Source organism: Cupriavidus sp. 2KB_3, from assembly GCF_052115685.1.
GTDB classification, from domain to species: domain Bacteria; phylum Pseudomonadota; class Gammaproteobacteria; order Burkholderiales; family Burkholderiaceae; genus Cupriavidus; species Cupriavidus campinensis.
This window is the reverse complement of record NZ_JBFRHD010000005.1, coordinates 1-56,176: the sequence shown is the minus strand read 5'-3', so window position 1 is coordinate 56,176 and position 56,176 is coordinate 1. Positions and strand designations below refer to the sequence as shown.

54 protein-coding genes (1 of these 54 cut by a window edge) are annotated in these 56,176 nt (G+C 67.3%); 25 read left to right on the top strand and 29 right to left on the bottom strand.

The genetic code is table 11. From position 1 onward, the window contains the following. Positions 1-575, top strand: the 3' portion of a protein-coding gene (nth, locus tag AB4120_RS06365; RefSeq protein ID WP_149136345.1) for an endonuclease III. 70 nt of this gene lie to the left of the window's left edge; 575 of the gene's 645 nt are visible here — the last part of the coding sequence; its start codon lies off the left edge, out of view; its stop codon occupies positions 573-575. A gap of 45 nt (positions 576-620) precedes the next feature. Here the strand turns inward: nth and AB4120_RS06360 are convergent, their stop codons facing one another. Continuing rightward, positions 621-1,208, bottom strand: coding sequence for a malonic semialdehyde reductase (locus AB4120_RS06360; protein ID WP_149136346.1), 588 nt, complete (start codon positions 1,206-1,208; stop codon positions 621-623). A 118-nt stretch (positions 1,209-1,326) separates the two neighbouring features. Further along, positions 1,327-2,280, bottom strand: coding sequence for a DMT family transporter (locus AB4120_RS06355; protein ID WP_149136347.1), 954 nt, complete (start codon positions 2,278-2,280; stop codon positions 1,327-1,329). 105 nt (positions 2,281-2,385) lie between these two features. On the opposite strand from AB4120_RS06355, the gene AB4120_RS06350 reads away from it, so the two are divergent. Both AB4120_RS06350 and AB4120_RS06345 read left to right on the top strand, forming a co-directional pair. Further along, positions 2,386-2,817, top strand: coding sequence for a DUF1841 family protein (locus AB4120_RS06350; RefSeq protein WP_149136348.1), 432 nt, complete (start codon positions 2,386-2,388; stop codon positions 2,815-2,817). A 130-nt stretch (positions 2,818-2,947) separates the two neighbouring features. Beyond that, the gene (locus AB4120_RS06345) at positions 2,948-4,270 is read left to right on the top strand and encodes a phospholipase A (protein WP_441642031.1); all 1,323 of its coding nucleotides are present in this window, start codon (positions 2,948-2,950) and stop codon (positions 4,268-4,270) included. On the opposite strand, the gene AB4120_RS06340 is transcribed toward AB4120_RS06345, so the two are convergent. Then, positions 4,271-4,693 carry a thioredoxin family protein gene (locus tag AB4120_RS06340; protein ID WP_149136350.1) on the bottom strand — a complete coding sequence of 141 codons (423 nt, stop codon included), beginning with the start codon at positions 4,691-4,693 and terminating at the stop codon, positions 4,271-4,273. A 97-nt stretch (positions 4,694-4,790) separates the two neighbouring features. Continuing rightward, on the bottom strand, positions 4,791-5,363 hold the full coding sequence (gene grpE / locus AB4120_RS06335) for a nucleotide exchange factor GrpE (protein ID WP_149136351.1): 573 nt from the start codon (positions 5,361-5,363) through the stop codon (positions 4,791-4,793). A gap of 281 nt (positions 5,364-5,644) precedes the next feature. Between grpE and AB4120_RS06330 the strand changes: the two genes are divergently transcribed. Then, a complete protein-coding gene (locus tag AB4120_RS06330; RefSeq protein WP_187645079.1) occupies positions 5,645-5,809 on the top strand; it encodes a hypothetical protein in 165 nt (54 codons plus the stop codon). Between the two features lie 8 nt (positions 5,810-5,817). On the opposite strand, the gene AB4120_RS06325 is transcribed toward AB4120_RS06330, so the two are convergent. From AB4120_RS06325 to hrcA, 3 genes are all read right to left on the bottom strand, one after another. Continuing rightward, positions 5,818-6,213, bottom strand: coding sequence for an RNA-binding S4 domain-containing protein (locus tag AB4120_RS06325; RefSeq protein WP_441642030.1), 396 nt, complete (start codon positions 6,211-6,213; stop codon positions 5,818-5,820). Between the two features lie 19 nt (positions 6,214-6,232). Next, positions 6,233-7,348, bottom strand: coding sequence for a ferrochelatase (gene hemH, locus AB4120_RS06320; RefSeq protein ID WP_149136353.1), 1,116 nt, complete (start codon positions 7,346-7,348; stop codon positions 6,233-6,235). Between the two features lie 63 nt (positions 7,349-7,411). Then, complete coding sequence (hrcA, locus tag AB4120_RS06315; RefSeq protein WP_149136354.1) at positions 7,412-8,461, bottom strand: heat-inducible transcriptional repressor HrcA; 1,050 nt, start codon at positions 8,459-8,461, stop codon at positions 7,412-7,414. A gap of 101 nt (positions 8,462-8,562) precedes the next feature. On the opposite strand from hrcA, the gene AB4120_RS06310 reads away from it, so the two are divergent. From AB4120_RS06310 to pdxR, 5 genes are all read left to right on the top strand, one after another. Continuing rightward, positions 8,563-9,495: an NAD kinase gene (locus AB4120_RS06310; RefSeq protein WP_441642029.1), complete on the top strand. Its 933-nt coding sequence runs from the start codon at positions 8,563-8,565 to the stop codon at positions 9,493-9,495. 28 nt (positions 9,496-9,523) lie between these two features. After that, positions 9,524-11,314, top strand: a complete 1,791-nt coding sequence (gene recN / locus AB4120_RS06305) for a DNA repair protein RecN (protein WP_149136356.1) — start codon at positions 9,524-9,526, stop codon at positions 11,312-11,314. Positions 11,315-11,381: 67 nt separating this feature from the next. Then, positions 11,382-11,834, top strand: coding sequence for a hypothetical protein (locus AB4120_RS06300; protein WP_441642028.1), 453 nt, complete (start codon positions 11,382-11,384; stop codon positions 11,832-11,834). A 70-nt stretch (positions 11,835-11,904) separates the two neighbouring features. Further along, a complete protein-coding gene (gene mprA / locus AB4120_RS06295) occupies positions 11,905-13,515 on the top strand; it encodes an MprA protease, GlyGly-CTERM protein-sorting domain-containing form (protein ID WP_149136358.1) in 1,611 nt (536 codons plus the stop codon). Positions 13,516-13,660: 145 nt separating this feature from the next. Next, positions 13,661-15,145 (top strand): MocR-like pyridoxine biosynthesis transcription factor PdxR, encoded by a 1,485-nt coding sequence (pdxR, locus tag AB4120_RS06290; protein ID WP_262389462.1) that lies wholly within the window; start codon positions 13,661-13,663, stop codon positions 15,143-15,145. A 66-nt stretch (positions 15,146-15,211) separates the two neighbouring features. On the opposite strand, the gene AB4120_RS06285 is transcribed toward pdxR, so the two are convergent. The 12 genes from AB4120_RS06285 to glnE form a co-directional block, all read right to left on the bottom strand. Next, the gene (locus AB4120_RS06285) at positions 15,212-15,520 is read right to left on the bottom strand and encodes a c-type cytochrome (protein WP_149136359.1); all 309 of its coding nucleotides are present in this window, start codon (positions 15,518-15,520) and stop codon (positions 15,212-15,214) included. Between the two features lie 41 nt (positions 15,521-15,561). Continuing rightward, the gene (locus tag AB4120_RS06280; RefSeq protein ID WP_441642027.1) at positions 15,562-17,121 is read right to left on the bottom strand and encodes a cytochrome D1 domain-containing protein; all 1,560 of its coding nucleotides are present in this window, start codon (positions 17,119-17,121) and stop codon (positions 15,562-15,564) included. Positions 17,122-17,229: 108 nt separating this feature from the next. Further along, a complete protein-coding gene (gene cobA / locus AB4120_RS06275; RefSeq protein ID WP_149136360.1) occupies positions 17,230-17,997 on the bottom strand; it encodes a uroporphyrinogen-III C-methyltransferase in 768 nt (255 codons plus the stop codon). Positions 17,998-18,027: 30 nt separating this feature from the next. Next, positions 18,028-19,539 carry a cytochrome D1 domain-containing protein gene (locus AB4120_RS06270; RefSeq protein ID WP_441642105.1) on the bottom strand — a complete coding sequence of 504 codons (1,512 nt, stop codon included), beginning with the start codon at positions 19,537-19,539 and terminating at the stop codon, positions 18,028-18,030. 5 nt (positions 19,540-19,544) lie between these two features. Next, positions 19,545-20,726, bottom strand: a complete 1,182-nt coding sequence (gene nirJ, locus AB4120_RS06265; RefSeq protein WP_149136361.1) for a heme d1 biosynthesis radical SAM protein NirJ — start codon at positions 20,724-20,726, stop codon at positions 19,545-19,547. Then, entirely contained in the window at positions 20,726-21,253 is a 528-nt protein-coding gene (gene ahbB / locus AB4120_RS06260; RefSeq protein WP_149136362.1) for a siroheme decarboxylase subunit beta, read from the bottom strand. Before ahbB (AB4120_RS06260) ends, nirJ begins: the two co-directional genes overlap by 1 nt. Continuing rightward, entirely contained in the window at positions 21,253-21,732 is a 480-nt protein-coding gene (locus AB4120_RS06255) for an Lrp/AsnC family transcriptional regulator (RefSeq protein WP_149136363.1), read from the bottom strand. Before AB4120_RS06255 ends, ahbB (AB4120_RS06260) begins: the two co-directional genes overlap by 1 nt. After that, complete coding sequence (gene ahbB, locus AB4120_RS06250) at positions 21,729-22,703, bottom strand: siroheme decarboxylase subunit beta (protein ID WP_149136364.1); 975 nt, start codon at positions 22,701-22,703, stop codon at positions 21,729-21,731. Before ahbB (AB4120_RS06250) ends, AB4120_RS06255 begins: the two co-directional genes overlap by 4 nt. A 9-nt stretch (positions 22,704-22,712) precedes the next feature. Then, entirely contained in the window at positions 22,713-23,954 is a 1,242-nt protein-coding gene (locus AB4120_RS06245; protein ID WP_441642026.1) for a cytochrome D1 domain-containing protein, read from the bottom strand. Beyond that, complete coding sequence (locus AB4120_RS06240; RefSeq protein WP_441642025.1) at positions 23,882-24,178, bottom strand: c-type cytochrome; 297 nt, start codon at positions 24,176-24,178, stop codon at positions 23,882-23,884. The genes AB4120_RS06245 and AB4120_RS06240 overlap by 73 nt, the downstream gene beginning before the upstream one ends. Before the next feature lie 264 nt (positions 24,179-24,442). Beyond that, positions 24,443-25,018, bottom strand: coding sequence for a rhombosortase (rrtA, locus tag AB4120_RS06235; RefSeq protein ID WP_149137563.1), 576 nt, complete (start codon positions 25,016-25,018; stop codon positions 24,443-24,445). 37 nt (positions 25,019-25,055) lie between these two features. After that, entirely contained in the window at positions 25,056-28,022 is a 2,967-nt protein-coding gene (gene glnE / locus AB4120_RS06230; RefSeq protein ID WP_441642024.1) for a bifunctional [glutamate--ammonia ligase]-adenylyl-L-tyrosine phosphorylase/[glutamate--ammonia-ligase] adenylyltransferase, read from the bottom strand. Between the two features lie 109 nt (positions 28,023-28,131). Between glnE and AB4120_RS06225 the strand changes: the two genes are divergently transcribed. The 4 genes from AB4120_RS06225 (at position 28,132) to aroG (ending at position 36,385) form a co-directional block, all read left to right on the top strand. Then, positions 28,132-32,460: a YhdP family protein gene (locus tag AB4120_RS06225; RefSeq protein WP_441642023.1), complete on the top strand. Its 4,329-nt coding sequence runs from the start codon at positions 28,132-28,134 to the stop codon at positions 32,458-32,460. 36 nt (positions 32,461-32,496) lie between these two features. Then, positions 32,497-33,339, top strand: coding sequence for a carbon-nitrogen hydrolase family protein (locus tag AB4120_RS06220; protein ID WP_149136368.1), 843 nt, complete (start codon positions 32,497-32,499; stop codon positions 33,337-33,339). Positions 33,340-33,407: 68 nt separating this feature from the next. Further along, positions 33,408-34,868 (top strand): metalloprotease TldD, encoded by a 1,461-nt coding sequence (tldD, locus tag AB4120_RS06215; RefSeq protein ID WP_144196156.1) that lies wholly within the window; start codon positions 33,408-33,410, stop codon positions 34,866-34,868. A 437-nt stretch (positions 34,869-35,305) separates the two neighbouring features. Next, positions 35,306-36,385 (top strand): 3-deoxy-7-phosphoheptulonate synthase AroG, encoded by a 1,080-nt coding sequence (gene aroG / locus AB4120_RS06210; RefSeq protein WP_187645080.1) that lies wholly within the window; start codon positions 35,306-35,308, stop codon positions 36,383-36,385. Positions 36,386-36,465: 80 nt separating this feature from the next. On the opposite strand, the gene AB4120_RS06205 is transcribed toward aroG, so the two are convergent. Both AB4120_RS06205 and AB4120_RS06200 read right to left on the bottom strand, forming a co-directional pair. Continuing rightward, on the bottom strand, positions 36,466-36,873 hold the full coding sequence (locus tag AB4120_RS06205) for a c-type cytochrome (protein ID WP_149136369.1): 408 nt from the start codon (positions 36,871-36,873) through the stop codon (positions 36,466-36,468). A 13-nt stretch (positions 36,874-36,886) separates the two neighbouring features. Further along, positions 36,887-37,234, bottom strand: coding sequence for a c-type cytochrome (locus AB4120_RS06200; RefSeq protein ID WP_149136370.1), 348 nt, complete (start codon positions 37,232-37,234; stop codon positions 36,887-36,889). Between the two features lie 353 nt (positions 37,235-37,587). On the opposite strand from AB4120_RS06200, the gene AB4120_RS06195 reads away from it, so the two are divergent. The 3 genes from AB4120_RS06195 to AB4120_RS06185 are packed head-to-tail and all read left to right on the top strand — an operon-like array spanning position 37,588 to position 40,265. Next, positions 37,588-38,466, top strand: a complete 879-nt coding sequence (locus tag AB4120_RS06195) for an AAA family ATPase (protein WP_149136371.1) — start codon at positions 37,588-37,590, stop codon at positions 38,464-38,466. 5 nt (positions 38,467-38,471) lie between these two features. Beyond that, positions 38,472-39,062 (top strand): GNAT family N-acetyltransferase, encoded by a 591-nt coding sequence (locus AB4120_RS06190; protein ID WP_149136372.1) that lies wholly within the window; start codon positions 38,472-38,474, stop codon positions 39,060-39,062. A 27-nt stretch (positions 39,063-39,089) separates the two neighbouring features. Beyond that, positions 39,090-40,265, top strand: coding sequence for a vWA domain-containing protein (locus AB4120_RS06185; RefSeq protein WP_149136373.1), 1,176 nt, complete (start codon positions 39,090-39,092; stop codon positions 40,263-40,265). Between the two features lie 21 nt (positions 40,266-40,286). Here the strand turns inward: AB4120_RS06185 and AB4120_RS06180 are convergent, their stop codons facing one another. Further along, positions 40,287-41,189 carry a LysR family transcriptional regulator gene (locus AB4120_RS06180; RefSeq protein WP_149136374.1) on the bottom strand — a complete coding sequence of 301 codons (903 nt, stop codon included), beginning with the start codon at positions 41,187-41,189 and terminating at the stop codon, positions 40,287-40,289. 159 nt (positions 41,190-41,348) lie between these two features. Between AB4120_RS06180 and AB4120_RS06175 the strand changes: the two genes are divergently transcribed. From AB4120_RS06175 to AB4120_RS06165, 3 genes are all read left to right on the top strand, one after another. Continuing rightward, positions 41,349-42,335, top strand: a complete 987-nt coding sequence (locus AB4120_RS06175) for a Bug family tripartite tricarboxylate transporter substrate binding protein (RefSeq protein WP_149136375.1) — start codon at positions 41,349-41,351, stop codon at positions 42,333-42,335. 25 nt (positions 42,336-42,360) lie between these two features. Continuing rightward, entirely contained in the window at positions 42,361-43,233 is an 873-nt protein-coding gene (locus tag AB4120_RS06170) for an N-formylglutamate amidohydrolase (RefSeq protein ID WP_149136376.1), read from the top strand. Between the two features lie 286 nt (positions 43,234-43,519). Next, positions 43,520-44,275: a BspC domain-containing protein gene (locus tag AB4120_RS06165; protein WP_441642022.1), complete on the top strand. Its 756-nt coding sequence runs from the start codon at positions 43,520-43,522 to the stop codon at positions 44,273-44,275. A 45-nt stretch (positions 44,276-44,320) separates the two neighbouring features. On the opposite strand, the gene AB4120_RS06160 is transcribed toward AB4120_RS06165, so the two are convergent. Together AB4120_RS06160 and yaaA are read right to left on the bottom strand one after the other, a co-directional pair. Further along, positions 44,321-45,463, bottom strand: a complete 1,143-nt coding sequence (locus tag AB4120_RS06160; RefSeq protein WP_144196171.1) for a M14 family metallopeptidase — start codon at positions 45,461-45,463, stop codon at positions 44,321-44,323. Positions 45,464-45,498: 35 nt separating this feature from the next. Further along, the gene (gene yaaA, locus AB4120_RS06155; RefSeq protein WP_149136377.1) at positions 45,499-46,284 is read right to left on the bottom strand and encodes a peroxide stress protein YaaA; all 786 of its coding nucleotides are present in this window, start codon (positions 46,282-46,284) and stop codon (positions 45,499-45,501) included. Positions 46,285-46,324: 40 nt separating this feature from the next. Here yaaA and AB4120_RS06150 point away from each other — a divergent pair, with 40 nt between their 5' ends. Further along, on the top strand, positions 46,325-46,870 hold the full coding sequence (locus AB4120_RS06150; RefSeq protein ID WP_149136378.1) for a putative toxin-antitoxin system toxin component, PIN family: 546 nt from the start codon (positions 46,325-46,327) through the stop codon (positions 46,868-46,870). A 30-nt stretch (positions 46,871-46,900) separates the two neighbouring features. Beyond that, positions 46,901-48,073: a pyridoxal phosphate-dependent aminotransferase gene (locus AB4120_RS06145; RefSeq protein ID WP_149136379.1), complete on the top strand. Its 1,173-nt coding sequence runs from the start codon at positions 46,901-46,903 to the stop codon at positions 48,071-48,073. A gap of 49 nt (positions 48,074-48,122) precedes the next feature. On the opposite strand, the gene AB4120_RS06140 is transcribed toward AB4120_RS06145, so the two are convergent. From AB4120_RS06140 to AB4120_RS06120, 5 genes are all read right to left on the bottom strand, one after another. Beyond that, positions 48,123-48,431, bottom strand: a complete 309-nt coding sequence (locus tag AB4120_RS06140) for a hypothetical protein (RefSeq protein WP_149136380.1) — start codon at positions 48,429-48,431, stop codon at positions 48,123-48,125. A gap of 10 nt (positions 48,432-48,441) precedes the next feature. Then, a complete protein-coding gene (locus AB4120_RS06135; RefSeq protein WP_149136381.1) occupies positions 48,442-48,822 on the bottom strand; it encodes a hypothetical protein in 381 nt (126 codons plus the stop codon). Between the two features lie 299 nt (positions 48,823-49,121). Then, positions 49,122-49,733 carry a hypothetical protein gene (locus AB4120_RS06130; RefSeq protein ID WP_149136382.1) on the bottom strand — a complete coding sequence of 204 codons (612 nt, stop codon included), beginning with the start codon at positions 49,731-49,733 and terminating at the stop codon, positions 49,122-49,124. Positions 49,734-49,736: 3 nt separating this feature from the next. After that, a complete protein-coding gene (locus tag AB4120_RS06125) occupies positions 49,737-50,237 on the bottom strand; it encodes a PAAR domain-containing protein (protein ID WP_149136383.1) in 501 nt (166 codons plus the stop codon). Between the two features lie 209 nt (positions 50,238-50,446). Continuing rightward, a complete protein-coding gene (locus AB4120_RS06120) occupies positions 50,447-51,088 on the bottom strand; it encodes a glutathione S-transferase (protein WP_441642021.1) in 642 nt (213 codons plus the stop codon). Positions 51,089-51,266: 178 nt separating this feature from the next. On the opposite strand from AB4120_RS06120, the gene AB4120_RS06115 reads away from it, so the two are divergent. The 4 genes from AB4120_RS06115 (at position 51,267) to AB4120_RS06100 (ending at position 55,978) form a co-directional block, all read left to right on the top strand. Further along, entirely contained in the window at positions 51,267-52,790 is a 1,524-nt protein-coding gene (locus AB4120_RS06115; RefSeq protein WP_149136385.1) for a 3-hydroxyacyl-CoA dehydrogenase, read from the top strand. Positions 52,791-52,859: 69 nt separating this feature from the next. Then, positions 52,860-53,639: an oxepin-CoA hydrolase, alternative type gene (locus AB4120_RS06110; protein WP_149136386.1), complete on the top strand. Its 780-nt coding sequence runs from the start codon at positions 52,860-52,862 to the stop codon at positions 53,637-53,639. A gap of 69 nt (positions 53,640-53,708) precedes the next feature. Then, positions 53,709-54,785: a phosphotransferase gene (locus AB4120_RS06105; RefSeq protein ID WP_149136387.1), complete on the top strand. Its 1,077-nt coding sequence runs from the start codon at positions 53,709-53,711 to the stop codon at positions 54,783-54,785. Positions 54,786-54,976: 191 nt separating this feature from the next. Then, on the top strand, positions 54,977-55,978 hold the full coding sequence (locus AB4120_RS06100; protein ID WP_144196193.1) for a Bug family tripartite tricarboxylate transporter substrate binding protein: 1,002 nt from the start codon (positions 54,977-54,979) through the stop codon (positions 55,976-55,978). Positions 55,979-56,176 lie beyond the last annotated feature (198 nt).

The following is a 56,176-nucleotide window of genomic DNA, read 5'->3' as shown; positions in this document are numbered from 1 at the left end:
TCGAATACAGCTCTCCCTTCGAGCTGCTGATTGCCGTGCTGCTCTCCGCGCAGGCCACCGACGTGGGCGTGAACAAGGCCACGCGCCTGCTGTTCCCGGTGGCCCACTCGCCCCAGCAGATGCTGGCGCTCGGCGAGGCGGGGCTGATCGATTACATCAAGACCATCGGCCTCTACAAGACCAAGGCCAAGCATGTGATCGAGACCTGCCGGATTCTGGTGGAGCGGCATGGCGGGCGCGTGCCGCCGGACCGCGAGGCGCTGGAGGCCCTGCCCGGGGTGGGCCGCAAGACGGCCAACGTGGTGCTCAACACCGCGTTCGGCCAGCCGACCATTGCCGTGGATACGCACATCTTCCGCGTCTCCAACCGCACGGGGCTGGCGCCGGGCAAGAACGTGGATATCGTCGAGCAGAAGCTGCTCAAGGTGGTGCCGAAGGAATTCCTGCACGACGCGCACCACTGGCTGATCCTGCATGGGCGCTACGTCTGCAAGGCGCGCAAGCCCGAATGCTGGCATTGCGCCATCGAGCCGCTGTGCGAGTTCCGCGAGAAGACCCCGGCACCAAGCGCCTAGCCCCGGCGCCGAAGGCGTAAGCCCCGGCGCCGGCGCCGGCGGGGATCAGACGATCCGGCAGGCTTCGTCGAACGACAGGCGCGGGCCGCGCGGATGCAGTTGGGCGGCCTCGCCGTAGCCCAGGTTCACCAGGAAGTTCACCGACCACTTGCCATCGGGGAAGAATGCCGCGTTGACCTTGGCGGCATCGAAACCGCCCATCGGGCCGCAGTCCAAACCCACCGCGCGGGCGGCCAGGATGAAGTAGCCGCCTTGCAGCGAGCTGTTCATCAGCGCATCGCGCGCGATCTTTTCGGTGTTGCCGGCGTACCACGAGCGGGCGTCGGCATGCGGGAACAGCTTCGGCAGCTGGTCGTGGAAGTTGTTGTCGAAGGCGATGATCGCGGTGACCGGCGCCGTGCGGGTCTTCTCGACATTGCCGGCGGACACGCATTCCACCAGCCGCGCCTTCTCGGCGGCCGACTTCACGAACACGATGCGGGCCGGGCTGCTGTTGGCGGCGGTCGGGCCGAACTTCATCGCTTCATAGATCTGCTGCAGCAGGGCGTCGTCCACGTGCTTGTCCTGCCACACGTTGTGCGTGCGGGCTTCGGTGAACAATTGTGCGACAGCTGCCTGATCGATGGATTTCATTGCGCGTCTTCCCGTTTTCTGGATGAAAGAAAGCGCGATTGTACCGATGGGTGCGCGGAAAGCCCAACAACGGCTTTCACGATGTCCCTCAAATCCTTTCGTCGACGGCGGCGTTTGACTAGACGTCCGACTTGGCGTCCGACTTGGCGTCCGACCGGGCGTCAACCTCCGGCGTGCCGCTGGCGCGGCGCGTGAGCCACAGTACCCCGGCCAGGATCAGCCCGCCGCCGATGGCCTGCGTGGCGCCGATGTGCTCTCCCAGCAACATCGCCGCCAGCAGCACCGTCACCACCGGCTCCAGCGTGGACAGCATCGACGCCCTGGAAGCCCCCAGCCGCTGCAAGCCCGCGAAGAAGGTCAGGATGGCCAGCACCGTGGAGACCAGCGCGATGGCGATCAAGGCGAGCCAGCCGCCCGCGTCGCCCGGAAACTGCGGCGGCACGCCGGCGCTGGTGCGCAGGATGCCCACCGTCACATAGACCAGCGCCGCCGCCGTGCAGATGACCGTCGTGGTGGCGATGGCGTTGACGCCGGCCGTTACACGCGCGCCCACCACGATATAGATCGAGTAGATCACCGCCGCTGCCACGCCCAGCGCGATGCCGAGCGGGCTGCCCTCCCCGCCGCCCACCGTCAGGCCGGCGCCCACCGAGCACAGCACCAGCGCGATCACCGCCGCGTTGGTCAGCCGCTCCTTGAGAAAGATGGCCGCAAGGATGGTCACGAACAGTGGATAGAGATAGAGCAGCAGCGCCACGAGGCTGGCCTGTGCGTAGTTCAGCGCGGTGAAGAAGCAATAGGACTGGCTGACGTAGCCGATGCCGCCCATCGCCGCCAGCGCCAGCACGCGCCGCCACGGCGGCAGGCGGATGCCGCGCGTACGCATGACCACGGCCATCGCGATGGCGGCAAGCACGAAGCGCACCGCCAGCAGACCATAGACGTCCGCGCCGGCGGCATAGGCGTAGCGCGCGAAGATCGCCATGGCCCCAAAGGCGCTGGCGGACAGCGCAATCATCAGCACGCCGGCGAGCGTGTGGCGGGCCTGGCCGAGGGTGGCGGAAGCGGTCATGGGTGGCGCAAGGAGCAGGAAGCGGGAACCAGGAAGCCCGCATTCTACTTGCGCGCGGCGGGCGGCCGGCAGCGTTCGGGGGCCTCGTTTACAATACCGCCCATCATGTTCAATCCCTCAAGAGAAGAAGTCCGCCGGTTCTTCTGCGAAGCGTGGCAGAAGCGGGTGGCGGGCAATGTCCTCACCCCGCTCGAAGTGATGGCCGTCGACTGGATCGACGAGCATCCCGAATACCAGCCGCTGCTGACCGACACCGAAGGCGCGCTGACGCGCGACTACACGCCCGAGGGCGGCCAGACCAATCCGTTCCTGCATCTGGCGATGCACCTGTCGATCTCCGAACAGGTGTCGATCGACCAGCCGCCCGGTATCCGCGCGGCGTACGAGGCACTTTCGCGCCGACTCGATTCGCCGCACGAGGCCCAGCACCAGATCATGGAATGCCTCGGTGAAATGCTCTGGAACGCACAGCGCACCGGCATGCCGCCGGATGGCCAGGCCTACGTGGACAACATCCGCCGCCGCGCCGCCGGCTGACTGGCCTTATCCAGCACTTTTCACACCAACAATTCGTCACAAGATGCCCGCGAGCCACGTGTTAGGCTGTTGGGCATCCCAAACTCTGACGTGTCCGCGGACCCTGCTCCGACGCGACGCGCACGCATCCATGTCTCTCTCCGTGCCTCGCCGCGCCGGCTTCGGCAGCGCGGCGCTTATTTCGTTCGCTCTGTTGGGCCCGGTTTCCGCGCACGCCGCCGTATCGCTGCTGCAGCCGCCGCGCGTCATCGACGGGACACGGCCCTTCACGCTCACGCTGCTGGTCAGCGCCGACCAGTCGATGCGACGCTACGCGGTGCCCGAAACGCTCCAGGTGAGCGCCACCGGCGACCTCGCCGCGCCCGTGCGGATCGAGATGAAGCGCACCGGCGGCGGCCCGTCCGTACTGAACCTGCGCCACGGCGACATCCGCACCATCACCTATGCCGCCGACTGGCCGGACGGCATGCGCGGCCAGGTGCGGCTCGACGTGGCCGGCATCGACGCCGCGCCGGTAGTCGTCACGCTGAACCGCGCGCCGCTACCGGGCGAAGTCCCCGCCGCGCCGGCTGTGGCGGCCGTGGCCCCGGGCGCTGCCTCGACGGAGCACAAGGACCTGGCCGCCGCCCCCGGCACCTCCCAGCATGAGGGAGCCACGCCAGCCGCCACGGTACCCGTCACGCCGATCGTCACGGCCGCCAACGGCGGCACGCCGGGGCCCTCGCCGGCCGACCTGCGCGATGGCCAGCGCCTCTCGTTCAATGAGCCGATGTACCTGATGTTCGGTGCGCACAACGGCGCCAACGCCAAGTTCCAGATCAGCTTCAAGTACCGCATTTTCGAGGGCGAGAACCCGAACTCGAAGCGCGTGCTGGACAACCTGTACTTCGCCTACACGCAGTTCTCGCTATGGGACCTGAGCGACGAGTCCCGGCCGTTCCGCGACACCAACTACCGGCCCAGCCTCTATTACTACCTGTCCGATACGGGCGTGAAGAACCGTGTGATCAGCCGGCTCTCGCTGGCCACCGGTTTCGAGCACGAATCGAACGGGCGCGATGGCGACCAGTCGCGCAGCATCAACACGCTGTTCCTGAAGCCGACGATATATTTCGGCGACCAGACCGACTGGCACTGGCGCGTGGCGCCCAAGGTCTACGGCTACGTCGGCAAGAGCGACAACGAGGACATCGCGCACTATCGCGGCTACATGGACCTGCTGGTGGCCTACGGCCGACCCGATTCGTGGGAATTTGCCGCCACGCTGCGCAAGGGCACGCGCAAGGGCTATGGCAGCGTAGACGCGCAGCTCACCTACCCGCTCGCGCGGCTGCTGCCGGGCACGGCCGGCTACCTGATGGCTGGCTACTTCTACGGCTACGGCGAGAGCCTGCTCGACTACAACCAGAAGACGCCGTGGCAGTTCCGCATCGGCTACGCGCTGTCGCGCTGATCAGCCGGCCAGCGGCTTGCCCTCGGCCTTGAGCCGCGCGTTGCCCACGGCGGCCGCAAACTGGCCGTGGCCGTGCCAGCCCGTGGCGCGGCCCAGCTTCTTGCCCCGCTGGAAGAACATGAACACCGGAATGCCGTGCAGGCCGAAACGCTTGCCCAGCTCAGGGTGTTCGTAGACGTTGGCGTGCAGCCAGCGCAGGTTCAGCGCGCGGATCGGGTCCGGGTTGGCGAGCATCGCCTTCTTGGCCATCTCGCAGTTGAAGCAGTCCGCGCCCCAGAAGAACACGCAGACCAGGTCGTCGCCGGCGGCGGCGATGGCCGCGTCGATGGTGCTCCCATCGACGGCCTGCATGGCGAAGGCGTCGAAGGCGCGGTGATCGAGGTGGGCGGGATGATCGGGATGGGAGGATTGATCGTCTGACATCGCAGGTTCCTGGAAACAACAACGCCCGGGCATTCAGGCACCGGGCGTTGGGTCAGGCTTGGGGTTTCAGGCTTGCGCGGCGGTTCAGTGCGACGGCTTAGCGCGGCGCCGAGACCGTCACCAGTGCCGGGCGCAGCACGCGCTCGGCAATCATGTAGCCACGCTGGAGCACGTTCACCACGGTGTTGGGCTCCTGCTCGGACGGCACCATCGAGATCGCCTGGTGACGATGCGGGTCGAACTTCTCGCCCACCGGGTTCAGCTCGACAATCTTGCCGCGCTCGAAGGCGGCGGCCAGCTGGCGGGCGGTCAGCTCCACGCCTTCGCGCAGCTTCTTGAGATCGCCGGTGTTGTCGGCCAGAGCAGCCTGGAGGCTGTCCATCACCGGCACGAGGTTGTCGGCGAAGTTCTCGATCGCGAACTTGTGTGCCTTGCTGACCTCTTCCTGCGACCGGCGGCGGATGTTCTCGCCCTCTGCCGTGGCGCGCAGGAACAGCTCGTAGTTTTCCTTGGCCTTGGCCTCCAGGTCGGCCACCTGTTGCGTCAGGCGGGCCACCTCATCGCCGGCCGGGGCGTCCGTGCCAGGCTGCTGGGCGCGCAGGGCATCGTCCGCCGCCTGCGGCGCGCTCGAAGCTGGGGATGGCGTCTGGGTCTGGTTCTGTTCTTCCATGTCGATCCGTATCAAATCTAAAACTCGGCCCGCCTGGCGCAGGCCGTCGGGTGGGTCGGGATGCCAAACCGGCAAGTCTAGCCGCAGTTGGCGCCGGTCCCCGTTTTTTCAAGTGTGAAGGGGGCGAGACGCCGAAATACGCGGTTACAAAGCTGTGATTGATGCAATCTGGTGTTCATTGCTTTGCTGCAACGCAATGACTAATATCTATCAATGAAAAATGACAAAAATAACGGGAGCACGCTGTGAATCATTTTGGTGCATCCTTCGGAAGGTTCGCCATGCACAAGCTGCCTGTTGTTACGATTTGCCTGCTCGCCGCGCTGTCGGTGATGACACTCTTCATCTGCGCCTCCGGCGCATTCACGCCGCGTGAGACCGAGTATGGCAGCGGCAAGGCGGTGTTCAAGCACTACATCGTTCCGTACTTCCCGTACAACCGCTGAATCTATCCCTAACTTCTGAAGTCGTCGATCCGGCGCCGGTCGCGCTTGGTCGGGCGGCCCTGTAGCTGCGCCGTCGGCTCGGGCTGCATGCGCCGCCGTTCCGCCTCTTCCAGGCGCCGGGCCTGGCTTTCCGGGGCTTCGGCATACAGCGACTGCGCCACGGGCGCCGGCCCGCGCGAGGCGGCCACGCCCTTCACCTCGATCTCCCAACGCTGCTGGTGCGCGTGGATCATCACGGCATCGCCGGGCTTCACTTCGCGTGAATTCTTGACCGGCTGGCCGTTGACCTCCACCCGGCCCCGCTCCACGGCCTCCGCCGCCAGCGAGCGCGTCTTGAAGAAGCGCGCGCACCACAGCCATTTGTCGATGCGTTGCCGGGCATCCGCCTCGAAGTCCACGTCCATCGTCTAACTCCTTGATTCCTTACGCCGCAGCGCCCCGGGTCTGCGCCCGCGAGCGCCGCGCTTCCAGCTCGTGCGGATGCGGCTGGCGCAGCGGCCAACCCTGCAGATGCTGCAGTGCGATCTCGGCCAGCCCGGCAATCCAGTAGTCCGCATCATTCAGGCAGGGAATGAATTGGAATTCCTGGCCGCCCGCCACGCGGAATTCGGACTGCCCTTCCATGGCGATTTCCTCGAGCGTCTCGATGCAATCGGCCGGAAAGCCCGGGCAGAACACGTCCACGCGATGCGTGCCGACCTTGCCCAGTTCGGTCAGCGTCGGCGCGGTATAGGGCTGGAGCCATTCGGCCTTGCCAAAACGAGACTGAAACGTCACTTGATACTGGCCCGGCTGCAGACCCAGCGCCTCGCCCAGCATCCGCCCGGTCTTCAGGCATTCGCAGTGGTAGGGGTCGCCCAGATCCAGCAGCCGGCGCGGCAAGCCATGGAAGGACAGGATCAGTTTGTCGCCCCGGGCGAAGTCAGGCATGCCGTGCTGCGCCCAGAAGCCGCTCACCTGCTGCTGCAGGGCGGAAATATAGGCGGGATGATCGTGGAAGTGCTTGACCAGTCGCAATTCCGGCTGATTGCGCCAGCCGGCCAGCACGCGGAAGACCTCGTCGAAGGCGGTGGCCGTGGTCGTGCCCGAAAACTGCGGATAAAGTGGCAATAGCAGCACTTGCTCCATGCCCTGCCGGCGCAGCGCTTCCATGACCGAGGCGATCGACGGATTGCCATAGCGCATGGCGCAGGCCACGGTCACGTCGTGGCCAAGCCGGTGCATGTGCTGTTGGAGCGCATGGGCCTGACGCTCGGTGTACACCAGCAGCGGCGAGCCGGTCATGTGCGCCTCGCGCAGCCAGATCGACTCGTACTTCATGGCCGATGCGCGCGAGCGGAACGGCAGGATCAGCCCGTGCAGGATCGGCAGCCAGGCCAGACGCGGGATCTCGACCACGCGCGGGTCGGACAGGAACGCGCGCAGATACTGCCCCACCGCCTTGGGCGTGGGCGCATCCGGCGTGCCGAGGTTGATAAGCAGGATGGCCGTGCGGGGCGCCTGGCCATGCTGGTAAGCCGGTTCTGCCGAGAACGTCATAGGGTTTCCGGAAATGGCGGGCGCCACGCGCGCGCTGTCACGTGGCATGCCCGCGCGCAGCAATCAGTTCTGGGAGAGCGCGCTCGAGAGCAGCCGCGCGGTGATGTCGACGATCGGAATCACCCGTTCGTAGGCCATCCGCGTCGGGCCGATCACGCCGAGCGTGCCGACGATCTGCCCATCGACACCATAGGGTGCGGTGATGACGGCCATGTCTTCGAGCGGCACGAGCTGGCTTTCGCCCCCGATGAAGATCTGTACGCCCTGCGCGTGGCTCGAGACATCGAGCAACTGCAGCAGGTTGGTCTTGTGTTCGAAGACATCGAACAGCCGGCGCAGCTTGTCCATGCTGGACGACAGGTCTTCCACCTCGAGCAGCTTGCGCTCGCCGGAGATGAACACCTGGTCGTCGTCCTCGGCCATGGCGCTGCTGCCGGCCTCCACGGCGGCCTGCATCAGCGCTGACATGTCGCGGCGGAGATCCTGCAATTCCACCCGCAAATGGCTGCGCACGGCATCGAAACTCATGCCGGCGTAGTGGGAATTGAAGAAATTGGCCGCCTCGATCAGCTGGGCGGGGGTGTACGGCAGTTCGGTCTGGATAATGCGGTTCTGGACGTCGCCCTCGGGGCTGACGATGATCAGCAGGATGCGCTTCTCCGACAGGCGCATGAACTCCACCTGGCGGAACGACTGGCCCCGGCGCGGCGTCATGATCACGCCGGCAAAGCGCGAGAGGTTAGACAGCGTGTGCGCGGCGGCGGTAATCATCCGCTGCGGCCCCAGCTGCTGCCCGCCCAACTGGCCCTGGATCTGGCCGGTCAGCGCGGCCAGTTCGGCCGTCATCTCCACCGTGCCGCCCTCCAGCGGGCGCGCCGTGAGCATCGAATCGACGAACAGCCGGTACCCGCGCGGCGTGGGAATCCGGCCGGCCGACGTGTGCGGGCTGGCGATGAACCCCATTTCCTCGAGGTCGGACATGACATTGCGGATGGTCGCCGGCGAGAGATCGAGACCCGAGTACTTGGACAGGGTGCGCGAGCCCACGGGCTGGCCTTCGGCGATGTAGCGCTCGATCAGGGTCTTGAGAAGCGTTTTCGAACGTTCGTCCATAGTGCCCCGATTTTAAACAACTTTCCCCGGTTCGGGCGGGCTTCGCACCGGCGTGTGCCCGGCTACTGACAATGGTCATGACGGTATGGTCTAATCCCGGCATGTCTGCCCCCCAGAACCCAGCCATCGCCCCCGCCGCCGCGCCCCGCGCCGCGTTCCAGACCGTTGCCCTGGTCGGCCGGTACTCGACCGCCGGCATCGAGGGCCCGCTTGAGGAATTGGCCGCCTGCATCTCCCGCAACGGCCAGGACGTGGTCTTCGAGCGCGAGACCGCACAGGCCACCGGCCTCTCCGGCTACCCGGTATTCTCCGCCGACGAGATCGGGCGCGAGGCCGACGTGGCCGTGGTGCTCGGCGGCGACGGCACGCTGCTGGGCCTGGCCCGCCAGCTGGCCGGGCTCGACGTGCCGCTGATCGGCGTGAACCATGGCCGGCTGGGCTTCATGACCGACATCCCGCTTGAAGACGTGACGCGCGCCCTGCCCGAGATGCTGGCTGGCCGCTACGAAGCCGAGACCCGCATGCTGCTGGAATCCCGCGTGATCCGCGACGACAGCGTGATCTTCTCCGCGCTGGCGTTCAACGACGTGGTGGTCAACCGCTCGGGCATTTCCGGCATGGTCGAGCTGGCCGTCTCGGTGGACGGCTATTTCATGTACAACCAGCGTTCGGACGGCCTGATCGTCTCCACGCCCACCGGTTCCACCGCCTACGCGCTGGCCGCCGGCGGGCCGATTCTGCATCCTACGCTGTCCGGGCTGGTGCTGGTGCCAATTGCCCCGCACGCGCTGTCCAACCGCCCGATCGTGCTGCCGCACGACGCGGAAGTGACGATCGAGGTGGCCACCGCGCGCGACGCGAGTGCCAATTTCGACATGCAGTCTCTGACCTCGCTGCTGCAGGGCGACCGGATCGTCGTGCGCCGCTCCAGCAAGACCGTGACCCTGTTGCATCCGGTGGGCTACAACTACTACGCCACGCTGCGCAAGAAGCTGCACTGGCACGAATACCCGACCGAGGACAACCGGCTCTGAGCCGGCCCCCACTCCCCCCAAGGCCACGATGCTCCGCAGCCTGTCCATCCGCGATTTCGTCATCGTCGATACGCTCGACCTCGACTTCACCACCGGCTTCACCGTCTTCACCGGCGAGACCGGCGCCGGCAAGTCCATCCTGATCGATGCACTGGCCCTGGTGCTCGGCGAACGCGCCGATGCCGGCGTGGTGCGCGAAGGCAGCACCCGTGCGAGCATCAGCGCCACCTTCGGCACGCACGCGGCGCTCGACGCCTGGCTGGCCGAGCGCGAACTGTCCGGCGACGAGACCGGCCTGGACGGCGAAGGCACCGTGCTGCTGCGCCGCACCGTCGATGCGGGCGGCCGAAGCAAGGCGTTCATCAACGGCACGGCGGCCACGCTGACCCAGCTGCGCGAGGTGGGCGACCAGCTGGTGGACATCCACGGCCAGCACGCCCACCAGCTGCTGCTGCGGCCGGACGCCCAGCGCCACCTGTTCGACGCCCACGCGGGCCTGACCGAACAGGCCGGCGCGGTGGCGGAGGCGTGGCGGGCCTGGCGCACCTGCGTGCGCCAGCGCGAGGCCGTGGAGTCGCAATCGCGCGAAATGCAGCTTGAGCGCGAGCGGCTGGAATGGCAGGTGGGCGAACTCGACAAGCTGGCGCCCCAGGCGGGCGAATGGGAAGAGATCCAGGGCGAATACAACCGCCTCTCGCACGCGGCCGGCCTGATCGACGGCAGCCGCGCCGCGCTCGAGGCGCTGTCAGAGGCCGACGGCGCCGTGCTGTCCGTGCTCAACAGCGTGGTGCACCGGATCCAGCAACTGGCCGATGTCGATCCCGCGCTGCGCGACGTGCTCGCCGCGCTGGAACCGGCGCAGGTGCAGGTCGAGGAAGCCGCGCATTCGCTGACGCGCTACGTCGATCGGCTCGAACTCGATCCGGAACGCCTGCAGGCCGTGGAAGCGCGCATGCAGGCGCTGCACACGGCGGCGCGCAAGTACCGCCTGCCGCCGGAGCAGTTGCCGGACGAACTGCTGGCCCGCCGCCAGCAGCTTGACGACCTGCAGGCCGCGCAGGACATCAACAAGGTGCTGGCCCGCGAGGCCGCCGCACGCGCCGCCTACCTGACGCTGGCGCGGCACCTCTCCGCCGCGCGCAAGACCGCCGCCAAGGCGCTGTCCGGCGCCGTCACGGACGCCATGCAGGGCTTGTCGATGGCTGGCGGCACCTTCGTGGTGGCACTGAATCCGCTCGACGAGGCCGAAGGCCAGAGCCACGGGCTGGAGCAGGTGGAATTCCTCGTCGCCGGCCATGCCGGCGTGACGGCCCGCCCGCTGGCCAAGGTGGCGTCCGGCGGCGAACTGGCCCGGATCAGCCTGGCCATCTCGGTTATCACGAGCGAGGCCGCGCCCACGCCGACGCTGATCTTCGACGAGGTGGATACCGGCATCGGCGGCGCCGTGGCCGAAGTGGTGGGCCGGCGCCTGCAGGAACTCGGTCGCGCGCGGCAGGTGCTCTGCGTGACCCACCTGCCGCAGGTGGCAGCGCAGGCCGGCACGCACCTGCTGGTCAGCAAGGAGACGGCCGACGCCACGAAGGCCCGGGCCGCCGTCACGCGGTCCAGAATCCGCGTGCTCGACGCCGAGGGCCGCGTCAACGAGACCGCGCGCATGCTGGGCGGGGCCACGGTCACCGCCACGACGACGCAACACGCGCAGGAGATGCTGGCGCAGGGGGCGCGCGCCGCCGAGCTGGCCGCGAGCCAGGCTGCAAATCAGGCCACCACCGCGCCGCGCGAAGGGGGCTCGCGCCGCCCGCGCCGGGCCGCCGGCTGAAGCCCGCACCGTCGCCACGTCCGCATCCCGCTATATATATAGATACAGATCTCAGGAGCTTCGCCCCATGACCGCTGGTCAGTCCCCGCAACACCCCCGCCCCCGCCCCCGCCGCAAGGTCCTGGCGATGGCGCTGGTCGCCGCCGCCTCGCTGGCATCGCTGGGCGCCGTCTCGGGCTGCGCGTCGGAGTCGAAATCGTTCGCGCCGCCGCGCGGCAGCATCACCGACGACCGCGCCATCGGCGATATCCTCGTCAAGTTCACGCCGCCCGAGGTGACGGTGTCCGAGGACGCCGGCAAGCTGCTGGCGGGGATCGAGGGCCCGGTCCGGTACGTGGTGAAGCGACCGATGTCCGGCGGCGTGTGGCTGGTCACCGCCATCACGGCCGTGCCTGACATCACGCTGGACCAGGCCGTGGCCACGCTGCAGGCCGCGCCGCGCGTGGAATCGGCCACGTCGGACCGCACGCTCAAGCCGCATCGCACCATGCCCACCAGCCGGGACATGCCAGCACAATAAAGCGCCCGTTTTCCTGTAGGTTGCTGTTCAGCAGTTCGCATCGCACTACCAACGCCCCCAGGAGTCGTAGATGCCACACCACACGCTGAAGCGCGGCCTGCGCGCCGCCCAAGGGCTGTCCGCCGCACTGCTGGCCGTGACGGCATGCTGGAGCCTGCCGGTGACCGCGCAGGGCCCCACCGGGGCGCGGGCCGCGCCGGTCTACACGGGCAACTACATCGTGCGCTGGCGGGATGGCAGCCAGTCCGCCACGCCCACCCAGATGCGCAACGTGGAGGCCAACACCGGCCTGGCGCTCGGCGTGAAGCGGCCGATGGCGGGCACGCTGCAACTGATGAGCGTGACCGACACCAAGGGTGACAACCCCGAAACGGTGGCGAAGCGCCTGCGCCAGGACCCGCGCATCGCCGATGCGGTGCCCGACCGCTGGCTGCGCCTGCACGACACCATCCCCAACGACCCCGAATTCGCCGGCAACCAGACCTACATGGGCCTGCCGAGCCAGGTGGTGGGCGCCGCCAACCTCACGCGCGCGTGGGACCGCTCGCGCGGCAGCAACAGCATCGTGGTGGCCGTGGTCGACACCGGCTACCTGCCCCACCCCGACCTGGTCGACCGGCTGGTGCCGGGCTACGACTTCATCAGCACCACCACCGTCTCCAATGACGGCGATGGCCGCGATAGCGACCCGATCGATCCGGGCGACTTCGTGCCAGCCGGCCAGACCTGCCAGGACGGCAGCGGCCAGGCCAACAGCACGTGGCACGGCACGCGCGTGGCCAGCGTGCTGGGCGCGCTGACCAACAACGGCGTGGGCATCGCCGGCGTGGACTGGGCCGCGCGGATCCAGCCGGTGCGCGTGTCGGGCCGCTGCGGCGCGCTGTTATCCGATACGGTTGACGGCATGCGCTGGGCCGGCGGGCTCGCCGTACCCGGCGTGCCGGCCAACGCGACGCCGGCCAAGGTGGTCAACGTCAGCCTGGGCGGTGGCAGCTGCTCGTCCATCGAACAGCAGGCCGTCAACGACCTGAACGCCGCCGGCGTGGTGGTCGTGGCCGCAGCCGGCAATTCGGCCGGCGCCGTGGAAGCCCCCGCCGACTGCACCGGCGTCATCGCCGTCACCGCCCACGCCAACGATGGCGAGAACGCCAGCTTCGCCAACGTCGGCCCGCAGGTCGCCCTGAGCGCCCCGGGCGGCGGCTGCGGCAACTCGCGCGTGGTGATGGTCGGCAACACGCCCACCTGCTCCACGCCGGGCGGCTCGTCGCTGATCCGCACGCTGAGCAATTCCGGCACGACTACAGCCGGTAACTTCGTCATCAGCAACTCCGCCGGCACCAGCTTCGCCGCGCCGATGGTCTCCGGCGTGGTGTCGATGATGTTCGCGGTCAATGGCGCGCTGACGCCAGCCCAGGTCACCGCCGGCCTGAAAAGCTCCGCACGCCCCCATCCCGCCAACACCTTCTGCACGGCCAGCGCGAACGTCGGCAAGTGCGGCGCAGGGTTGCTGGATGCCGACGGCGCGCTGGTGGCAGCTGCCAACCCGGCCGCTACGGCTACGCCTGCACCGGTGCCGGCTGCAACCGACAGCGGCGGAGGCGGAGGCGGCGCCATCGCGCCCTGGAGCGCGGTGGTGTTGCTCGTGGTTGGGGTGGTGGGATTTGGGATGCGACGGCGGTAGTAGATGGTGGCCGTGTGACGCATGCCATCAGTGTCTGACGCGGTGCGCTGATGATGACCTTGCGATGCCGCAAGGCGGCGTGGCATGCATCGACGTACCATGCAACGACACGTGAGATTTCGAGCACGGCCCCACCTCAACGCCCATGACGACGGATTCGAGTCCGCTCTTCGCTCAGTCGATGTCGATCGTCCGCGAAGCTGCCGGATCATACAAGCACCAGATTGCCAGACAGATCGAAGCGCTGATCACATCAGGCGTGCTGTCGCCACAGGCCAATCTCCCTTCCATCCGCGCAATGACTGCCTGGCTCGGGGTGTCCCGCAATACCGTGCTGGGCGCCTACGATCTGCTGGAACACGCGTGCCTGGTCCGGCGCGACCCGGGGCGCGGCTTTTTCGTCGCGGAGAACCCACCGCTTCAGGTAAAGCCGGCCCGGCGCGAGCGGTCTTCCATCCAGCCAGAGCACGACTGCCTCGATTTGCCTGAGCCTGTGGCGGCCTCGGGCGTCCATGTCGTACCGCCCGCTGCCCCGATATGCTTCGATTTCAAGGTCGGGCGGCCCGCTGTGTACGCCTTTCCATGGCGCCGCTGGGCGTCGTGGTCGTACCAGCTGCTGCGACATGCCGGCCACGCCATGACCGAGTACACCCCGGCCGCAGGGCTATGGGGACTGCGCATGCAGATCTCGGACTATCTGGAACGCAGCAAGGCGCTGCGCGTGGACCCCGAGCAGATCATCATCGTCGCGGGTATTCAGGAAGGTCTGAGCCTGCTCGCCGCGCACTTCCTGCGCCCGGGGTGCGAGGTGGTCATGGAAGCGCCCGGCTACACGGGATTCTCCAACATACTGGCCGCGCACGGCGCGGCGTGCATCGCATTGCCGGTTGACGAAGACGGCTTGCGCACCGACATGCTGCCCGAGCGGTCGGTGCGGATGGCTTACGTCACCCCTTCCCACCAGTATCCGCTCGGATACACCATGTCCATGGCCCGCCGCAAAAGCCTGCTCGCGTGGGCAGCGCGGCATGGCGCGCTGGTCATCGAGGATGACTATGACGGGGACTTCCGCTACAACCAGTCGCCGTTGCTGCCGTTGATGGCGCTCGACGATGCACGCACGGTCTACCTGGGCACCTTCTCCAAGGCGCTGGGGCCCGGCGTGAGGCTCGGCTACATGGTTTGCCCGCGCCGGCTCGCGGATGAACTGGGGAGCCGCAAGGCGCTGCTGAACAATGGCTGCCCATGGCTGGACCAGGCCGTGATGGCCCGGTTGCTCGAGAGCGGCGAGTATGCGCGGCACATCTACTGGCTGCGCAGCAAGTACAGCCAGCAGCGTGATGCCGTTCTGGCCGGCATCGCATCGCTCTGGGGCGGCGAGGGGCAGGTAAGCGGGCAAGACGCGGGAATGCACGTGGCCTGTCGGCTCCCGCCCGGCGCCCCGGGCGCTGCCGAGGTGGTAAAGCGGGCGCTGGGCGTGGGGGTTCGGCTGTACACCCTGCCCGATGCCGCAGGGGGAGATGAGCCGGTGCAGCACGATCGTGTCGTCCTCTTCGGCTATGCCGCGCTGGACCCGGCACAGATCGAGGCAGCGTTCGGGAGGCTCCTCCCGGTGCTGGGCAGCCATTGACCCAAGGTGGAACGGGCGCAGCCTGAGCGGCTGGGCCCGGTCTTCTCCCCGCGGCCCCGCCTTGCGCTAGCGCGCGGCCGGCAAGCCGGAAAAGTGCGTCGCCAGCGCCTCGATGATGTCGTCACTCAGGGATTCGGACATCGGCCCCATCACCGGATCGTCGCGCCGCTTCGTTTTGAAATCCTTGAGCTGCTTGACGAGGTATGCCGACTTCTGGCCGGCAAGATTCGGATACAGGCCGTTGGCACTGACGCCATCGTTCCCATGGCAGGACGCACAAAGCGGCATGATGCTTGCGATGGCCGCCGCGGGCTTTAGCGGATCGGACGCGGCGTAAGCCGAAAGCATGGGCGCCACGACGCCGCAGGCCAGCATCAGGCATCGCCCGACAAATATGGTTCGCATGATGGGTCTCCTCAATGTTCGCGGGTTTTGGGCAGGCCGACCGAAATCCATTGCGTCCGCGCACGCGAGAAGATGCCCGCCGGGCTCTCCATCTTGTGTTCGGCCAGCATCTTCAGCGTTTTGCTGTCATAGATCCGAAGCCGGTCGCCGTAGTAGCCCGCGCTCACGTACAGATGGTTGCCGGTGCGGTTGTAGGCGGGAAAGAAGGCGTGTCCGCCCACGTCGAGCGTGTGAACCACTTCGAGCGAATTCTTGTCGATCAGCTGGATCAGGCTCGCACGCTTGTCCTTGCTGACGATATCCACCGCCACATAGGGCGCGTCCGGATGGGCCGCTGGCGACTCCGTCGGGCCGGCCACCTTGATGTTCTTGACCACCGAAAAGTCCTTTGTGTCCCACACCGTGACCACATCGCCCTTGCTGCACTCGCCGATATTCGTGCCAAAAGCCAGCATCCGGTTGCCAACTGGCGTGACCGACCCCCCGCCCAGGTGCGGCTGGCATCCGGCCGGAATGTCCCGGGCCACCCTGTTCTCTTTCAGGTCGATGGCGATGACCTTGTTGTCGTCATAGGAAGCCACCATGGAATAGCGGCCATCGGGCGACAGGAACGTGTCATGCAGCAGGCGTCCCACATTGGCGAGCTTGGTCACCGGCATACCCGGCAAATCGGGGTCGATGATCCAGATCTGCCCCGCCTGGCGCAACGTGAGCGCGAACCGGTTGTTGATGCGGCTGCCGATGACCGGCCCGCCCGCCGACTTCACAAACTTCCCGTCGGGGTCGGTGCCTTCCAGCGTCAGGTACTTGACCGGCTGCAACGTCTGCGCATCGAGGATCGTCACTGCATTGGGGGCGAACGAACTGGCGGCGAGCCATTTTCCGTCGTTCGACACCGCGATGCCCGGGCCGGTCAGGCCTGTCCGCACGCGGCGCACGGCCTTCAGGGTATAGAGATCGATCTTGTACACATAGCTGTCATCGGTCTTCAGCCATGCCCAGCGCTCGTGGGTGGGGCTGAAATCGATGATATGGGGTGCGACGGGCGTGGCGATCTCGCCGACCACCTTGTTCGTCTTGCCGTCGAGGAAGACCAGCCTGGCATTGTCGCCGGGGCTTCCCCTCCCGTAACGGCCTCGCGCCATCACCGCCATCAGGTCGTACACCGTGTCGATCTCGTAGGCCGGCTTGGCCGGCAGCGTGCTTTCGTCCACCAGTACTTCGAGGCTGTCGCGCGCCTGCTCGAGGCTCCAGGTCAGCTCCGCCGGCGGCTGGGTCTTGATCAGCTTTGCCAACAGCCGTATGTCGGCATCGGGAAGCCGGCCAACGAACGGCGGCATGAGCGTGTCCGGAATGCCGGTCATGATGGTCCCGCGCAGGGCCGCCTCGCTTTGCAGCAGACGGTCCTTGTGCAGGCCGGGCCCGACATAGCCGCCGCGGCTGGCGGAATGGCAGACCGCGCAGTGGGCCTCGTACAGCGTGTTGGCTTTGGAGAGCTCCTGAGCCGTCATCGCGATCGACGTCCCGGACGCGATCGGAAGCAGCGCGAGAGATAGCAATCGAGCAAGCATGGGCGTTTTCCGTGGGTAAGTGTCTTTGGGTCTGAATGAACCGATACCGACTATGCCCGCGGGCCGTGCCCGTGACAGGGCATGGCTTGCGACATTTGATGGTTACGGTTAGCCCGCTGGCACGACGGCGCCGTGCATCGGCGGCGCAATCTTCGCGTCGGAGACCACCTCGCCCACCACGATGATGGCGGGGCTCTCCAACCCTGCGGCGCGCGCCTCGTCCAGCGTGCCAAGCGTGCCGGTCCACGAACGCTGTGCCGCGCCCCCGGCAGACATCACCACGGCGGCGGGCATGGCGGCGCGCATGCCCGCCGCCAGCAGGCCGTCCCGTATCGCCACAAGCCGGCTCATGCCCATGTAGATCACCAGCGTGGTGCCGCCGCGCACCAGTGCCGCCCAGCATGGCGAACCGTGCTCGAACGTGTGCCCGGTGACGAAGGTCACGCCGTGGCAGTGCGCCCGGTGCGTCAGCGCAATGCCCAGCGCCTGGGCGGCGGCCAGGCCGCTGCTGATGCCATTGACCACCTCCACCGGCACGCCATGCGCCTGCAGGGCGGCCACTTCCTCCCCGGCTCGGCCAAACAGCAGGGGATCGCCCCCTTTGACGCGCGCCACGCTGCGGCCGGCCAGCGCGTATTCCAGCGTACGCTGCTGGATGCGCGCCTGGCTGACCGAGCAGCGCCCGCCACGTTTGCCCACCCACTCGACCTCGGTGCCCGGCGTCGCATAGCTCGACATTTCCGGCGACACCAGGTCATCGACCAGCCATACATCGGCGGCGGCCAGCGCACGCATCGCGCGCACCGTGATCAGGTCCGGGCTGCCCGGTCCGACGCCGACGAGCCAGACCTTGCCGGGCTTGAGGGAAGCATTCATCCTGGGAAACTCCTGTCTCGCGCCGGCACGTCAATGGCTCGTGCCCGCCGACCTTGTGATCTTGTTGAAGACGTTGTACTTGCCGATGGGCTTGTCCATCGGGATGCGCTTGACCTCCTGCAGCGTGGCGGCGTCATAGACCACGATGGCGCCGTCGCGCTCCATCAGGCTGACGAGCGCATACCGGCCATCGCGCGTGAACTCGACATGCGCCGCGGTGCGCCCGGGGCTCGGCGTGACGCTGCCGGCGATCTGCAGGGTCTGTTTGTCGATGACCTGGAGCGTGTCGCGGCGCGTACTCATCATCGCGTCGGCCCACGCATAGCGGGAGGTCTCATGGCTGCGCAGGAAAAAGCCCGGGCCGTTCGTCGGCACGGTGGCGACGGTGCGCCAGTCCTGCATGTCGATCACCGTGATGCGGCCTTGCCCCAGATCGGGCGAAGCCATCACCGCCTGGCTGCCGCGTGTCCAGGTGATGCCGCTGCCAAGGTGTGGCATCCCGCCCAGCGCCAGCGCCGCCACCTTGCGGCCCTGATCGAGGTCGATCACCTGCCCGCCGCCCCCGCGCGAGGCGCCCAGGATGTGCTGGTACGGCGGGTCGAAGAAGAAGTCGTCGAGTACATCGTCCAGCGCGATCGTGCGCGGGGTAAGGGTCAGGGTCGGGGTCAGGGGGTCGGCGGCGTACGGAATCTCCCACACTTCGGGGATATCCTTGAGCGCGGCGATAAAGCTCTGGCGCGGCGCGGCGTCATACACGGCCGATACCCGCGACGCCTGGCCGTCGCGCCCCGTGACATCGATCACTCGCGCGAGCGACAGGTCGCCGGCATGCAGCAACACCAGCGTGCGCGGCAGGGTATTGCCGGCGAGCACCCAACGGCCATCGTCGCTGACCGCGATATTGCGCGTGTTCACGCCGACACGGATCTCGGCCACCGGAACAAGGTTCCACAGGTCGTATTTGCTGATCCAGCCGTCGCGGCTGGCCGTGTAGACGTAGCGGCCATCGGGGCTGAACTTGGGGCCGCCGTGCAGCGCAAAGCGGGTGGCGAAGCGATGGATGGGGGCGAGCCGGTCGCCATCGAGCACGCTCATATGGTGACTGCCGGCCTCCACCACCACGAACAGGTTCTGCGGGTCCGCGCTGAACACGGGCCGCGCCGGCAGCGTGCCCGGCGCGTGGTGCACCACGTGGCTGCCCCGGATCGCCCCGGCGTCCCACTGCGGCGCCTCCGCCGGCGCCGTTCGCAGCCAGCGCGCCAATGCCTGCAGGTCCGGCGCCGCCAGCGTGGCGCCGAAGGCCGGCATCTGGGTCGCGGCGCGACCATCGCGCAGCACGGCGCCGAGCTCCCCTTCGCGCAGCCGCGCCAGGCTTTCGGGCAGCAGCGCGGGCCCCATGCCTCCCAGGCGGGCCGCACCGTGGCAGGCCACGCAGTGCTGGGTGTAAAGCGCCGCCGGATCGCTGGCCAGTGTCGGCTGCGTGCCAACGGCCAGCACAAGGGTCAGCACAAGGGCCAGAATCCTCCCGAGCCTCCCGATCATGGCGGTCATGTCCCCGCCCCTGCCTTCGCCCCTGCCTCTGCGGCGGCGCCCGGAAGGATTTCTTCGTCGGACAGATAACAGCCCGGGTCCTCGGCCCACGGGTTGCCGGTCAGCGCGAAGGCGCGCGCGCGTGTATTGCCGTTGCAGATCGCGCGATGCGCACAGGCGGCGCAGCGTCCCTCCAGCGGGCGGGGACGGCTGGCAAGGCCCGCCATCAACGGATCGGCGCGACTGGCCCAGATTTCGCCAAACGCCTGTTCGCGCACATTACCCAGCGTCACCTGCCACCACATCGTATCCGGGTGAACGTTGCCGAGGTTGTCGATATTGGCCACGCCGACGCCGGTCGCGTTGCCGCCCCACTGCTCCAGCCGCCGACGCATCTCGCCGGCACGGTGCGGAAACCGTTGCGTGACCCATTGCAGCAGGTAGACCCCATCGGCATCGTTGTTGCCGGTGACGAAGTCGCCGGCATGGCCATCCTGCGCGCGTTGCCACACATGCGCGAAAAGCCAGTCCAGCGCGGTACGGGTGCGCGCGTGCCGGGCGTCGTCGGCACGATGGCGGCGGGCCCGGCCGGCGTAGTTGAAGTGGGACAGGTAGAACTTGTCGATGCCCTGGCGCTCGGTCAGCGCGACGACGTCGGGCAACTGCGCGGCGTTCTCGTCGGTCAAGGTCATGCGCACGCCCACCCGGAGCCCGGCAGCGCGCGCGGTGTGCAACCCCATCAGTGCGCGCGCAAAGGCGCCGTCGCTGCGCCGGAAACGGTCATGGGTGGCCGGCAGACCATCCAGGCTCACGCCAACGTAGTCGAAGCCCGCCTCGGCCAGCCGCGTGGCATGGTCCGCATCGAGCAGCGTGCCGTTCGAGGACAGCGAGAGATGGAACCCCATCTCGCGCGCACGCGCGGCAATCCGATACAGATCCGGGCGTAGCAGCGGCTCGCCGCCCGAGAGGATCAGTGCGGGCACGCGGGCTTCCCGCAACTGCTCCAGCACACGCAGCGCCTCGGCCGTGTCCAGTTCTCCGTGGAAGTCCGTATCGGCGGACGTGGCATAGCAGTGGCGGCAATTCAGGTTGCAGCGCCGGATCAGGTTCCAGATCACAACCGGCCCGGCGGCCCGGCGTGCCGGCGGCACCGGGCCGGCGTCGCGCAGGGCTTCCATGAAGCGGGACAAGCGGAACATCAGCGCGCCTCCAGTCGGACGGGGTCGGCCGGCGGCAGGCGCAGGCCGGTTTTCTTGAGAATGCGAACCGACCACAGCACGTCGTGCGCGCGGCAGGCGTCGCCCAGCAGCATGGCGATACGCGCGATCTGCGGCACGGCTTCCGCACGCGTGTGCGCGTGGACCATCGCGAACAGGTTGTACGGCCACTGCGGCAGCCGTCGCGGGCGGCGATAGCAATGACTGACGAAGGGCAGCGCGCCAATGCGCTCGCCCAGCGCATCAATGCGGGCATCGTCCACATCCCACACCGTCATGCCATTGGCGCGCCACCCGAGCCGGTAGTGGTTGGGCACCGCGCCGATGCGGCGCAGCGCGCCACGGGCCTGCATCGCGGCGAGCCGTTGAATGACTTCCGCTTCACCGATGCCAAGCCGTTCGGCCACGGCAGCGTACGGCGCGGACGTCAGCGGCAGGCCGGCCTGAGTGGCGCGGATCAGCGCCAGGTCGACGGCGTCCGGCTGGGGGCTGACATTGGCAGGGGTCATCACGCGGGCAGATAGAGGTTGACGAAGAACTCGCGTTCCTTGGGAAACGACAGGATCTCGACGCCCGTGGCGGCGGCGATGCGCGCCAGTGCCGGCGCGACGGCGCCGGCCTGCCCGACGGCCAGCACGAACCACAGGTTGAGACGGTGGGTACGAAGGTAGTGGTGCGCGACTTCCGGGAAGGCATTGATCGCGGCGGCAACGGCTTCGAGCCGTGGCGCCGGGGCATGGCAGGCGCACAGCACGAACCGGCCACCCGCCCGTTCGATCTGGTAAAGCGGCCCGAAGCGTGTCAGCACGCCCGCGGCCAGCAAGGCGCGCAGCCGCGCCAGCAATTCGTCTTCAGCAAGGCCGAGCGCCCGGGCGGCTTCGGCATACGGGCGCGGGACCAGCGGCAAGCCGCGCTGCAGCGCATTGACGATGTTCCGGTCCGTGTCGTCCAGGGTCGCTGCAGGGGATAAATCGGACGTGCAAGTCATGCGGGCACCTCCAGCGCGTAACGTGTACCGCGCTGCCGGTAGCAGCGCGTGCTGACCAGCACCGCGCCCGGGGCCGACGCGAGTTCGGGCACGGCACGCATCTGCGCCAGCGCGGGGGCCAGGTGCCCGGCATCGCGCGCATGCACCATGGCAAACAGGTTGTAGGGCCACGCCGGCGGCCGGCGTGCTCGCCGGTAACAGAGCGTGACCCGCTCCAGTTGGGCCAGCCGCACCCCGAGCGCATCGACATGCGCATCCGGCACGTCCCAGACGCACATGGCGTTGTGCCGATAGCCGAAGCGGCCATGGTGGAGCACCACGCCCAGGCGCCGTATCACGCCTTGCGCGGACCACTGCGCCAGCCGCTCCAGCACCCACGCCAGCGGCAGGCGGGCGCGTTGCGCCAGGGCATCGAAGGGACGTGGCACCAATGGCAGGCCGGCTTCCAGCGCAGCCACCAGGCGCCATGCGGCGTCGTCCAGCGCCACCGGGCCCGGCGCTGCCTGGAGCGGGCGCTTGCGGCGCGGGCCCGCGAGCGGGAAGCCGAGGTCGATGTGGTACTCGCGCGCCATCGGCAGGTCCAGCGGCGCGAGACCGGTCATGGCCGCGATCGACGCCAGCGTGCCGTCAAGCGCGCCACGGTCGCGGGCGCCCGCGACAAACCAAAGGTTGTACGGATGGCCGCTGCGCGCGTAGTTGTGGCTGACAGCGGCACAGGCGCTCACCAGCGCCGCCACGCGATCGAGCTGATCCGGCGGCACGCGCAGCGCCGCCAGCGTGCTGACGCCGATCACGTTGGGCGCGAACACCGCGCCCACGCGGCTGATGCGTCCGCCGTGCAGGCCACGCGCCAACAGGGCCAGCAGCGTGTGTTCGCACAAGCCCAGCCGGGCGGCCAGCACCTGGTAAGGCCGGGGTTGCAGCGGGAAGCCGTGCTGCAGGTTGTCGAAGCTGAGGAATTCGTCGCGCATGGCCGGCACCTACATCCCGAAGCGCTGCGCGCGGGCGGTGAAAAAAATGCCGCTGGGATGGTCGGCAGCCAGCGTGCCGATACGCGCCAGCGTGGCGGTGTCGTAGACCTCCACGCGGTTGTCGTCCCGGCAGGACAGCCACAGCGCCTCGCCCTTGGGCGTGAATTCCATGTGGAGCACGCCGCGGCACGGGCGCAGGGTCCGCACCACCTCACGCGAGGCGGTGTCGATCACCTGGACGACATCGTTGTGCGGAAATGCGAAATTGACCCACACTTGGCGCCCGTCCGGGCGGGCCATGGCGAATACCGGCTGCCCGGCCACCGCCACGCGCGCAATCTCCTGCCAGTTGCGCGCCGGATCCGCCACCAGAACTTCGTGGCGACCAATGGCCGGCAGCCATGCCCGGCCCTGGGCCATCGCCCAGCCACGCAGGTGCGGCATCTTGTAGACCGGCAGCGGCTGGTTTCCCCGGCCATAGCCGGAGAGGATGCGACGCGCCTGGGGCGGCGTCTGCCACAGGTCGACCAGGGTCAGGCCGTCTTCACCGAACAGCCCCGCCAGGTACCAGCGGCCATCGGGCGTGACCAGGGCGTCGTACGGCTCGCGGCCTGCCGGCAGCCGCGTGACCTGCGGATGGCGTGGCTCGGCGGCGTCGATGATCCAGATCTCGCCTGACTCGAACAGGCTCGCTGCAAAACGGCGGCCGGGCAGGTCCGCGAGGCCCACGACCTTGGAGCGACAGCCATCGCCGCCGATGGCGGGCACGTCCGCAAGCGCCTCGAGCGTCTGGGCGTCGAACAGGCGGATACCACCCGGCGCGTAATTCTGCGCGGCCACCACGCGGCCATCCTGGGAAATCGCGCCGCCTATGCTGTTGCCGGCTTGCAGGATGCGATGGGTAATGCGTGCGGTCAGCAGGTCCACACGCGTGAGGCCGCCGTCGCGGCCGAACACGTAGGCGTAGCGGGCATCGCGCGAAAACACCACGCTCGCGTGAGACAGATCGCCCAAGCCATCCACCGTGGCCAGCCGCGTCATGCCGGTGGTCTCCACAATTTGCACACGGCCGGCCGCGCGCTCCACTACCACGCCGAGATCGCCGGTGCCGCGCACCGTATCGGCGCATCCCGCCGTCAGCACGGCAACGCCGGCCAGCGCCGCTGCAAGGCCACGCCTTAGCGAGCCGGCGCCGCGAGGGCCCGCCGGGCGACCGGCGGGGTACCGGCCTGGAGTCGTTCGATCAGCCATTGCGCGTCTTCCTGCGTCATGAAGGGTTGCCAGGGCGGCATCGCGGTGCCGGGCCGGCCATACAGCACCGTGGCGACAAGGCCATCGGGCGGCTTGCCCGCCAGCGCCTCACGCGTCAGCGGTGGACCCAGCCCGCCGCGCAACGTCATGCCGTGGCAGGCGCCACAGTCATGGCGCAGCCACTGCGCAAGCTGCGCCTGCCGTGCCGGCGCAGGCTGCGCCATCGCCAGGGCCGGCGCGGCCAGCAACATCAGGCAGACACGCCGCCACGCCGCTGCGCTCAGCGCGCGCCGCGCGGGCATAGGCCTTCAGGACTCGAAGATGGGTTCGCTTTGAGAAGGGACATGCTTGTCATCGCTAGCTCGGCGTAGTGCGGCTGGGTGTAGGCAAACTATGCCAGCCGCATGCCCCCAGGGAGGGGTACGAACCGCGACAGTTCATGGGTACGGCAAGCTGCGCCGGCACGCCCGTGCGCACGGGGATGCGGGCTAGGCGGCACTCCCCCGCCGCGTGCGCCACCATTCCTGCAGCACCCAGCATGCCAGCCCGGCGATCGCGCCGGCGGCGTGGGCGGCGCGGACGATGCCGAAGCCCCAGGACGGGTCGAAGACCAGGGCGGCGAGCCAGGATTGCTCGGTCCAGACCTTGCCGATCACCACCACGCAGGTGATGACGCCGATCACGCGCGAGAAGCCCGGGGCTTGCAGCAGCCGCAGGCCGGCCCAGAGGGCCAGCCCGTGCAGCGCACCGGACAGCCCGCCGTACCAGCCGACCGAGGGGATGCTTAGCAGGGCCACCTGAACGGCCAGCCCGCTGATGACGAGGACCGCCAGCATCTCGCGGATGCGGGTGGCGCGGCCGGCCAGCAGCAGCAAGCCTGCGGCCGCGGCCATGTCCGCCAGATAGTGACGCCAGTCCAGATGCACCCACATCGCCGTAGCCACCCGCCACCACTGGCCGTCCAGCCGCACCGCGTCGCGCAGGTACAGGCCGTGGGCGTGCAGCCAGGGGACGAAGGTGAACAGCGCGGCCAGTCCGGCCACGCCGGCGATGGTCGCCAGCATGGCCGGCCAGCCGTGGTCGGGCTGGGGCGGGACCGAACTAGCCACCGAAGACCGCGCGCCACAGCGCCTGCACCTGCGCGGTCTGGTCCGCCACGGAGGCCGGCGGCACGCGGGCCTGGTCCTGGCCATCGAGCCGCAGCTTGTGCTGGCGTGCGCGGAACAGCCGGTAGGCGTCGCCCACGGCCACAGCGAGGGTCTTGTCGATCAAACCAAGCTCGCCGGCCATGCGCAGCAGCGCGATATTGCCCTTGTTGCCGGTCAGCGACGGATGCGCGCCGCTGTGCAGCAGCACGAGGTACTGCACCGTGAACTCGATATCGACCATGCCGCCCCGGTCGTGCTTGAGGTCGAACAGCGGCGTGGGGTTGGGATGGCCCTCGGCCACCTTGGCGCGCATCTGCACGATTTCGTCGCGCAGCGCGGCGGCGTCGCGCGGCTGGCGCAGCACCTCCTCGCGCAGCGCCTCGAAGCGCGCGCCGATCGCGCTGTCGCCGGCGCACCAGCGGGCCCGCGTGAGCGCCTGATGCTCCCAGACCCAGGCGGTGTTGTCGCCCTCGCGCAGCTGATAACGCCGGAACGCGTCGAAGCTCGTCACAAGCAGCCCCGCCGCGCCGTTGGGCCGCAGCCGCATGTCCACATCGAACAGCATGCCGGCCGCCGTGTGACTCGTGAGCCACGTAATCAGGCGGCGGGCGTAGGCCGCGTAGACGTCCGGCGCGCGCTCGTGGTCATCGTCATACAGGAAGATGATGTCGAGGTCGGACGCATAGCCCAGCTCCTTCCCGCCCAGCCGCCCGTAGGCGATGACCGCGAAGCGCGGCGTCTCGGCGTGGCGCGTGGCCAGCTGGGCCCAGACCGCCCCGAGCGTGACTTCGAGCATCGCGTCGGCCAGGTCGGAGAGACGGTCGGCCACCTGCTCCACGGTCAGCAGGCCGTGCAGGTCCTGCAGCAGGATCCGGAAGGTCTCGGCGTGGTGCTCGCGGCGCAGGATGTCCATCTGCATCTCGACCTGCCCGTGCGCCACCTGCAGGCGCTCGGCCACGCGGGCGCGGAAGGCGGGCCAGTCCGGCGCGCTCGCCAGCGCCTCGCTATCGAGCAATTCGTCCAGAAGCTGCGGATGGCGGGTCAGGTAGGCCGCCGCCCAGCGCGAGGCATGCAGCGTCTGGGCCACGCGGTCCATCGCCTGCGGGTACTCGGACAGCAGCGAAAGATACGACGCCCGCCGGCTGATCGCATCGAGAAAATCAAGGAAACGGGCGATGGTGCTGTCGGCATCGTCCTGTTTGTTGGCGAGGTCGAGCGCACGGTTGACCAGTTGGTCGAAGCGCGCCCGGCTCGACTCGGACAACGCGCGGTAGCGTACCGAGGTGGCGATGGCGCGCAGGCGGTCGTAGAGGCCGGTGCAGTCGCTGAAGCCGGCGGCCTGGAGCCGCTGGCACGGCGACGACTCGGGATCGGTCTCGTCCGGGCCGTCCTGCGTGGGCCGCGAGCCCTGCCCTTCCCGCACGATCTCGGGCCAGAGCGCCTCGCACTGCGGCGCGTCCGGGTCGCTGAACGGATCGGCGAAAGTGGCCTCGAACTGCTGCGCCACGGGTGCCATCAGCGCATTCATCTGCGCCACCAGCGCGGGCCAGTCGTCATAGCCCATCATCCGCGCCACGGCCAGCTGTTCGTCCTCGCTGGTCGGCAGGTGGTGGGTCTGGGCGTCGTCGCGGTATTGCAGCCGGTGTTCCAGCTGGCGCAGGAAGCGGTAGGCATCGGCCAGCTGCTCGGCCTGCCCCGCCGGCAGGAGGTTGCGGGCCACGGCCACGTCGAGGACCTCGAGCGTCGGCCGCACGCGCAGCGCGGCGTCCTGGCCGCCGCGGATCAGCTGGAACACCTGCGCCATGAACTCGATTTCGCGGATGCCGCCGCGCCCGAGCTTGATATTGAACGAACGCTGGTTCACGCCATGGCCGGCCAGCCCGCCGCTGCGCTTGGCCGCCTCCGCACGGATCTGGGCGTGCAGCGCGCGGATGGCCGCGATTACGCCATAGTCGAGGTAGCGCCGGAACACGAACGGCGTGGTCAGCCGGCCCAGCAGGGCCGCCGTGCGCGTGGCGTGCGGCGTATCCAGCGCGGAGACCACGCGGCCCTTGATCCAGGCGTAGCGCTCCCACTCGCGGCCCTGCACGACAAGGTATTCCTCGAGCATGCCCAAGCTGCACACCAGCGGGCCGGCGTCGCCGTTGGGCCGCAGCCGCATGTCCACGCGGAACACGTAGCCGTCGGCGGTCACCTCGGAGAGCAGGTTGATCAGGCGCCGGCCCACGCGGATGAAATACTCGTGGTTCGAGAGGCTGCGCGCGCCGCCCTGGGTATCGCCATCCTCGTCGTAGAGAAAGATCAGGTCGATATCTGACGAAACGTTGAGTTCGCGCCCGCCCAGCTTGCCCATGCCCACGACTACCAGCTCCTGCACCTCGCCGCTCTGGGCGCCGGTGGGCCGGCCGTAGGTGGCGGCAAGGTCGTCGCCGAGCACGCGCAGGCCGAACTGGATGCCGAGTTCGGCGAGGTCGGTCATCGCGCCCGTGATCTCGCCGAGCGGGGCCAGCCCGCGCAGGTCGCGCTCGATCACCACGCACATGACTTCGGCCCGCAGCCGGCGCAGCGCCTGGGCGGCGGCGGCCTCGGCATCGGCGGACGGGGCGTGGAGCGCCTGCAGCCGTGCCTCCATCCATGCCCGCGTCAGGGGCGCCCGGGCGGCATCCGCCACCACGGCGGCCAGTTCGGGACGCGCCTGGAGCACGCGGCGGGCGTAATGGGAGGCCTGCGCCGAGTACAATACGTCGCCCTCGCCTGCGGCATTGGAATCCGTGGCGGGTAACTCCCTGGCCATCACCGTGGCATAGGCCCCTTCGACCATGTTGCCGATGGGGCCAGGCGGCGCATCCGGCGCCTCGGTGGGAAGGGGGTGAGCCGGGGCGGCGCCCGCGGCGGAACTCGTCGGATCAGGGACAGTCATTCCAGTAACTTTGCAATGCGGGCAGGCGCCGTGGCGATACGCGGTGGCGCAACAACGCACCCTTATCGACCACTTTGGAGAGCGGCTAGTATTGTCGGATAATCTGCGCATGTCCAGACGCCCCGCCGCCCCTGCCGCGCCCGCCGACGGTTCCGCGTCCGCCAGCGCCGCTGCCGAGGCGTCCGCCGCCACCGCCGGCCAGGCTTCCCAGGCTTCTCATTCCTCCTCCGCACCCGGCGTGGGTGAGCGGCTGCGTGCGGCCGCCCGTGGCGGCTGGCGCGCGCTGCGCGCCGGCGTGACGCACCCGGTCTGGCCCCGGCTCTGGCGGGTGCTGGTGCGCATCGCACTGGCGCTGGCCGCGCTGGCCGTGGTGGCAGTGCTGCTGATCCGCTTCGTGTTGTGGCCGCAAGCCCATACCGCGCGCCAGTGGCTGGAGCAGCAAGGCTCGGCGGCCTTGTCCGCCCAGTTGACCATCGGCGAACTGGATACATTCTGGGACGGTTGGCATCCGGCGTTCCGCGCACGCAACGTGCGCGCCGTGGACAGCCAGCAGCGCGTGCTGCTCTCCGCCGGCACGCTCGACGGCAAGCTCTCCTGGCATTCCGTGCCGGCGCTGACCCTGCAGTTCGCCACCCTGATGGCCGAGCGCACCGATGTGCTGGTGCGCCGCACGCCCGAGGGCCGCCTGCTGGTGGCCGGCGTGCCGATCGAGGCCCATCCGTCCACCACCAACGACGATCCGTTCCTGAACTGGCTGCTCGCTCAGGGCCATATCGAGCTGATGAGCGGCAATCTGCGCTGGCTGGACGAAAAGGCCCGCCTGCCGCAGCTGGATGTGGCCGACATCCATTTCACCGCGCACCGCAACGGTGCCCAGCACACGCTCCGGCTGGAGGCGCGCAGCGCCTCGCTGGCGCCCCAGCCGCTGGTCTTTCAGGCCGCACTGCGCCACGACTACCTGCGTGCCACCGGCGACTGGCGTCACTGGACCGGCCAGGCCAACTGGGACTTCAGCCAGTTGCAGCTGCCGGTGGTGCAGCGCTACCTCGCCATCTTCGACCACGTGGACAGCGGTGTCTTCAGCACGTCCGGTTCGGTCGACTTCCGCGAAGGCCACCTGATCGGCAGCCAGATGCGGATGCGCGCCACGGGCGTGGCCCTGCAACTGGCCGGCGCCGCCGAGCCGCTCAAGCTGGCCAACGCGCAGGCGCTGCTGCTGCACAAGGGCGACCGCGCCGGCAACCACCAGTTGACCATCGACACGCTGCTCTGGCAGCCCGAACCGCTGGCCGGGCCGCCTTCGAGCGCCGATACGACCTGGCGCGAAGGCATGCGCAAGGTCACCGTGAACTGGACCCGCGACGATCGGGGCGAGTTGCGCAAGTTCGCGCTCAAGGCGCCGACGTTCGACCTGAACACCGTACGCGCGCTGGCTACCTCCCTGCCGCTGGATACCGCGTTGCTGCGCCAGTTGCGCGTGCTCCAGCCGGCCGGCCATATCGATAACCTCGACGTGGCATGGTCGCGCGAGCGCGCCGGGCTGCTCTCGCGCAGCCCGGGCGCGTCCCACTACGCCGTGCAGGGCACGCTGCGCAAGGTCTCGGTGAACAGCCAGCCGGCCGTACCGGCCATGGCCGCCGATGGCCTGCCCCGCGCCGGCACGCCGGGCTTCGCCCAGCTTTCGGGCAATTTCAGTTTCGATGACCGCCAGGGCACGGCGCGCGTGGACAGCACCGATGCCGCGCTGATGTTCCCCGGCGTGTTCGAAGAGCCGCGCATCCCGTTCGACGAACTGCGCGGCGAGATCCGCTGGACGCAGGACGCCGGCAAGCTCGCCGTGCACACCGATGGCGTGCGCTTTGCCAACGCCGACACGGCCGGCACGGTGCGCGGCACCTGGCGCGCCGGCGGCGACGGCAACGGCGGCATCGCCGATCTTTCAGGCGAACTGGACCGCGCGCTGGCCAACCGCATCGTCCGCTACCTGCCGCTGACGCTGCCCAGCACACGCGATTACCTGGGCGGCGCGCTGGTCGGCGGCGAGGCCACCGGCGCCAAGTTCCTGATCAAGGGCGACCTGTCCCACTTCCCGTTCCATCCGCCGTTCCAGAAGGCGGGGGACTTCCGCGCCGAGATTCCGGTGCAGAACGTGAGCTACCAGGTGGCACCGCACGAGACCGGGCCGAACGTGACTGGTGGCGTGAATGGCAACGGCCACGGCAAGGCCAACGCCGGCACGGCCTGGCCCGACTTCACCGACATCCAGGGCAATGTGATGTTCGAGCGCGGCAGCCTGACGTTCCTGGCCAAACGGGCGGCGGTGCGCGGCGTGCCGGGCGTGGTGCTCCAGAACGTCAACGGCCGCATCGACGATCTGAGCGACCATGGCCACCTGATGATCGACGGCATGGCCAACGGGCCGGTGCAGAGCTTCCTGCGCTTCATCGCCAATACCCCGGTCAAGGGCTGGACCGGAAACGTGACGGAAAATTCACATGCACCCGGTCAGGGCGACCTGAAGCTGAAGCTTGACCTGCCGCTGCACCACGCGGCCGGCACCAAGGTGGACGGCCAGTTCCGCTTCCCCGGCAACGATGTGACGCTGTTCCCGGAACTGCCCACGCTTTATGGTGCGACGGGCGTGGTGGCGTTCGACGAGCACGGCTTCCGGCTCGACAACGTGCGCGGCCGCTTCCTTGGCGGCGAGACGCGGATCGGGGGCGGTACCCAGTCCGATGGCGCCACGCGCGTGACCGTGGGCGGCACCGCCACGGCGGCCGGCCTGCGCGAAGCGCTGGCCGCGGCGGGCAGCAACGCCGGCACGCATATGGAAGGTGCCACGGCCTACAACGCCGAGATCGGCATCCGCGACAAGCATCTCCAGATCCAGGTGGGCTCCAGCCTCGTCGGCATGGCGCTGAACCTGCCGGCGCCGCTGGTCAAGACGGCGGCCCAGGAAATGCCGCTGCGCTTCGACCTGCGCCCCACTACGGCGGCGGCCCGCGCCGGGCAGGACGACCTGACCGTGCAACTCGGCAACGCGGTGGCGGCGCGCTATGTCCTGCGGCGCGGCGCAGAGGGCCTGGAGGTCATCTCGGGCGGCATCGGCGTGGGCCAGCCGGCGCCGCAGCCGGCCAGCGGCGTCACGGCAGCGCTGACCGCCGAGCGGCTCGACGTCGATGCCTGGCGCAACGCGCTGGGCGGCACGGTGCCAACGCCGGCCGCGCCGGGCCGCGACAACCCGAACAACATCGAACGCAACTCGCCATTCCTGCCCGAGCGCGTCACCGTGCGCGCCAAGACGCTCGATGCGTTCGGGCGCAGCCTCGACGACGTCTCCCTCGACGCCAACCGCGAGGGCAGCGGCTGGAACGCGCAGATGACGTCGCGCCAGATCGCCGGCACGGCGCAGTGGCGGCGCGATGCCAACACGCCGTCCGGCGCGCTGTCCGTGCGGCTGTCGCGGCTGGACTTCCCCGAGGCCGCCGATGACGGCCACGCCACCGACACCATGGCGCGCAATATCGAGGAACTGCCCGCGCTGGACCTCGTGGCGGAGAAGTTCGTGCTGCGCGGCAAGGATTTCGGCAAGCTGGAAGTCAAGGCGCACACCAGCCACGCCGGCAACGAGCCGGTCTGGACGCTGGACAACCTCACCATCGAGCAACCGGGCGCCACGCTGACCGGCAACGGCACCTGGCGCGTGCCGCGCCGCCTGCGCGATGCAGTGGCGAGCAGCACCGCCTCCCCCACCGAGGGCCGTCGCACGCTGCTGAACTTCAAGCTGGACATCCGCGACGCCGGCGACGTGCTGGACCGCATGGGCATGGCGCACACGCTGCGCGACGGCAAGGGGGCGTTCGAAGGCCGCATCGCGTGGCGCGGCTCGCCGCTGTCGATCGACTATCCGTCGCTGTCCGGCCGGCTCTCGCTGAAGCTGGAGAACGGCCAGATCCTCAGCGTGGAGCCGGGCGCCGCACGCCTGCTGGGCGTGCTGAGCCTGCAAAGCCTGCTGAAGTTCGCGACACTCGATTTCCGCAGCCTGTCCAACCGGGGCGTGGTGTTCGACGACCTGACCGGCAGCGGCACGATCGAGAACGGCGTCGGCAAGATCGACGAATTCCAGCTCAAGAGCAGCCAGATGATGGCGTCGATGACCGGCACGGCCAACCTGCTGCGCGAGACGCAGGACCTCCAGGTTTCGGTGGTGCCGCGCATCAACGCCACGACCACCTCGGTGGCGGCCGCGTTCATCAATCCGGTGCTCGGCATCGGCACGCTGGCCGCCCAGCTGCTGTTCGCGGACGAGTTCTCCAAGGTGTTCACGCTGCACTATCACGTGTCCGGGTCGTGGGCCGATCCCAAGATCACGAAAGTGGAGGACAATAAGCCCCGACAGCCGTCGATCCAGGACCGCGCGACCGAGTTCCTCCGCTAGGAACGGGCTCGCCGCCCCGACACAGGACGCCTCACGATGACCGCTTCCGCCGCTTCCGCCGCACCCGCCGCCCCGTTCCGCGTCGCCGCCGTGCAGACCGTGACGGGCACGTCGCTCGATGCCAACCTCGCCCGCGCCGACGCGCTGATCGCCGAGGCCGTGCGCGGCGGCGCCGAACTGGTGCTGCTGCCCGAGTACTTCTGCATGATGGGCCGGCAGGAGACCGACAAGGTGGCGATTCGCGAGCAGGACGGCGACGGCCCGGTGCAGCGCTTCCTGGCCGATGCCGCGCGGCGCCACCGCGTGTGGCTGGTGGGCGGCACGCTGCCGCTGCACTGCGGCGACGAAGGCCGGGTCTACAACACCTCGCTTGCCTTCGACCCGCGCGGCGAGCGCGTGGCGCGCTACGACAAGATCCACCTGTTCGGCTTCACCAAGGGCACCGAAAGCTACGACGAGTCCCGCACCATCCTGGCCGGCACCGAGCCGGTGGCGTTCGAGGCGCCGTGCGGCCGCGTGGCAATGTCGGTCTGCTACGACCTGCGCTTCCCCGAGCTATACCGCCATCTGGCCGCCGGCGGCGGCACGAGCTTGATTCTGATGCCGGCCGCCTTCACCTACACCACGGGCCAGGCGCACTGGGAGATCCTGCTGCGGGCCCGGGCGATCGAGAACCAGTGCTATGTGCTGGCTGCGGCACAGGGCGGCAAGCACGAAAACGGCCGCCGCACGTGGGGCCACACGATGCTGGTCGATCCGTGGGGCGAGGTGCTCGGCGTGCTGCCCGAGGGCGAGGGCGTGGTGGCCGGCGTGATCGACCCGGCGCGGCTGGCGGAAGTCCGTCAGAACCTGCCGGCGCTGCGGCATCGGGTGCTGTAGCATCTACCCCAACGACTACGATCTGAAGCCGGCCCGTGCCGGCTTCAATGAATGCTGAAAGGACAATCATGAACGCCGGTGATCTCGGAATCCGCAACCTGGCCACGGCGCAGCAGCTGCTGCTGGCGCCGTATGGGCTCGACGAGGCCAAGCTCCAGCGCGTGCTGGCCGACATCTTCACGCACAAGGTCGACTATGCCGACCTGTACTTCCAGTACACGCGCAATGAGGCGTGGAGCCTGGAGGAAGGCATCGTCAAGTCGGGCAGCTTCAGCATCGACCAGGGCGTGGGCGTGCGCGCCGTGTCCGGCGACAAGACCGCGTTCGCGTATTCGGACGACATCAGCCTGCCGGCGCTGTCGCAGGCCGCGGCGGCCACGCGCACCATCGGCAAGAGCGGCAGCGGCCGCGTGAAGGTGGCCGGCGCGCTGGCCTCCCAGACCGGGCGCAACCTCTATACGCCGAACGATCCGCTCGACTCGATGACCGCCACCGAGAAGGTGGCGCTGCTGGAGCGCATAGAGAAGATGGCGCGCGCCAAGGACCCGCGCGTGGTGCAGGTCATGGCCGGGCTGGCCGGCGAATACGACGTGGTGCTCGTGGCACGCAGCGACGGCGTGATCGCCGCCGATGTGCGGCCGCTGGTGCGCGTGTCGGTCACGGTGATCGCCGAGCAGAACGGGCGGCGCGAGGTAGGTTCCTCGGGCGGCGGCGGCCGCTATGCCTACGGCTACTTCAGCGACGAACTGCTGGCCAAGTATGTCGACGAAGCGGTGGCGTCGGCGCTGGTGAACCTGGAGGCGCGCCCCGCCCCGGCCGGCGCGATGACCGTGGTGCTCGGCCCGGGCTGGCCTGGCGTGCTGCTGCACGAAGCCGTCGGCCACGGGCTGGAGGGCGATTTCAACCGCAAGGGCTCGTCGGCCTTCGCCGGCCGCATGGGCGAGCGCGTGGCGGCCAAGGGCGTGACCGTGGTCGATGACGGCACGCTGGCCAACCGGCGCGGCTCGCTGAACCTCGACGACGAGGGCAACCCGACGCAATGCACCACGCTGATCGAGGACGGCATCCTGCGTGGCTACATCCAGGACACGCTCAATGCGCGCCTGATGAAGATGCCGGTCACCGGCAACGCCCGCCGCGAGAGCTACGCCGCCCTGCCGATGCCGCGCATGACCAACACCTACATGCTGAACGGCGACAAGGACCCGGCGGAGATCATCGCCAGCGTGAAGCGCGGCCTGTACGCGGTGAACTTCGGCGGCGGCCAGGTGGACATCACCAACGGCAAGTTCGTGTTCTCGGCCAGCGAGGCCTACCTCATCGAGGATGGCAAGATCACCACGCCGGTCAAGGGCGCGACGCTGGTCGGCAACGGCCCCGAATCGCTCAAGGACGTGACCATGATCGGCAACGACATGCGCCTGGACTCGGGCGTGGGCGTATGCGGCAAGGAAGGCCAGAGCGTGCCGGTGGGCGTGGGCCAGCCGACGTTGCGGATCGAGAACATGACCGTGGGCGGCACCGCCTGAGGCCAGGAACTGATCCGAGATCGATGGCGGCGGCATGCCATTTTTGGTGAAATCTGTTGCGATTCCACGCGATTGACGCTTGCCATCGATCTTGAAAAGCGATATAAAGATGCTTCGTTGTCGGGCGTGTGGCGATTGCGAGCCATGATTTGAGGGATAGCCGCGCAATTAAATGCCTTTTCAACACGCACCACAGCATAAATTCGACGCATCACCCAGATTCCGACACAAGCTGACCCGAAACACCGCCATGTCCGCCAAGTTTTACTTTTACTTTTTTAGCGATCTCGCACCGCTGGCGGATGGAGAGGGACAGTTGTAAGCAGCCCGAAATTCAGAAAAAGCCGCCAGCGAACCTGGCGGCTTTTTTTATCCCCGCCACGGCCGCGTCGCAACCCACCACCAGACTAACGACCTCACAAAGACCCGGAGCCATCATGTTGAAGAACACCGACGACCTGCGTATTCGCGAACTCAAGGAACTGTTGCCGCCCGCGCACCTGATCCGCGAGTTCGCCTGCTCGGAGGCAGCGTCCGACGTGATCTACGGTGCTCGCCAGGCCATGCATCGCATCCTGCACGGCATGGACGACCGCCTGATCGTCATCATCGGACCCTGCTCCATTCACGACACGCGCGCCGCGCTGGAATACGCCAAGATGCTCAAGGTGCAGCGCGACCGCTTCGCCAACGAGCTGGAAGTGGTGATGCGGGTCTATTTCGAGAAGCCGCGCACCACGGTGGGCTGGAAGGGGCTGATCAACGACCCGCACATGGACGGCAGCTTCAAGATCAACGACGGCCTGCGCACCGCGCGCGAGGTGCTGCTGAACATCAGCGAGCTGGGCGTGCCGACCGGCACCGAGTACCTCGACATGATCAGCCCGCAATACATTGCCGACCTGGTCAGCTGGGGCGCGATCGGCGCCCGGACCACGGAATCGCAGGTGCACCGCGAGCTGGCATCGGGGCTGTCGTGCCCGGTGGGCTTCAAGAACGGCACCGACGGCAACGTCAAGATTGCCGTCGATGCGATCAAGGCCGCCTCGCAGCCGCACCATTTCCTGTCGGTGACCAAGGGCGGCCATTCGGCCATCGTGTCGACCTCCGGCAACGAGGACTGCCACATCATCCTGCGCGGCGGCAAGACGCCGAACTATGACGCCGCCAGCGTGCAGGAAGCGTGCGACGCCATCTCGAAGGCCGGCCTGGCCGCGCGGCTGATGATCGATGCCTCGCACGCCAACAGCAGCAAGAAGCACGAGAACCAGATCCCGGTCTGCGAGGACATCGGCCGCCAGATCGGCGGGGGCGACCAGCGCATCGTCGGCGTGATGGTGGAGTCGCACCTCGTGGCCGGCCGCCAGGACCACGTGCAGGGCACCCCGGTGGAGAACCTGACCTACGGCCAGTCCGTGACCGATGCCTGCATCGGCTGGGACGACTCCGTGACCGTGCTCGAAACCCTGGCCAACGCGGTGAAGCAGCGCCGCCTGGTCACCGGCAGCGGCAACTGACGCTACGGTAGCCACCGCAGCGCCGGCGCAACAAAAAGCCGCTTCCTCGGAAGCGGCTTTTTTACATCCCCGCGCGGGGCTTACTTCTTCAGGACCAGGTCGCCGGGCAGCGACTCGATATACGCGGCGATGTCCTTCAACTCCTTGCGCGTGAACGGGCGCGGCTTGCCGTTCTTGTCGGTCACGGCCGGGTTGGCGTTGACCTGGCCGGCCATGATCGCGTTGGTACGGCCCACCAGCGGGTTGCCGCTGATCTGGTACGACACCAGTGCGTGGTAGAGGTAGTCCGCATGCTGGCCAGCCAGCTTGGGATAGTCGGGCGTGATCGGAGCGTTCATGCCCGCGCCGTGGCAGGCCACGCAGGCGCCCTTCTCCACCAGTGCCTTGCCGGCGGCGATGTCGGCGGCGGCGGCCGGGAGGGTGGCAGCGCCCAGCACGAGCGCGCCCACCGCGAATCGGAGCTTGTTCAGCGTCATCAGCGTCTTCATGTCTCTGAGCCTCTTACTTCAGCGTGTTGTTCTTGGTATCGGCCTTCTGCTGCGAGTAGTAGGCCGCCACGTCTGCAATGTCCTTGTCCGAGAGGCTCGCGGCAATCCCCCGCATCGTCGGATGCTTGCGATCGCCCTTCTGATAGCTCTTGAGCGCGTTTTCAATGTACTTGGCGGACTGGCCGCCCAGCATCGGTACTTCGTATGTCTCCGGGAACGATGCACGGTAGCCCGGAATGCCGTGGCAACCAATGCACATTGCAACCTTGTCCTTGGCAGTGTCCACATTGCCCTTTGCGTCCTGGGCCTGCGCAGCCGTTGCGGCCGCGCCCAACACCACCATCGTGAGGAGCTTTTTCATTGTCTTTAGATGATTGGGAAGTGTTAAACCGTGCGTGACCTGCCCTGCTGGCCGGAGACGGTTTGGGAACGGGGGTGGGGATGCAATCGCGGAAAAGCGTTGTGGATGTGCCGCGGGTGCTCTGACACCATTCTGCAACCATCTCGCGCTTGTTGCCGGCACCGGGGGATCTGCCATGACAACGGGCAGACTGCCGGGCATGTGGGAACTTGACTTTGGGGGCGCGTCAAACCGGCGCATTGTACCGCAGGCGACACGTGGCAGTCCAGACGACCGGCCCCGGGTGTCCCCCACTAAACGCGAATCGGTTTCTGCTTTTATACTGGCCCATTCCGCCTAAAACAGGTTGCCTCATGTCCACGTCCGCCAACGCCAATCCGTCTCCGTCCACGCGCTTCGAGGGCAGCGCCCAGTACGTTGCCACCGATGACCTGAAACTGGCCGTCAACGCCGCCCGCACGCTGCAGCGGCCGTTGCTGATCAAGGGCGAGCCCGGCACCGGCAAGACCATGCTGGCCGAGGAAGTGGCGGCCGCGCTGGGCATGCCGTTGTTGCAATGGCACATCAAGTCGACCACCAAGGCCCAGCAGGGCCTGTACGAGTACGACGCGGTGTCGCGCCTGCGCGACTCCCAGCTCGGCGACGACAAGGTCCACGACATTCGCAACTACATCGTCAAGGGCGTGCTCTGGCAGGCCTTCGAGGCCGACGAGCCCGTGGTGCTGCTGATCGACGAGATCGACAAGGCCGACATCGAGTTCCCGAACGACCTGCTGCGCGAACTGGACCGCATGGAGTTCTACGTCTACGAGACGCGCGAGTTGATCCGGGCCAGGCACCGCCCGATGGTCATCATCACCTCGAACAACGAGAAGGAGCTGCCGGACGCCTTCCTGCGCCGCTGCTTCTTCCACTACATCAAGTTCCCCGACGCGGACACCATGCAGCAGATCGTGGACGTCCACTACCCGGGCATCAAGCGCGAGCTGGTGGCCGCCGCGCTGGACGCGTTCTACGAGATGCGCAACCTGCCGGGGCTGAAGAAGAAGCCGAGCACGTCCGAGCTGATCGACTGGCTCAAGCTGCTGATGGCAGAGGACATTCCCGCCGAAGCGCTGCGCAGCCCCGACCGCAAGGCCGCGATTCCGCCGCTGCACGGCGCGCTGCTGAAGAACGAGCAGGACGTGCACCTGTTCGAGCGCCTGGTGTTCATGAACCGCGCGAACCGCTGATCCGCATGGCTTTCGTCCAACCCGTCACGCTGACCGGGCGCCACGCCACGCTCGAACCGCTCTCGCCCGACCACGCCGCCGGCCTGCGCGAAGCCGCCACCGACGGCGAACTGCACCGGCTCTGGTACACCAGCGTGCCGACGCCCGAGGGCATGGAGGCCGAGATCCGGCGCCGCCTGGACCTCCAGGCGCGCGACCTGATGCAGCCGTTCGCCGTGCGCGACGCCGCCGGCCGGCTGGCCGGCATGACCACCTATATGAATGTCGACGGCGCCAACCGGCGTGTGGAAATCGGCTCGACCTGGTACGCGCGCCGCGTGCAGCGCACCGGGCTGAATACCGAATGCAAGCTGATGCTGCTGCGCCACGCGTTCGAGACGCTCGACTGCATCGCCGTGGAATTCCGCACGCACTGGATGAACCACCAGAGCCGCGCCGCCATCGCCCGCCTGGGCGCCAAGCAGGACGGCGTGCTGCGCAGTCACTCGCGCATGCCGGACGGCTCGCTGCGCGACACGGTGGTGTTCTCCATCATCGCCAGCGAATGGCCCACCGTGCGCGCGCACCTGCAGTTCCAGCTCGAGCGGCCGCGCTGATCGCAGCCAGACACCAAGGGAAATGCGATGCTGATCGACTTCTTCTTCTCGCTGCGGCACGCCAAGCTGCCGGTCTCGGTCAAGGAATACCTGACCATGCTGGAGGCCCTGCGCGCGCAGGTCATCTCGCCGTCGATCGACGAGTTTTACTACCTGTCGCGCATGACGCTGGTCAAGGACGAAAAGCACTTCGACAAGTTCGACCAGACCTTCGCCGCCTATTTCAAGGGCGTGGAGAACCTGGTGGACTGGAAGAGCGACATCCCGCTCGACTGGCTCCAGAAGACGCTCGAGCGCGAGCTGTCCGCCGAGGAAAAAGCCAAGATCGAGGCCATGGGCGGGTTGGACAAGCTCATGGAACGCCTGAAGCAGCTGCTGGAAGAGCAGAAGGAAAAGCACGAGGGCGGCAACAAGTGGATCGGCACGGGCGGCACCTCGCCGTTCGGCCATGGCGGCTATAACCCGGAAGGCATCCGCATCGGCGGGCCGTCCAAGGGCAACCGCACCGCGATCAAGGTCTGGGAAGCGCGCGCCTACAAGGACTACGACGACCAGGTGGAGCTGGGCACGCGCAACATCAAGGTGGCACTGCGCCGCCTGCGCCGCTTCGCGCGGGAGGGGGCCGACACCGAACTGGACCTCGACGACACGATCCACTCCACGGCCGCCAACGCCGGCCTGCTCGACATCAAGCTGCGGCCGGAGCGCCACAACAAGGTCAAGGTGCTGATGCTGATGGACGTCGGCGGCTCGATGGACGATCACATCAAGCGCGTGGAGGAACTGTTCTCGGCCACCAAGACTGAGTTCAAGCACCTCGAGTACTACTACTTCCACAACTGCCTGTACGACTACGTGTGGAAGAACAACCGGCGCCGCCATGCCGAGAAGATCGCCACCTGGGACCTGATCCACAAGTACACGCCGGACTACAAGGTGATCTTCGTCGGCGATGCCACGATGAGCCCCTATGAGATTCTTCAGCCGGGCGGCTCGGTCGAGTACAACAACCCCGAGGCCGGCGCGGTGTGGCTGAACCGGATGATCGAGCAGTTCCCGCGCTTTGTCTGGCTCAACCCGGAGCCGGAGGGGCTGTGGCAGTACCGGCAGTCCATCACGGTGATCAACCAGATCATGAAGAACCGGATGTATCCGGTGACGCTCGCCGGGCTGGAACAGGCGATGAAGGTGCTGTCGAAGTAGTCCCGGCGCGGCCTTTCCGCCTCACGCCACCACGTCCACCCCTTCCATCACCCACTCCCGGAACGTCTGCAGCGCCGGCAGGTGCGCCTTCTGTTCCGGGTAGCACAGGTAGTAGCCCTTCTTCGCCAGCACGCGCGCCGGATGGGCGACGACCAGCGTGCCGGTGGCCAACTCCTCCTCGATCAGGCAGCGCGGAATCAGCGCGATACCCAGCCCTGACACCGCCGCCTGCGTGAGCAGGGAGAACTGGTCGAAGCGGGCGCCGCTCCAGGCCTGCCGGGTGGAAACGCCCAGCTCGGACAGCCAGTCTGGCCACGCCTCGGGCACCGTGGTGTGGTGCAACAGCGGGTAGCGCAGCAGGGCCGCCGGCGTGCGCGCCACCCCGTCAGGCTCCAGGGCGAGCAGGCCGGGCCGGCACACCGGCAGCACCTCGCGGCCGGTCATATAGTCGGCCAGGCTCCCCGGCCAGACGCCATCGCCAAAACGAATCGCCGCATCAAGATCGGGCTGGGAAAAATCGTAGCCCTGGGCATGGGGCACAAATTCCAGCGTGACTTCCGGGTGCCGGGCGAAGAACTGCGGCAGGCGCGGTATCAGCCACTTGGCGCCGAGCGTGGGCATGCTGGCGATATGGAGGATGCCGCCGCGCCCCTGTCGGGCGATCAACTCCACACTGGCGGCCTCGATCTCGTTGAGGCTCGGGCGGATGCGCTCCAGATAGCGCTCGCCCGCGTCGGTCAGCATCAGCCGCTGGCGGACACGCTCGAACAGTTCCACCCCCAGGAACGCTTCCAGACTGCGCACCTGCTTGCTCACGGCTCCTTGTGTGACGTGCAGATCACTCGCGGCAACGGTAAAGCTGTTGTGGCGCGCCGCTGCTTCAAAGGCCTGCAACTCCGTCATCGACGGACATAAGCGGCGCATGCTTCACCTCCCAAATCTGACCCCCTTCAATACCAATTGGAATGATCCGGGGATTTTATTTCGTTTGCCAGTCCATTGCACGCACGCGCAGAATCGGAAAAACCGTTCTTTTCGATCTCTTCCCCTCTTTCCCCTCTTTCCCTCCTCGGAATCGACCTGATGCAACGCCGTCCCCTGCTCCAAGCCATCGCCGCCGCCACTGCCTTTGCGGCCGCTGGCCTGACCCTGCCCGCCTTTGCCCAGGGCACCTATCCGACCAAGCCGATCACGCTGGTCGTGCCGTTCCCGGCCGGTGGCACCACCGACATCGTGGCCCGCATCGTCGCCGACAAGCTGGGCCAGCAACTGGGCCAGGCCGTGGTCGTGGATAACCGCGGCGGCGCCGGCGGCAGCATCGGCACGGGCTACCTCGCCAAGGCCGCGCCGGACGGCTACACGCTGGGCATCGCCACCGCCTCGACCCACGGCATCAACCCGGCCGTGTACCCGCGCCTGCAATACGACGCCACCAAGGACTTCACCACCATCACGAACCTGGCTTCGGTGCCGAACGTGATGAGCATCCACCCGGGCGTGAAGGCCACCGACATGAAGTCGTTCATCGCGCTGGCCAAGGCCGAGCCGAACAAGATGGCCTATGGCTCGGCCGGCAACGGCAGCGTCTCGCACATGATGGGCGAACTGTTCAAGATGAGCAGCCACACCGAACTGCTGCACGTGCCGTACAAGGGCGTGGGCCCGGCGCTGAACGACGCGCTGGCCGGCCAGGTGCAGGTGCTGTTCGACAACCTGCCCTCCTCGCTGCCGTTCATCGAAGGCGGCAAGCTCCGCGCGCTGGCCGTGGCCGCGCCGAAGCGCGTGGCTGCCCTCCCCAACGTGCCGACCTTCGCCGAACTGGGCCTGGGCGAAGTGAATGACTCCGCATGGTTCGGCCTGATCGCCCCGGCCAAGCTGCCGGCCGACATCCAGGCCAAGCTGAACGCCGCCGCCATCAAGGTGCTGGCCATGCCGGAAGTCAAGGCCAAGCTCGAGAAGCTCGGCGCCACCCCGGTGGGCGACACCCCGGCGCAGTTCGCCAAGCAGATTTCCACCGAAGTGGCCAAGAACAAGCGCGTGGCAGCCGCCGCCAAGATCTCCCTGGACTAAACCTCGGAACAAACCCAGGCAAAGCATGACTGAAGCAGACCGAAAGACCGCGGAAAGCCCGTACTTCCTGCACATGCCGGAAGGCGAGAGCAGCCCGCTCTTTCTAGATTCCCCGCACAGCTGCACCACGTACCCGGCGGACTTCCGCTACGCCGGCAACCTGCCCCTGCCGCTGCTGCGGCAGGCGGAAGACACCTTCGTGGATGCGCTCTACGCCGACGCCCCCGGACGCGGCATCCCGCTGCTCTGCGCCGGCTTTCCGCGCAGCTACCTCGACGCCAACCGTGGCCTGGAGGAGATCGACGAAGTCCTGCTGGACACGCCGTGGCCCGGCGCCAAGCAGGAAACTTCCAAGACCCGCCTCGGCAAGGGCCTGGTCTGGCGCGTGCTGGACACCGGCGAGCCGATCTACGACCGCAAGCTTGGCGTGGCCGAACTCCAGGCCCGCATCGACCGTTACTACGTGCCCTACTACGCCCAGCTGCAACGGCTGGCGGACGCGGGCGTGGCGCGCCACGGCAAGGTCTGGCACATCAACTGCCATTCCATGCCGAGCGAGGCCGCCCAGTACGCGACCGAGCACCCGGGCCTGCAACACCCGGACTTCGTAGTAGGCGACCGTGACGGCACCACCTGCGACACGCGCTTCACCGACCGTGTGGAAGGCGTGCTCAAGGAGATGGGTTACGACGTCTGGCGCAACCATCCGTACAAGGGCGTGGAGATCGTGCGGGTGGTGGGCCAGCCCCAGGCCAACCGCAACAGCCTGCAGCTTGAGATCAATCGCAAGCTGTACATGGACGAAGTGGGCCTGGCGCCCAACGCCGGCTTCGACAAGCTCAAGCGCGACCTCAACGCGCTGATGGACGACCTCCTGCGCTTCACGCGCACCGCCTGAGGTCTCCGCCAAGGTCAGCCCTGACCGTTCCCGCCCGCGCTCGCGGGCGGGGATCATTCCATCGCGTGCACTGCCTCGGGGTTCGCCTGACTTGCGCCGCGTGCGCCTTTTCTGATATTGCAACGACCCCGATCCCGCATGAACGCTGCGTGATCACGGCGGTTGTGCTGCGGTTACGCGCAATTAGAACGGAACGTAACAACATTTCGGAACTTTGCCGCGGGGCTTTCCTCTATCATGGCAATCCTTCGCCAACCCTCCTTGCTGAATAAGCAAAGACGATCCCGTGATCCGACGAATTTCCGAACTGTTTGGTGGCCGGCTGTGCATGCTGACCGCCGCAGTGGCAGGCGCGCTGGCCCTCGCCGGGTGCGCCACCGCACCGGGCGATGAGGCCACCGACACCGCCGCCCCGGGCGCCACACCCGCCGCCACCGGCACTGCTCCCGCTTCCGCCACACCGGCCGTCAAGCCGCCCCCCGTCGTCAATACCAACCCGCCGACCAAGACCGTGACGTTGCCCGACAAGGGCCGCGTGAGCCTGGCCGAGTACCGGACCCGGATGCGCGAACAACTGATGAAGACCGAGAACGCAACGGCCAGCGTGGCCGATTGCGCCGCGCATGCCAGCTGGGTGGTGCCACGCTCGGCCACCTTTGACGCGCTCAAGATCCCCACCGGCGCACTGAGCAACGGACAGGCCACGGTGGAGCCGTGGAGCGGCCGGTTCTCGCAGGGCAAGCAGGCCGTGCCGGTGAATTCGGTGGTGACGTTCGCGGCCTCCGCCCACAAGCGTGTCGGCGAGGCGCAATGGCAACCCGTGCGGGTGCGCTGTGGCTATGACGAGGGAATGATGCTGGCCTACGAGCTGCTCGACAGCAACGGCGACGTGATTGCCGAGCCGGCCGCCGCGCCGGCCGTGGCCACGCCGACGGCGACCTCGAAGAAGAAGGGCAAGAGCAGCGCCAAGGCGTCGACATCGTCATCGAAGTCGACAAAATCGACGACGAAGACGTCAACCAAGACGAAGAAGAAGCATTAAGCGCAGGATGCCCCCCCGCCCGCTTGCGGGGAGGGGAGCAAGCCCTTATTCCAGATACTCCAGCACCGCCTGGAGCATCGCCGTGCCCAGCAGCGCGCTTTTCGCGCCATTCCACCCCACCACGGGGTCGGGTAGGTCGGCGTTGTCCTTGAACGGCATCTCCAGCGTCAGCGCCAGGCACCCGAAGGTGTGGCCGATGTACTTCGACGCCAGCTTCAGCGCGTCCGCGTTGTACTTGCTGGCCGCGTAGCCGTGTACGTCCTGGAAGTCCGGCGTGGCGCGCTTGAAGGCTTCGATAAAGCGCGCCTGCTGCTCGCGCTGCGCATCGGTGAAGCCCGGCAGCATCTCGCTCCCGGCCACGAAGTTGTAGGGCAGCCCTTCATCGCCGTGGATGTCGAAGAACAAATCCACGCCGGTGGCCTCGATGGCGCGGCGCACGTGCCACACCTCGGGGCTGGTTTCCAGGCTCGGCTGCATCCACTCGCGATTCAGGTTCGCGCCAGCGGCATTGGTGCGCAGGTTGCCTCGCGCGGAACCGTCCGGATTCATGTTCGGCACGATGTGAAACACCGCCCGGTCCAGCAGCTTGCGGGCCACCGGATCGCCAGCCCACATGCCGGTGCCGGTCAGCCGCTGGAGCACCCCTTCGCAGAACCATTCGGCCATGCTCTCGCCCGGATGCTGGCGGGCGATCATCCAGACCGTCTTCTTGCCCGGCCCCGGCTGGCCCACGGTCACGCAGGTCAGGTCGCGGCCATCGACGGTGCTGCCCAGGTGCGACAGCCGCGCCAGCGGCGAGCGCTGGCACGTGGCCAGCAGCGACAGGTGGCGCTCCTCGGGATACGGTTCGAAATAGGCCAGCCACACGCTGTCGTGCTCGGGCGTGAACTCGACGGTCAGCGTGCCGCCGTCATAGCGCGTGGGCACGCGGAACCAGTGCGCGCGGTCGTAAGACGCCACCGCACGATAGTCGCGCCAGCCATCGGGATAGGTGCACTCGCCGGCGTTCAGGAACTGGAGCCGGCACGCCTGCCCCGCTGCCCCTTGCAGCCGGAAATGGAACCACTGGCGGAAATCGGCGTGGGAGTCGGCGCGGATGCGCAGGCGGATGTCGTCGGCACGGTCCAGCGCCTCGACTTCGACCGCACCGGAATCGAACAGCGTGGAGATATGCAGGGCTGAGGTCATGGGAATCGGGTTCTCCAGTCAGCGATCGGTCTATATCAGTCTTCCAGGCGGCGGCGGAACACCCAGCGGGTGTCGTCCGACGCGGCCTTGTCGTAGGCGTAGCCGTCCTCGGCGAAGCGCTTGAGCTTGCTGGCCTCGGTCACGCGGTGTGTCACCGCGTAGCGCGCCATGGTGCCCCGGGCGCGCTTGGCGTGGAACGAGATGATCTTGTAGCGGCCGCCCTTCCAGTCCTCGAACACGGGCGTGATCACGCGCGCGGCAAGCACCTTGGGTCGTACAACCTTGAAATATTCCTCGGAGGCGAGGTTCACGAGCGTGGCCGGGCCCTCGTGCTTGAGGTCGGCCATGTCCTTGTTGATAAGGGCCGTGACATCGTCGCCCCAGAACGCGTAGAGGTCCTTGCCGGCCGCGTTGTCCAGCCGCGTGCCCATTTCCAGCCGGTACGGCTGCATCCAGTCCATCGGGCGCAGCACGCCATACAGGCCGGAGAGGATGCGAATGTGCTTCTGGGCGAACGCGAGGTCGTCGGTGGACAGCGAATTCGCGTCCAGGCCATCGTAAACATCGCCATTGAAGGCCAGCACCGCCTGCTTGCTGTTGGCCGCCGTGAACTCGGAACTCCAGTCCGCGTAGCGGGTGACGTTGAACACGGCGAGCTTGTCGGAGATGTCCATCAGCGCGGCCACGTCCTGCGGCGCCAGCCGGCGCAGGCGCTCGATCAGCGTGGCGGAACGGTCGATAAAACGCGGCATCGTGTGGGTCTTGATGCGCGGGGGTGTCTCGTAATCCAACGACTTGGCAGGAGACAGAACGATGAGCATGGCAAAATCGCGGGCAGGAACAAAGACCAGATTGTAGCGAATGCCCACAGACACCACCGCCGGCGCCCCTTGCGTCGCTTTTGCCGCCCCGCCGCCCCGCGTGGTACTCGACTCCAATATCTGGGTCGACCTGCTCGTCTTCCAGGACCCCCACGTGGCGCCGATCCGCGCCGCGCTGGACGCCGGGACCATCGCCCCGGTGATCCGCGCCGACTGCCGGGAGGAGCTGCGCCGGGTGCTGGCCTACCCGCAATTCGCGCGGTTTTCGGTCGATATCGATGCCGCGCTGGCCCAGGTGGACCGGCTCGCCACGCTCGAACCCGCCCCGGACCAGACCGACTTCGACGCCGTACGGCTGCCCAAGTGCCGCGACACCGACGACCAGAAGTTCATCGAACTGGCGCATTTCGCGCGCGCCGCGCTGCTGGTGTCCAAGGACAAGGCGGTGCTGAAGCTCAGGAGCCGCCTGCGCCGCATGAGCGGCGTGGAGATCCTGCCGCCGCCGGCCTTCGCCGCCTGGCTGGCTGCGGCGACCGAGGCTGCCACTGCCGGCGCCGATCCCGCTAGAATGACCGGCTTGTCCTGAACCCGCCCTAACCTGCCACCTTCCCGCGCCATGTCCGCAGAATCCTCGCTCGCACCCCTGACCCCGCCGCTGTCGCGCCTGCCCAAGGTCGGCACAACCATCTTTACCGTGATGTCGGCGCTGGCCGCCGAGATGAACGCCGTCAACCTCGGCCAGGGTTTCCCGGATTTCGACTGCGACGCGCGCATCGTCGACGCCGTGGCCCACGCCATGCGCACCGGCCACAACCAGTACCCGCCGATGGCCGGCGTGCCTGCGCTGCGCCAGGCCATCGCCGGCAAGATCGCCACGCTGTACGACCACACCTACGACTGGAATACGGAAATTACGATCACGGCCGGCGCCACGCAGGGCATCCTGACGTCGATCCTGTGCGCGGTGCATCCGGGCGATGAAGTGATCGTGCTCGAGCCCTGCTACGACAGCTACCTGCCCGCCATCGAACTGGCCGGGGGCGTCGCAGTGCCCGTCACGCTTGAAGCGCCAGCGTTCCGCATCCCCTTCGACAAGCTCGCCGCCGCCATCACGCCCAAGACGCGGATGATCCTCATCAACACGCCGCACAACCCCACGGGGACCATCTGGCGTGCCGATGACATGCAGAAACTGGCCGATCTGCTAGCCGGCACGGACATCCTGCTGCTCTCGGACGAGGTGTACGAGCATATGGTCTACGACGGCCAGCGGCACGAGTCGGTCTCGCGTCATCCGGAACTGGCGCGCCGCAGCTTCGTGGTGTCGAGCTTCGGCAAGACCTATCACGTCACGGGCTGGAAGGTCGGCTACGTGGCCGCGCCGGCTGCGCTGTCGAACGAATTCCGCAAGGTCCACCAGTTCAACGTGTTCACGGTGAACACGCCGGTGCAGTTCGGGCTGGCCGACTACATGGCCGATCCGGCGCCCTACCTGGACCTCGCCGCCTTCTACCAGGCCAAGCGCGACTACTTCCGCACCGGGCTGGCCTCGACGCGCTTCAAGCTGCTGCCTTCGGACGGCACGTACTTCCAGTGCGTCGACTATTCGGCGATTTCCGATATGAGCGAAGCCGATTTTTCGATGTGGCTCACGCGCGAGATCGGCGTGGCCGCGATTCCGGTGTCGGCGTTCTATTCCCAACCGCGCGAATCGGGCGTGGTGCGGTTCTGCTTCGCCAAGAAGGAAGAGACGCTGAAGTTGGCGCTGGACCGGCTGGCTAAGATTTGAGGGGATTCCGGCAGCCCCGGGAACGAGGTGGGTTCCCGGGCTGCATGGGTTAGAAAGGAACGTACTCAGTAACAGGCGGCTCGAACGCGTAGCCTTGATCGGTCCAGCCGGACAAATCACCGCATTTCAGTTTGTAATTGCAGGCCGGAAACAGCTTTGCATCGCAGCGGAATACAAAGCATCGTTGGCCGGGTTGTACGACGCCCACTACTACGCCGTCCGGGAACCACTGCCCTTCGAAGTCCCGGTATAGCTTCACGGGCTCTTTGGCCACGTGAGGGACGATGGGAAGCTTGTATCCGAAGAGATAGCCAAGCGCCATTGTCACGGCAAGGCAAGCAGCGTGACGACCAGCCATGGGCGGGCCATTAGAACCATTCGCCCGAGCGCAGGTTCGGCTCGAAAGCGTCGGGGGAATCGGTCCAGCCTTCAATGTCTCCGCACCTGACCCGATAGTTCAGCATCATGACTTCCCAACCGACCTGAATGTAATGGCATCGGTCCCCGGGTTTCAATTCCCCTGCAACAGGGCCGGGTGGGTTATAGACCATCCCTTCAATAAACGTATAGAGCTTGACGGGCTGTGTGACGACGCGCTCCCTGAATGAAAGTCGATATCCAAAAAACTCGCAGTAAATCCAGAGCGTGGCAGCCGCGATACCGAGCAGCCACACGATCCACCACGGCCTTGCCTTACCAGTTTGCCGACGCGCCACCTTTCCTCCTTTCTTTCTGTTAGCTGGGCTCATACGGATCCAACTCCGGCTTGAAAGCGGACCCTTCCTCGGTCCAACCATCTAGATCCCCGCACATCACCCGGTACGTGTACATCATCTCCACGGCAATGCCGACTTGCACAAACCTGCATCGCGCGCCCTGTGAAATTTCTCCAACCAAGGGGTCAACCGGAGGCACCATCCCTTCGGGATTCCCGTAGATTGGAATGGACTTCGCCGCCACATGCGTTCTGATCGGTATTCGATAGCCATTGCAATATCCCAGGGCCAAGGAGATGCTGATCAATGCTGCAACGGACCATGGCCACGCCTTACCAGTTTGCCGACGCGCCACCTTCCCACCCCTTTTTGTAGATTCGTGTCTCAACGAGACGGTTTGATTTCTTCAGGACACCATGCAGTTCGGCCGGCGTGACAGGCGTCGCCTCACCGAAGCCGCGCGGATCACGCGCCATGATGCCGGCGAGTTCCAACACATCCGTGACGTTGGTGCTGCACGAATTGCTCCACAGGTGGTATGGCTTATCTTCCGCCACGCGCCGCTCCAGTTCGTCCTGAATGAGCTTCCTCTCGCGCGGAGACACCCACAAAAGGAACCCGACTCCAGTTCGATGTGGGCGCCCGCGCTCCAGCGTGCCATCCGGATTCACGCGAGGCGCCCGGGTATTGCTAATGAGATAGCGCCTATAGCCGCCTTTGAAGTACGTTTTGGGCGCACGGCTGTAAACGATGTCGCCGATTGCTATCGCAGCATGGCCAAATAGCGATGTTGGTTTGGGTCTTAAATCAAACACCACCACCTCAATAAACTCCCGCTGCACGGGAATCGGCTTCGCTTCATCAAACCTTGTCAACGTAGTCGCCCAGACGCCGGCGCGCACCAGCGTCTTGCCCGTGGTCGGAGAGGTCAGCGTTTCGGTCATCGCTCACCCCTCGACGTAGATCGTCACGTTGTCGGCGCGTTGCTGGGCGGCCAGCAGATGGGTGCGGCCTTGTGCGTCGGTTGTGCCGAATTCGGGCTCGGCGCCCGCCCGGACTGCCGCGTACTCCGTGTTGGGCAGCGGTTCCCCGGTGGCGCTGTCGCGCAGGATGTAGTGGTCGTCGAAGCGGTCCTCTTCATCGGGCGCCGGGCCGGCCGAGGTTCCGCTTACCGGGTGGCGGACGGTCGCCTGGGCGCCCATCGAGGAAATCAGCCGGGCGCCGCATGCCGTCAGCATGCCGTCGAGCGCCATGGCGCGGCCCATGGCCTGGAAGGTGGGATCGCCTTCGATGATCGGGAAGGAGCCCTTGCACTGCGGACACCAGACCATGTGTCCGACGCCTACCGCCGGCTCCCCGTAGAAGACGAAGGTGGGCTCGCCCTCCAATACCTTGCCGCCGTGTGTCGTCGTATCGCCCCGGCGAACGATGCCTTTTTGACCCGCCATACGTACCCCTTCGTTGTTAGATGAGCCGCCATCTAACCGACGAAAAAATCGGCCGTATATAGAAGAATCCTGATTAATTTTCACCAAATGGTGAGCGCTCGGAAAATCCCGAGCGGCGCATTTCCCATCGGGCCTGCCAATGCAAAGCGCCCCGCAAGCGGGGCGCTGGGAAAATGCTGATCGAGGCTTATCCGGTGAATTGCGGCGATTTACCGGTTGCGGCTCAGCATCAGCTCGGTATTGGCCTTGCGGTCGGCATTCACCTTCTGCACGCTCGGCCGCTCGGACATGGCCTTGAGGTAGGCCTTGACCGGCAGGTCCGCCAGCAGGTCTTCGCCGTAGATGATTTTCGTGCAGGACGACACCAGCGGGAGGTGGCAGATGGCGGCGCAGTCGGCCAGCGTGAAGGTATCGCCGGCCACGAAGGGCGAGAATTTCGCCAGCTTGGCGAAACCGGGGATATAGCGGTCCAGCAGGCGGCGCTGGCGCTCCTTGAGGTTATCGCTCACCTTGCCGCCGAAAAACGCCTCCGGATACAGTTCCCGCGCGGTCAGCTCCAGATATACCTCCATGAAGGTGACGAGTTCGCGCACCTTGCCTGCCTGGTAGGCGTCATGCGGCAGCAGCGGCGCCTGGAGATAAGCGGCCTCGATGTATTCCGCGATGGTTTCCGATTCGCACAGCGGCCCGGAATCGGTGATGATGTAGGGCACCTTGCCGAGGGGCGTCGCCGACAGGTCGGTCTCGCCGATCCAGGCCAGCACTTCCTCGAATGGCAGGTTCTTTTCCAGCAGCGCCAGCTTGACCTTGTTGTAGTAATTGCTGGCGGCAAAGCCGCAGAGCTTCAGCATGTCGTCTCTCTCCGTTATTGAAATGGATCGTCCGGGTCGCGTCCATGTAGACCCGAGGACGCTTGAGGCGCCCCCGCCTGGCCGATCTTCGCACGCCACGTAAGCCTACCCGCTGTCGCGGAAGATGCAGAAATCGTACGATCGTGCTAATTTAACCACAACTTTTTTTGGACGAACGATGAGCCAACCCACTATTCAAACGCTCGGCATCGTCGGCACGGGCGCCATGGGCCGCGGTATTGCCCAGATTGCCGCACAGGCGGGCCTGACGGTCAACCTGTTCGACGTCAACGCCCAAGCCGTGGCCGCCGCGCGCCAGTATCTGCAGGACACGTTCGCCAAGCTGGCCGACAAGGGCAAGATCAGCGCTGCCGACAGCGAGGCCGCGCTGGCCCGCGTGAAGCCGTGCAACGCGCTGGAAGACCTGGCCGGCTGCGACATGGTGCTGGAAGCCATCGTGGAGAAGCTTGAGGTCAAGCGCGACCTGATCGCCAAGCTGGAAGCCATCGTCCGGGAAGATGCGGTGATTGCGTCGAACACCTCGTCGCTGTCGATCACGGCCATCGCCGTGGGCGCCAGGCACCCGGGCCGCGTGGTGGGCTACCACTTCTTCAACCCGGTGCCGCTGATGAAGGTGGTCGAGGTGATCGACGGCCTGTCGGGCAACCCCGCCATCGGTGACCAGCTGATGGAGCTGTCGCGCCGCATGGGTCACACGCCGGTGCGCTGCAAGGACATGCCGGGCTTCATCGTCAACCACGCCGGCCGTGGCATGAACATCGAAGGGCTGAAGATCGCCCAGGAAGGCGTGGCCGAGTTCGTCGATATCGACAACATCATGCGCGAGCAGGCCGGTTTCCGCATGGGCCCGTTCGAGCTGATGGACCTGACCGGGCTGGACGTGTCGCACCCGGTGATGGAGTCGATCTACAACCAGTTCTACCAGGAAGCGCGCTATCGTCCGTCCCCGATCACGGCGCTGCGCTACGTTGGCGGGCTGCTGGGCCGCAAGACTGGCGCCGGCTTCTACGCCTACCCGGACGGCCAGAAGCAGGTGCCCGCCGCGAAGCCGGTGCCCGATGCGCGCCCGGCCAGCGTGTGGGTGAGCCGCGCCAATGAGCGTGGCCATGCCATGACCGTGAAGCTGCTGACCGCGCTGGGCGTGACGCCGGAAGGCGGCAACGCCCCGTCCGCCGACGCGCTGATCGTGGTCACCCCGCTGGGCCTGGACGCCACCACGGCCGCCCTGCAGGAAGGGCTCGATGCCAGTCGCGTGGTCGCCATCGACACCCTGCTGCCGTTCGAAGCCACCAAGCGCCGCACGCTGATGACCACGCCGGCCACCAGCGCCGCCGCCCGCGACGCCGCGCACGGCCTGTTCGCCAGCGACGGCGTGCCGGTCACCGTGATCCGCGACTCCGCCGGATTCGTCGCCCAGCGCATCATCAGCTGCATCGTCAATATCGCCAGCGACATCGCGCAGCAGCGCATTGCCACGCCGACCGACATCGACCTCGCCGTGAACCTGGGCCTGGGCTACCCCAAGGGGCCGCTGGCCCTGGGCGATGCGATTGGCGCCGCGCAGATCCTGGAAGTGCTGCACAACCTGGACCGCCTGACGGGCGACATGCGCTACCGCCCGAGCCCGTGGCTGTGGCGCCGGGCCAGCCTGGGCCTGTCGCTGCTGACCGAAGAAGCCTGATCCTCCCGGGCGCCCCGCCGAGACACGGGGCGCCTTTTTTCTTGCCGCATTGCCCACCAAGAGGCCGCCATGACCGCCCAGCTGCTTTCCCAACGCGTGGACGCCACGCTCGTCCTGACCATCTCGAACCCCGAGGCGCGCAACGCGCTGCATCCGGACATCTACGCGGCAAGCCAGGAAGCGCTGGAAGTGGCGGCGCGCGACAACACCATCCGCGCGGTGGTGCTGACTGGCGCCGACGGTGTGTTCTGCGCCGGCGGCAACCTGAACCGGCTGCTCGGCAACCGCTCCCAGCCGGCCGAGGTGCAGGCGAAGAGCATCGAAACCCTCAATCACTGGATCGAAACGCTGCACGCGTTCCCCAAGCCGATCATCGCCGCGGTGGAAGGCCCTGCCGCCGGCGCGGGCTTCTCGCTGGTGCTGGCCTGTGACTTCGTGGTGGCGGCCAGCGACGCCAAGTTCGTCATGGCCTATGTGAAGGTGGGCCTGACGCCGGATGGCGGCGGCTCGTACGAACTGGCCCGCATGCTGCCGCGCCAGCTCGCCAGTGAAATGATGATGGATGGCAAGCCGGTCGATCCGGCGCGGCTGGCGCATTTCGGCATCGTGAACCGCGTGGTGCCGCCGGGGCAGGCCGTGACCGAGGCGCTGCGCATTGCCGAGAACCTGGCCAAGGAATCGCCGAACGCGATCCAGGGCATCAAGGCGCTGATCAACCACGCCGGCAGCGCCTCGCTGACCGAGCACCTGGCCGCCGAGCGCGACAGCTTCGTGACCGCGCTCCACCACCCGGACGCAGGCGAAGGCATCAGCGCCTTCCTGGAGAAGCGCAAGCCGAACTACCGCTGAAGGGGCCGGGAGACTGCCCGCCGAAGCACCGACGCCATCGCCACATAAAAAAGACAGACCGGAGACAGCATGAGCAGCAACGTTTCGCATTTTGAAGGCACCCGCCCCGTGGCCGACCAGCAGCGCTTCGACGTGGGCGCGCTCGAGACCTGGATGCGCCAGCACGTAGAGGGCTTTGCCGGCCCGCTGACCGTCGAGCAGTTCAAAGGTGGCCAGTCGAACCCCACGTTCAAGCTGATCACCCCCGGGCAGACCTATGTGATGCGCGCCAAGCCGGGGCCAAAGGCGAAGCTGCTGCCGTCTGCGCATGCCATCGAGCGCGAATACCGCGTGATGGCCGCCCTCGCCCAGACCGACGTGCCCGTGGCCCGCATGTTCGCGCTCTGCGAAGACGAATCGGTGATCGGCCGCGCGTTCTACATCATGGAGTTCGTCAGCGGCCGCGTGCTGTGGGACCAGGCGCTGCCGGACATGACCCCGGCCCAGCGCGGCGCGATCTACGACGAGATGAACCGCGTCATCGCCGCGCTGCATTCGGTGGACTACAAGGCGATCGGACTGGCTGACTACGGCAAGCCGGGCAACTACTTCCAGCGTCAGATCGAGCGCTGGAGCAAGCAGTACAAGCTGTCCGAGACCGAATCGATCCCGGCGATGGACCAGCTGATCGCATGGCTCCCGAATCACATTCCGGCCGATGCCGATGAACTGACCAGCATCGTCCATGGCGACTACCGACTCGACAACCTGATGTTCCACCCCACCGAGCCGCGCGTGCTGGCCGTGCTCGACTGGGAGCTGTCCACGCTCGGCCATCCGATGGCCGACTTCGGCTATCACTGCATGAGCTGGCATATCCAGCCGGGCCAGTTCCGGGGCATCGCCGGGCTCGACCATCAGGCGCTGGGCATTCCGGACGAGGCCGCCTACCGGCGCCTGTACGAACAGCGCACCGGCCGCCAGATCACGGGCGACTGGAATTTCTATCTCGCCTTCAGCATGTTCCGCATCGCGGGCATCCTGCAGGGGATCATGAAGCGCGTGGTCGATGGCACGGCGTCGTCGGCACAAGCGACGGACGCCGGCAAGCGCGCCCGCCCGATGGCTGAAATGGGCTGGGCCTACGCCCAGAAATCCGGCGCCTGATCCTGCATCTTCCAGCCAGACATCGCCCCGCACTGCCGGGGCGATGTGCGTTTTGGGGGGTGATTGTCTGCATGTCATCAGACAACCGAGTACTATCCCTAGCCATAACCCTGATGACCAAAGGCAAAATCGCGTCTACACTGCTGCCATGTTGTACGACAACAGACGATAATGCTTTTCGGAGACATAGCATGAGTACTCGCCGCCAATTCCTTGGCCAGGCATCGGGCCTGGCCGCACTGAGCGCCTTCGGCACCTCTGGCATCCTCGCCCCGGCATCCGCCTGGGCCGCCGACAAGTGGCCGACCAAGCCGATCCGGCTGGTGGTGCCCTACCCCGCCGGCGGTTCGTCGGACATCATCGCCCGCCTGATCAGCAAGCCGCTCGGCGAAGCGCTGGGCCAGGCCGTGGTGGTGGACAACCGCCCGGGCGCCAACGGCAACATCGGCGCGGCCATGGTGGCGCAGGCCGGCACGGACAACCACACGCTGCTGCTGTGCGATGTGGGCGCGCTGGCCATCAGCCCGTCCGTGTACACCAAGCTGAGCTTCAGCCCTGAGAAAGATCTCAAGGGCGTGGCGATGCTGGCCTACTCGCCCCACCTGCTGGTGGTGCATCCGTCGGTGCCGGCCAACAACCTCAAGGAACTGGTGGCGCTGTCGCACAAGCAGACGCTGAACTTCGCCGTGACGGCCATCGGCAGCGCGCCGCACCTGGCGGGCGTGGCGGTGCAGCAAGCCACCGGCGCGGCCTGGCAATACGTGCCGTACAAGGGTGGCGCGCAGGCGATTGCGGACACCGTGGGCGGTACCGCGCAGGTGCTGATGAACGGGATGCTGGCGACGTATCCGCAGGTGCAGGCCGGCAAGCTCAAGCTGCTGGCCGTGTCCAAGCGCACGCGCATGGCGCTGGTCGGCCAGGTGCCGACGATTGCCGAGCAAGGCGTGGCGAACTTCGAATCGGGTACGTGGCAGGGCGTGATGGCGCCGGCCGGCATGCCGGATGCGCTGGTGGCCCGCCTCTCGAGCGAGCTGATCCGCATCATCCGCACCCCGGAAATCCGCGCGCAACTGGCCGGCCAGGGCGCCGAGGTGGTGACCATGACGCCGCCGGAAACCAGCAAGTTCTTCTCGACCGAGGAAAAGCGCTGGGCCCAGGTGGTGAAGGCCGCAGGCGTGAAGCTGGACGGCTGACGGCACCCGCATCCCCCGCTGCCACGCAGCAAGCAAAAGGGCGCGATCTTTGAACTGCACCCCAAAAGTTGGACACCCGTTCAACCTTTGGGGTGTTTTTCATGGCGAAGTACAACGAGGCGTTCAAGCGCCAGGTGGTTCAGGAATATTTGTCCGGGGGAGTTGGGACTGGGACACTGAGCCGGAAGCACGGAATAG

Coding starts and splice junctions, on each gene's coding strand:
- AB4120_RS06145 (WP_149136379.1), top strand. CDS start 46,901: ATGTCCGCAGAATCCTCGCTCGCACCCCTGACCCCGCCGCTGTCGCGC.
- rrtA (WP_149137563.1), bottom strand. CDS start 25,018: ATGCTGGCGACCATCGCCGGCGTGGCCGGACTGGCCGCGCTGTTCACC.
- aroG (WP_187645080.1), top strand. CDS start 35,306: ATGTTGAAGAACACCGACGACCTGCGTATTCGCGAACTCAAGGAACTG.
- AB4120_RS06240 (WP_441642025.1), bottom strand. CDS start 24,178: ATGGCGCAGCCTGCGCCGGCACGGCAGGCGCAGCTTGCGCAGTGGCTG.
- AB4120_RS06340 (WP_149136350.1), bottom strand. CDS start 4,693: ATGTCAGACGATCAATCCTCCCATCCCGATCATCCCGCCCACCTCGAT.
- AB4120_RS06195 (WP_149136371.1), top strand. CDS start 37,588: ATGTCCACGTCCGCCAACGCCAATCCGTCTCCGTCCACGCGCTTCGAG.
- AB4120_RS06310 (WP_441642029.1), top strand. CDS start 8,563: ATGTCTGCCCCCCAGAACCCAGCCATCGCCCCCGCCGCCGCGCCCCGC.
- AB4120_RS06280 (WP_441642027.1), bottom strand. CDS start 17,121: ATGCTTGCTCGATTGCTATCTCTCGCGCTGCTTCCGATCGCGTCCGGG.
- AB4120_RS06255 (WP_149136363.1), bottom strand. CDS start 21,732: ATGACTTGCACGTCCGATTTATCCCCTGCAGCGACCCTGGACGACACG.
- AB4120_RS06360 (WP_149136346.1), bottom strand. CDS start 1,208: ATGAAATCCATCGATCAGGCAGCTGTCGCACAATTGTTCACCGAAGCC.
- AB4120_RS06135 (WP_149136381.1), bottom strand. CDS start 48,822: ATGAGCCCAGCTAACAGAAAGAAAGGAGGAAAGGTGGCGCGTCGGCAA.
- nirJ (WP_149136361.1), bottom strand. CDS start 20,726: ATGTTCCGCTTGTCCCGCTTCATGGAAGCCCTGCGCGACGCCGGCCCG.
- AB4120_RS06325 (WP_441642030.1), bottom strand. CDS start 6,213: ATGGACGTGGACTTCGAGGCGGATGCCCGGCAACGCATCGACAAATGG.
- AB4120_RS06245 (WP_441642026.1), bottom strand. CDS start 23,954: ATGGCTGATCGAACGACTCCAGGCCGGTACCCCGCCGGTCGCCCGGCG.
- glnE (WP_441642024.1), bottom strand. CDS start 28,022: ATGACTGTCCCTGATCCGACGAGTTCCGCCGCGGGCGCCGCCCCGGCT.
- AB4120_RS06190 (WP_149136372.1), top strand. CDS start 38,472: ATGGCTTTCGTCCAACCCGTCACGCTGACCGGGCGCCACGCCACGCTC.
- hemH (WP_149136353.1), bottom strand. CDS start 7,348: ATGACGTTCTCGGCAGAACCGGCTTACCAGCATGGCCAGGCGCCCCGC.
- AB4120_RS06205 (WP_149136369.1), bottom strand. CDS start 36,873: ATGAAGACGCTGATGACGCTGAACAAGCTCCGATTCGCGGTGGGCGCG.
- AB4120_RS06120 (WP_441642021.1), bottom strand. CDS start 51,088: ATGCTGAAGCTCTGCGGCTTTGCCGCCAGCAATTACTACAACAAGGTC.
- hrcA (WP_149136354.1), bottom strand. CDS start 8,461: ATGGACGAACGTTCGAAAACGCTTCTCAAGACCCTGATCGAGCGCTAC.
- ahbB (WP_149136362.1), bottom strand. CDS start 21,253: ATGACCCCTGCCAATGTCAGCCCCCAGCCGGACGCCGTCGACCTGGCG.
- AB4120_RS06105 (WP_149136387.1), top strand. CDS start 53,709: ATGAGCAGCAACGTTTCGCATTTTGAAGGCACCCGCCCCGTGGCCGAC.
- recN (WP_149136356.1), top strand. CDS start 9,524: ATGCTCCGCAGCCTGTCCATCCGCGATTTCGTCATCGTCGATACGCTC.
- AB4120_RS06270 (WP_441642105.1), bottom strand. CDS start 19,539: ATGATCGGGAGGCTCGGGAGGATTCTGGCCCTTGTGCTGACCCTTGTG.
- grpE (WP_149136351.1), bottom strand. CDS start 5,363: ATGGAAGAACAGAACCAGACCCAGACGCCATCCCCAGCTTCGAGCGCG.
- AB4120_RS06175 (WP_149136375.1), top strand. CDS start 41,349: ATGCAACGCCGTCCCCTGCTCCAAGCCATCGCCGCCGCCACTGCCTTT.
- AB4120_RS06100 (WP_144196193.1), top strand. CDS start 54,977: ATGAGTACTCGCCGCCAATTCCTTGGCCAGGCATCGGGCCTGGCCGCA.
- AB4120_RS06330 (WP_187645079.1), top strand. CDS start 5,645: ATGCACAAGCTGCCTGTTGTTACGATTTGCCTGCTCGCCGCGCTGTCG.
- yaaA (WP_149136377.1), bottom strand. CDS start 46,284: ATGCTCATCGTTCTGTCTCCTGCCAAGTCGTTGGATTACGAGACACCC.
- AB4120_RS06200 (WP_149136370.1), bottom strand. CDS start 37,234: ATGAAAAAGCTCCTCACGATGGTGGTGTTGGGCGCGGCCGCAACGGCT.
- mprA (WP_149136358.1), top strand. CDS start 11,905: ATGCCACACCACACGCTGAAGCGCGGCCTGCGCGCCGCCCAAGGGCTG.
- AB4120_RS06140 (WP_149136380.1), bottom strand. CDS start 48,431: ATGGCTGGTCGTCACGCTGCTTGCCTTGCCGTGACAATGGCGCTTGGC.
- AB4120_RS06180 (WP_149136374.1), bottom strand. CDS start 41,189: ATGCGCCGCTTATGTCCGTCGATGACGGAGTTGCAGGCCTTTGAAGCA.
- pdxR (WP_262389462.1), top strand. CDS start 13,661: ATGACGACGGATTCGAGTCCGCTCTTCGCTCAGTCGATGTCGATCGTC.
- AB4120_RS06115 (WP_149136385.1), top strand. CDS start 51,267: ATGAGCCAACCCACTATTCAAACGCTCGGCATCGTCGGCACGGGCGCC.
- AB4120_RS06355 (WP_149136347.1), bottom strand. CDS start 2,280: ATGACCGCTTCCGCCACCCTCGGCCAGGCCCGCCACACGCTCGCCGGC.
- AB4120_RS06170 (WP_149136376.1), top strand. CDS start 42,361: ATGACTGAAGCAGACCGAAAGACCGCGGAAAGCCCGTACTTCCTGCAC.
- AB4120_RS06225 (WP_441642023.1), top strand. CDS start 28,132: ATGTCCAGACGCCCCGCCGCCCCTGCCGCGCCCGCCGACGGTTCCGCG.
- AB4120_RS06160 (WP_144196171.1), bottom strand. CDS start 45,463: ATGACCTCAGCCCTGCATATCTCCACGCTGTTCGATTCCGGTGCGGTC.
- AB4120_RS06285 (WP_149136359.1), bottom strand. CDS start 15,520: ATGCTGGCCTGCGGCGTCGTGGCGCCCATGCTTTCGGCTTACGCCGCG.
- AB4120_RS06185 (WP_149136373.1), top strand. CDS start 39,090: ATGCTGATCGACTTCTTCTTCTCGCTGCGGCACGCCAAGCTGCCGGTC.
- AB4120_RS06110 (WP_149136386.1), top strand. CDS start 52,860: ATGACCGCCCAGCTGCTTTCCCAACGCGTGGACGCCACGCTCGTCCTG.
- ahbB (WP_149136364.1), bottom strand. CDS start 22,703: ATGCGCGACGAATTCCTCAGCTTCGACAACCTGCAGCACGGCTTCCCG.
- AB4120_RS06350 (WP_149136348.1), top strand. CDS start 2,386: ATGTTCAATCCCTCAAGAGAAGAAGTCCGCCGGTTCTTCTGCGAAGCG.
- AB4120_RS06220 (WP_149136368.1), top strand. CDS start 32,497: ATGACCGCTTCCGCCGCTTCCGCCGCACCCGCCGCCCCGTTCCGCGTC.
- AB4120_RS06150 (WP_149136378.1), top strand. CDS start 46,325: ATGCCCACAGACACCACCGCCGGCGCCCCTTGCGTCGCTTTTGCCGCC.
- tldD (WP_144196156.1), top strand. CDS start 33,408: ATGAACGCCGGTGATCTCGGAATCCGCAACCTGGCCACGGCGCAGCAG.
- AB4120_RS06125 (WP_149136383.1), bottom strand. CDS start 50,237: ATGGCGGGTCAAAAAGGCATCGTTCGCCGGGGCGATACGACGACACAC.
- AB4120_RS06345 (WP_441642031.1), top strand. CDS start 2,948: ATGTCTCTCTCCGTGCCTCGCCGCGCCGGCTTCGGCAGCGCGGCGCTT.
- AB4120_RS06300 (WP_441642028.1), top strand. CDS start 11,382: ATGACCGCTGGTCAGTCCCCGCAACACCCCCGCCCCCGCCCCCGCCGC.
- cobA (WP_149136360.1), bottom strand. CDS start 17,997: ATGAATGCTTCCCTCAAGCCCGGCAAGGTCTGGCTCGTCGGCGTCGGA.
- AB4120_RS06130 (WP_149136382.1), bottom strand. CDS start 49,733: ATGACCGAAACGCTGACCTCTCCGACCACGGGCAAGACGCTGGTGCGC.